Source organism: Streptococcus sp. HPH0090, assembly GCF_000411475.1.
In the GTDB taxonomy this organism is placed as follows: domain Bacteria; phylum Bacillota; class Bacilli; order Lactobacillales; family Streptococcaceae; genus Streptococcus.
Genome location: NZ_KE150465.1, coordinates 141,686 through 199,356, shown reverse-complemented (window position 1 = coordinate 199,356; position 57,671 = coordinate 141,686). Strand labels below are relative to the sequence as shown.

Genomic DNA, 57,671 nt, shown 5'->3' with positions numbered 1-57,671 from the left:
ACAAAAATTATAGGAGTAATGATTTTTAAAGATATTGATATATCAACATTTTTAGAAGAGGTTTTAAAAGCAAACATGTAAAATTTAATATAAATTCCAAATCTGCCCTTATTTTGTAAAAAGTTTGTTTTCGACAAGATTATCTCTGATTTTTGGTATAATAGAGAGTAATTTATTTCTAGTATGAGAAGTTAGAGTGAGAGGTATGTATGTCCCCTTCAATTCAGTTATTAAAAGACCGCTATTTAAAAAATATCAAAGAAAATCCAGATCTCTATATCGGTATTGAGTTGGAGTTTCCTATTGTTCATACGAAAGGCCAACCTACAGATATTGAAGTCAGCAAGGACTTGCTGCGCTTTTTGGTGGATGCTCTCAGTTTGGAAGTTGAAAAGGTAGACCAGGAGGGCAATCCGATTCAACTTGTAGAACCGATGAGTCAAGATCGGATTTTGTTTGAAGTTTCTTATACAACCTTGGAGTTTGCCTTTGGTAGGGCTCAGAATATCCAAGAGGTTGAAGGACGTTTTCAGGCCTATATGAAGGTAATCCAAGAAAAGCTAGGCGAAAAGAATCATGCTATCCAGGGTTGGGGGATTCACCCAAATTGGAATCAAAATGACAACCGACCTGTGGCTTATCCACGCTATCAGATGCTGATGGATTATCTGAGTATGGGGAGTCACCAAGAAAGTGCGCATTTACATGACTTTCCACAATACGGAGCCTTCATCTGCGGGAGTCAAGTCCAGTTGGATGTTTCGACCGATAACTACCTACGTGTCATCAATGCTTTCACACAGATAGAGGCAGCCAAAGCTTACCTGTTTGCCAATTCTGAGTTTTCTGGAGCGGACTGGGACACCCAGATTTCACGAGATATTTTTTGGGAAGACTCTATGCATGGGATTTATCCAGAGAATGTTGGTGTCAATGCAAAACTATTTCAAAATGAGGATGATTTCTTTGATTATTTAGACCATTCTGCGATTTTTACAGCAGAACGAGATGGAGAAACCTATTATTTTTCTCCGATTCAAGCTAGAGATTATCTAGCTACTGATGAGATCCATGCTTATACTCTAAATGGAAAAGAGACTCTGCTTGCCCCTCTAGAAAAGGATTTCCAAACGCACCGTAGCTACCAATTCCAAGATTTAACAACTCGAGGAACGGTCGAATTTCGTAGTGTTTGTACACAGCCGCTAGACCGTACCTTTGCTTCAGCAGCCTTTCATCTTGGTTTGTTGGTAAATCTAGACAAGCTTGAAGCTTACCTAGAAACAGCTCCTTTCTTTGAAAGTTTTGGTCGTGACTACAAGTCTTTGAGAAGACAATTTTCTAAGAAACACCTCACAGATGAAGAAACAGCTGGGATTGTCCAGTTCTCCAAAGACTTGCTGGCTATAGCAGAGCAAGGACTTGAGAGGAGAGGTCAGAGAGAAATGACTTACTTAGAGCCTTTAAAAGAAGAATTGACTCTATAATTTTCTTATAAAGGGAGAATTTTCTGAAAAATCATGTTATAATGGATGAGACTATAGATAAAGGATAGAGATTTATGACATTAGTTTATCAATCAACGCGTGATGCGAACAATACAGTAACAGCCAGCCAAGCGATTTTGCAAGGCTTGGCAACAGATGGAGGCTTGTTTACTCCAGTGAGCTATCCAAAGGTTGATTTGGATTTTGACACATTGAAAGACGCTTCTTACCAAGAAGTAGCTAAGCTTGTCTTGTCAGCTTTTTTGGATGACTTTACAGCAGAAGAGTTGGACTATTGTATCACCAACGCCTATGACAGCAAGTTTGATACACCAGCAATTGCCCCTCTTGTAAAACTTGATGGTCAATACAACTTGGAACTTTTCCACGGTTCAACCATTGCCTTCAAGGATATGGCCTTGTCCATCTTGCCATACTTTATGACAACGGCAGCTAAGAAACACGGTTTGGAAAACAAGATTGTCATCTTGACAGCAACATCTGGAGATACTGGGAAAGCTGCTATGGCAGGATTCGCGGATGTTCCAGGTACTGAAATTATCGTCTTTTATCCAAAAGACGGTGTCAGCAAGGTACAAGAGTTGCAAATGACCACTCAAACGGGCGAAAATACCCATGTTGTCGCTATTGATGGGAACTTTGACGATGCTCAGACAAACGTGAAACATATGTTCAATGATGTGGCTCTTCGTGAGAAATTGGCAGCCAACAAGCTCCAGTTCTCATCAGCTAACTCTATGAATATTGGTCGTTTGGTACCACAGATTGTCTATTATGTTTATGCCTACGCTCAGCTTGTTAAAACTGGCGAAATTAATGCTGGTGACATGGTTAACTTCACCGTACCGACAGGAAACTTCGGCAATATCTTGGCTGCCTTTTACGCTAAACAAATCGGCCTACCGGTCGGCAAGCTAATCTGTGCTTCAAATGACAACAATGTCTTGACAGACTTCTTTAAAACTCGTGTCTATGACAAGAAGCGTGAGTTTAAGGTAACCACTAGTCCATCTATGGATATCTTGGTCTCTTCAAACTTGGAGCGCTTGATTTTCCATCTTTTGGGAAATGATGCAGTTAAGACAACTGAACTTATGGATGCTTTGAATAGCCAAGGTCAGTATGAATTGACAGATTTTGATGCAGAGATTCTTGACCTTTTTGCAGCAGAGTATGCGACGGAAGCGGAAACAGCAGCAGAAATCAAGCGTGTTTATGAGGCAGATGCTTATATTGAGGACCCTCATACAGCAGTTGCTTCGGCCGTATATAAAAAATACCAAGCAGCTACAGGTGATGTGACTAAGACCGTGATTGCTTCAACAGCTAGCCCATATAAATTCCCAGTAGTTGCAGTAGAAGCTGTAACAGGGAAATCAGGTTTAAGCGACTTTGAGGCCTTGGCTCAGTTGCACGAAATTTCAGGAGTGACAGTGCCACCAGCAGTTGATGGCCTCGAAATAGCTCCAGTTCGTCACAAGACAACTGTTGCAGCGGCAGATATGCAGGCAGCAGTAGAATCTTATTTAGGACTTTAAAAGAGAGGAAGTAAACTCGGTTGGGAAACTAACTGAGTTTCTTTTCATCAGGAGGAAGGATTGTTTAAGAAAAATAAGGATATTCTCAACATAGCTTTACCTGCCATGGGTGAAAATTTCTTGCAGATGCTCATGGGGATGGTAGATAGCTACTTGGTAGCTAATCTGGGGTTGATCGCCATTTCGGGTGTGTCTGTAGCTGGAAACATAATCACCATTTATCAGGCTATTTTTATTGCCTTAGGAGCAGCAATTTCTAGTGTGATATCAAAAAGTTTGGGACAGAAAGATCAGTCTAGACTAGCCTACCATGTGACAGAAGCTCTCAAGATAACCTTGCTATTGAGTTTAATTTTAGGTGGCTTGTCCATCTTTGCAGGACGAGAGATGATTGGCCTTTTAGGAACAGAAGCGTCTGTAGCTGAGAGTGGTGGACTTTACCTAGCATTGGTCGGTGGGGCAATCGTCCTCTTGGGCTTGATGACTAGTCTAGGAGCCTTGATTCGCGCTACCCAAAATCCTCGACTTCCGCTTTATGTTAGTTTTTTATCCAATGCTTTAAATATCCTTTTTTCAAGTGTCGCCATTTTTATCCTTGATATGGGGATAGCTGGTGTAGCTTGCGGGACTATTTTGTCTCGTTTGGTCGGGGTTGTAATTTTGTGGTCACAATTAAAACTTCCATATATGAGACCGATGTTTGGGCTGGATAAAGACCTGCTGACCTTGGCTTTACCTGCAGCGGGAGAACGTCTCATGATGAGGGCTGGTGATGTAGTCATAATTGCCTTGGTTGTTTCCTTTGGGACGGAGGCAGTCGCGGGAAATGCTATCGGTGAAGTTTTGACTCAGTTCAACTATATGCCTGCTTTTGGTGTTGCGACAGCAACAGTCATGCAGGTGGCTCGAGCAGTTGGGGAGAATGATTGGGCAAGGGTGGGCAGACTAAGTAAGCAAACTTTTTGGCTGTCTTTCTTTCTTATGTTGCCTTTAACGCTTAGTATCTATGCTCTCGGGACACCACTAAGCTATCTCTACACCAGCGATCCTGCGGCTATTGAGGCCAGTGTTTTAGTGACTCTTTTTTCACTTTTAGGGACTCCTATGACAACGGGGACGGTTATTTATACAGCTGTCTGGCAAGGTTTGGGAAATGCCCGACTTCCCTTTTATGCGACAAGTATTGGAATGTGGTGCATCCGTATTGGAACTGGTTACCTGATGGGAATTGTTCTTGGATGGGGTTTGCCTGGTATCTGGGCAGGAACGCTTTTGGATAATGGTTTCCGTTGGATTTTCCTACGCTATCGTTACAAATCTTATATGACATTGAAAGGATAAGAAATGCAAGAAACGGCTTTTATTTGGGATTTAGACGGGACCTTATTGGACTCCTATGAAGCTATTTTGTCAGGGATTGAGGAAACCTATGCACTGTTTTCCATTCCTTTTGACAAGGAAAAAGTTCGAGCTTTTATCTTGAAATACTCTGTCCAGGATTTACTAGTGCAAGTGGCAGAAGAAAGAGGCTTGGATGTTGATAGGCTCAATCAAGTCCGTGCTCAGAGCTTGGCTGAAAAGAATGCCCAGGTCATCTTGATGCCGGGGGCGCGCGAGGTTTTAGCCTGGGCAAATCAGCAAGGAATTCAGCAATTTGTCTACACCCACAAAGGCGATAATGCCTTGACTATTTTACGAGATTTGGGATTGGATGTTTATTTCACAGAAATTTTGACAAGCCAGAGCGGTTTTGCTCGTAAACCAAGTCCAGAAGCAGCGACCTACCTTATCAGCAAATACCATTTAAAACCAGAGCGCACCTATTATATAGGGGACCGTACTTTGGATATCGAATTTGCTCAGAATAGTAGCATTCAGAGTATCAATTTCCTTGGAACTCCGGTGGATTGCAATCATCAGATTTCTTGTTTAGCGGATATTCCTTCTCTCTCTTTATGAAAGAGAATATGTCAGCTTTGTGACAAAAATCATACAAACTATTTCAATTAATGTAGTTTGTTACAGAGCTTAGACAGTTTTATTAAATAGCCCCCAAAGGGCTTTTTTTCTTTTTTCTTTATGTTATGATAGAAAGGTACTACATTTGAAAAGGAGTTTGAATAGTATGAAGAAACGAATTATTTTAGCATCAACAGTAGCTCTATCACTTGCCCCTACCTTGGCGACTCAAGCAGAAGAAATTGTATGGTCACCACGTTCAGTTGAGCAAATTCAAAACGATGTTGCTAAAAGCGAAAATAAAACAAGTTACACAATTAAGTACGGAGATACCCTAAGCACGATTGCAGAGGCTTTGGGAGTAGATTTAAATGTCCTTGCAAACTTGAACAAAATCACTAATATTGATTTGATTTTCCCAGAAACTGTACTGACTACAACTGTGAACGACAATGAGGAAGTAACAGAGGTTGAGGTTTATACACCTCAAGAAGTTGGTTCTGATGTAGCAAGTGCAACAGCAGATTTAACAACGAATCAAGTAACAGTAGATGAACAAACTGTTCAAGTCGAAGATTTGACACAACCAGTTGAAGAAACAACGACTACTGTTGAGGAGACAACTACAACAGAAGCAACAACTGGAGTTGTAGCAGAAACTACAGTATCGTCAGAAGCAACAACTGAAGCTGCGGCACCTGTCGTTGAAGAAACAACTACGGTCGCTGAACCAACAACTACAGTTGAGGAAACAACTACGGTCGCTGAACCAACAACTACAGTTGAGGAAACAACTACGGCTGCTGAACCAACTACAACAGTTGAGGAAACAACTACGGCCGCTGAAACAACTACAACAGTTGAAGAAACAACGACTACAGAAGCAACAACTGAGGCTGTAACAGAAGCTCAATCGGCTCCAGCAACTTACCAAGCTGAACCAAGTCAAGGTGCATCAGCAACTTATACAGCACCAGCGGCTCCTGATTATGCAACTATTGCAGCAACAAAATCTGAAAATGCAGGTCTTCAACCACAAACAGCTGCATTTAAAGAAGAAGTAGCTAACTTGTTTGGTATCACATCATTTAGTGGTTACCGTCCAGGAGATCCAGGTGACCACGGAAAAGGTCTAGCGATTGACTTCATGGTCCCAGTTAGCTCAGCTCTCGGTGACCAAATTGCAGATTATGCTATCCAAAATATGGCTAGCCGTGGAATCAACTACATCATCTGGAAACAACGTTTCTACGCACCATACGATAGCAAATACGGACCAGCCTACACTTGGAATCCAATGCCAGATCGTGGTAGCGTAACAGAAAACCACTATGACCACGTTCACGTATCAATGAACTAATAATGAATGAGAAGTTGGGAACTGATTCAGTTTCCACTTCTTTTTTATTTTCAAATTCTTAGATAGCGTAAATAAAATCCAGGCATAAATATAGATAAAAAGCCTTATAGAAACATGACGAGGAGACTGTTTTATATTTTTGGAGAGTAGTTCTGGTTAAAATAAAAAAAGCAGCACTTTCTATGAAGGTGCTGGTTTTTAATAACTGATCTTAAACTTTTCTCCGCTTGATTTCAAGTAACCTTTGATAGAAGAAGATTTGGCTACTGTAGATATAAGGGAAGATAGAAATACTTGCAATTCCAAAGCTTATCCAGATAAGGAGATACCATGGAAGTAGCTGTAAATCAAGGACGAAGCGTTGGAACTTATAGCCTTTCATGAGAAAGCGGCTGGTATGTAGCACACGACTTGGTTTAGCAATTCCAATTGCAAGGGTGTCACATAGGAGTAGCTCAACTTGGGAATAAGCATAGTATTGCGGAAGATAGAGAATGGTTCCCAAAATCATTACAAGGACACTACCAAAGAAGTAGAGCGCAAAAGTGAGCAGGAAGTGTTCGATATCTGGATTTGTCACGTCGACAGATGGAAATTCGGGATGAAGTTCCACAAATTTACGAGCCATGGCACTGCTATAAAAGAGCAAGTAAACTCCAAAAAGATTAGGGATGCTCCATAAAAAGAGATAGAAACGCTTGAGCAATAGAGTTAGAAATGTCTGGGTAAAGAAGCGGTTGTCAAGCAAGGACAAGCTATCCTTAAAGGAAAGCTCAATCTCAGAAATTCTGTAGAGATTAATCGTGGTAAAGAGGGCACCAGCTAGGATGATGGAACTTGTAAATCCAACGGCTATCGGAAAGAGAGCAGACTGGATTGTGATCCCTAGAAAACTCAAGAAGGACTGTTCAAGAATGCCTTCATCCAATAGGGATAAAGGTCTTATAAAGCTGGATAGAATCAAGATGATACTTGGTAATAAAAAGACAAGCAGTAGACGAGGATGCTCAGCTTGAAATTGTCTAGCCTGCTGGCGAACTTCTTTTAAATTAATTTTTGGGTACTTCATTCTTTCATTATACCATAGTTCGTGACAGTTCCTGTTTTTTTTGATAGAATCATACAGTATGCCCTCGGGCACAAAGTATGAACTGGGACTGTCTTTCCCAGCTTCGGAGGTAAAAAATGTCAGATTCGCCAATCAAATACCGCTTGATTAAAAAAGAAAAACACACAGGAGCTCGTCTGGGTGAGATTATCACGCCACATGGGACCTTCCCAACCCCTATGTTTATGCCGGTTGGGACTCAAGCAACGGTTAAAACCCAATCGCCAGAAGAGTTGAAAGAGATGGGGTCAGGGATTATCCTCTCTAATACCTATCACTTGTGGCTTCGCCCAGGTGACGAACTCATTGCCCGCGCTGGTGGTCTTCATAAGTTTATGAACTGGGACCAACCAATCTTGACAGATAGCGGTGGTTTTCAAGTGTACTCTCTAGCAGATAGCCGTAATATCACAGAAGAAGGGGTAACCTTCAAGAATCACCTTAATGGTTCTAAGATGTTCCTTTCACCTGAAAAGGCTATCTCTATCCAAAATAATCTAGGTTCAGATATCATGATGTCCTTTGATGAGTGCCCTCAATTTTATCAACCCTATGATTATGTAAAAAAATCAATCGAACGTACCAGCCGTTGGGCTGAACGTGGCTTGAAAGCTCACCGTCGTCCACATGATCAAGGTTTATTTGGGATTGTACAGGGAGCAGGGTTTGAAGACCTTCGCCGTCAGTCAGCTCAAGACCTTGTCAGCATGGACTTCCCAGGCTACTCTATCGGGGGCTTAGCAGTTGGAGAAACTCATGAGGAGATGAACGCTGTTTTGGATTTCACCACTCAGCTCCTTCCTGAGAATAAACCTCGTTACTTGATGGGAGTAGGAGCGCCAGATAGCTTGATTGATGGCGTTATTCGTGGGGTTGATATGTTTGACTGTGTCTTACCGACTCGTATCGCTCGTAACGGGACTTGTATGACCAGTCAAGGTCGTTTGGTTGTGAAGAATGCTCAGTTTGCTGAGGACTTTACACCACTTGATCCTGAGTGTGATTGCTACACTTGTAAGAACTACACCCGTGCCTATCTTCGCCACTTGCTCAAGGCTGATGAAACCTTTGGTATCCGCTTGACAAGTTACCATAATCTCTACTTCTTGCTCAATCTCATGAAGCAGGTTCGTCAGGCGATTATGGATGACAATCTCTTGGAATTCCGTGAGCATTTTGTTGAAAAATATGGCTATAACAAGTCTGGACGTAATTTCTAATTTTTGCTTGATATCAGCTAAAAATCCTAAGTTTTATCTTAGGATTTTTCTGTTTTTTTTGATAAAATAAAGGTACTATGGATTGAAATTAGATGGCTTTTTTTGCTAATCTAATGAATGGAGAATAAACTCGTATGCGTATTAAATGGTTTTCCTTGATTAGGATTACAGGTTTGCTTTTGGTACTCTTGTACCATTTCTTTCAGACGGTTTTCCCAGGAGGTTTCTTCGGGGTTGACGTCTTCTTCACATTTTCAGGTTTTCTAATTACATCTCTCTTATTGGAAGAATTTGGACAAAAAGGTAAAATTGATATCCTAGGATTTTTTAGACGACGCTTCTATCGGATTTTTCCACCGGTTGTTTTGATGGTCCTCATCGTTATGCCCTTCACGTTCTTGGTTCGTCAGGATTATGTGGCAGGAATCGGTGGTCAGATTGCCGGCGTTCTTGGATTTATGACTAACTTCTATGAAATGTTGACAGGAGGTAGTTATGAATCTCAGTTTATCCCTCACCTCTTTGTTCACAACTGGAGCTTAGCTGTTGAAGTTCATTACTATATCTTGTGGGGCATAGCAGTCTGGTTCTTGTCCAAACGAGCAAAAACAAGTGGACAACTACGAGGAATGATTTTCCTACTTTCATCAGCAACCTTTATGATTAGCTTCCTTTCTATGTTTATTGGTAGCTTTATCGTTAGCTCCTACTCAACACTCTACTTCTCAACTTTGACTCATGTATTTCCGTTCTTCTTAGGAAGTGTGCTTGCGACCCTAGTAGGTGTTCGCCATGTAACACCTCTTCTTAAACGCTTGAATAGAAGCTTGGATTTGAGGCAAACCTTGCTAGTCTTCGGGGCTGGTCTAGGAGTCTTGCTCTTATTGACTTTCTTTGTGAAATTCACTTATCTCTTTGCCTATTTACTTGGCTTCTTGTTGGCAAGCTTGGCTGCGCTTCTGATGATTGTTGCAGCGCGCCTTTTGCATGAAAAAACTCCGACAATCGAAGAACCAAAGGTGATTAGCTTTTTAGCGGATACCAGCTATGCCGTCTATCTTTTCCACTGGCCGTTTTACATTATTTTCTCTCAATTGGTGGGAAATGTACCGGCAGTGATTTTAACGACGATTTTCTCGTATCTCTTTGCTACCCTTTCTTTCTATGTGATCGAACCTTTCATTGCAGGGAAGTCCAGCAAACTCTTGCGAATGGCAGAAGAAATTCCGCACATCAAACCAATCTTTGCTGGTAGTGTTGGAGTTCTTAGTTTGATTACCTTGGTTGTGATTCTGATAGCTCCACAAGTAGGTGCCTTTGAAACGGATTTGATGGTTACTGGTCTCAATCAAGCCCAAACTAATATTACTCGAACAAAGACCATGGCAGATCAAGCAGAAGCAAGCCGCTACAATATAGCTGACGGTGTATCTATCATTGGAGATTCTGTAACCTTGCGTGCTTCGGCTGGGCTTAAAGAACTTTTGCCAGATGCTCAAATTGATGGTCAGGTCAGTCGCAATACCAAGCAAGCAAATGCACTGATGTTGAATTATAGCCAGAATAAAGCCTTGCCTAAAATTGTAGTTATCGCGACTGGAGTTAATAATCCTGAGAATTATAAGAATGATTTGGATCTACTAATAACAAATCTTCCGAAGGGACATCAGCTTGTCCTAGTAACTCCATATGAAGGGGATACAACTCAGGAAACGCAACCTTACGTAGAACAATATGCAAGCTATGCGCGTGAATTGGCACAAAAATATCCATATATTGCACTTGCAGATTGGAACCAAGTAGCCAAAGATCATCCAGATATTTGGAAAGGGACAGACCAAGTTCACTTTGGTAGTGATACTACTAAGCAGGATGAAGGTGCTAAACTATATGCAGAAACGATTAACGCAGCTGTTAAATCTCTTGCAGATAAACCTGTCAAATCAAAATAATCAATGAAAAGTAGAGATTCTATCTCTACTTTTTTGCTTTAAACAGGATTGGGAAAAACTTGCCAAATTGTCAGAATTATGAGAAAATAGGAACAGTCAAAAAATGGAGGGAATACAATGAGAGAAGACATCAAGATTAATGACCGTGCTCTAGCATTGGAAGACCAAATCATTGAAGTACTCGAAAAAGTTTATGATACAGATGTAGAGCTAGATGTATACAATCTTGGATTGATTTATGAGATTCATTTAGATGAGGATGGTCTTTGTACAGTTGTCATGACCTTCACTGATACTGCCTGTGATTGTGCAGAAAGTTTGCCGATTGAGATCGTAGCAGGTTTAAAACAAATTGATGGCATTGAAGATGTAAAGGTTGAAGTTACCTGGTCTCCGGCTTGGAAGATCACACGCATTAGTCGTTATGGGCGTATAGCTCTGGGATTGCCTCCACGATAGTTATCTATTTTAAAATTACAAAAAAGCAAGCCATAAGGGCTTGCTTTTGATTTGCTTATTTTTTGCCAGATTGTTCCATATTCCAGAAGTCTGTAACAGCACCACGTGATGCAGAAGATACAGTATGGGCGTACTTACCGAGGACACCACGGCTATAGAGTGGTGGCAAGGTTGTTTCTGCCTTACGTTTTTCAAGTTCTTCATCAGATACAGCCATGGAAATTTCTTTTGTATCTTGGTCAACGGTGACGATATCACCTGTGCGGAGGTAGGCAATTGGTCCACTATCCTGAGCTTCAGGTGCGATATGTCCGACAACCAGTCCATAAGTACCACCAGAGAAGCGTCCGTCTGTCAAGAGGGCCACCTTGTCTCCTTGACCTTTACCAACAATCATAGAAGAAAGGGATAGCATCTCAGGCATACCAGGACCACCCTTAGGTCCAACGAAACGAACAACGACAACGTCGCCATCAACGATTTCATCAGACAAGACAGCTTGGATGGCATCTTCTTCTGAGTCAAAGACCTTAGCTGGTCCAACATGACGACGAACTTTCACACCTGATACCTTGGCAACCGCACCGTCAGGAGCTAGGTTACCGTTAAGGATAATCAAAGGACCGTCCGCACGTTTAGGATTTTCAAGTGGCATAATGACTTTTTGACCTGGTGTCAGGTCTGCAAAATCAGCCAAGTTTTCAGCGACAGTTTTACCAGTACATGTGATACGGTCTCCGTGAAGGAATCCATTTGCCAACAAGTACTTCATAACTGCAGGCACACCACCAACTTCGTAGAGGTCTTGGAAGACATACTGACCAGAAGGTTTCAAGTCAGCCAAGTGAGGTACACGCTCTTGGATGGTATTGAAGTCCTCAAGTGACAAGTCAACATTAGCAGCGTGGGCAATGGCGAGCAAGTGAAGAGTAGCGTTTGTAGAACCACCGAGAGCCATTGTCACAGTGATGGCATCTTCAAAGGCTTCGCGAGTCAAGATATCAGATGGTTTGATCCCAAGTTCAAGCATTTTGACGACAGCGCGTCCAGCAGCTTCGATGTCTTCTTTCTTATCAGCAGATTCTGCTGGGTGAGAAGAAGAGCCTGGCAAACTCATACCCAAAACTTCGATAGCAGTAGCCATGGTGTTGGCAGTATACATACCACCGCAGCCACCAGGGCCAGGGCAGGCGTTACATTCGAGACGTTTGACGTCCTCAGCCGTCATATCGCCGTGGTTCCACTTACCGATTCCTTCAAATACAGAAACCAAGTCGATGTCTTTACCATCTAGTTTTCCAGGGGCGATAGTACCACCGTAGGCGAAAATAGCTGGGATATTCATATTGGCAATGGCAATCATAGAACCAGGCATGTTCTTGTCGCAACCACCGATAGCTACAAAGGCATCCACGTTGTGACCTCCCATAGCAGCTTCGATAGAGTCCGCAATGATATCACGAGATGTCAAAGAGAAACGCATACCAGGCGTTCCCATAGCAATCCCATCAGCTACAGTAATGGTTCCAAATTGAACCGGCCAAGCACCAGCTGATTTGACACCTTCTTTTGCAAGCTTGCCAAAGTCATGCAAGTGAATATTACATGGAGTGTTTTCTGCCCAGGTTGAAATGACCCCTACAATCGGTGTTTCAAAGTCTTTATCAGTCATACCAGTCGCACGCATCATGGCACGGTTTGGTGATTTTACCATGCTGTCATAGATACTGCTACGATGACGTTTATCTAATTCTGTCATTCAAGTCCCTCCCATTTCAGTTTGTTCCATTATAGCACATTTTAAAAGTAATGAACAGAAGAAAATTCTTGAATTTTCAGACAATTCAACAGTGTACGATAAAAAAAATAATCTTTTTTTGTCAAGTAACTTTACTTTACAAAAAAGTTTTGATATACTATTAAAGTTGATGAAAATCAAACCTAACTGAATTATATCTTAAAAGGAGAAAAACAAAATGGCAGTACCTGCACGTCGCACTTCAAAAGCGAAGAAAAACAAACGTCGTACTCACTACAAAGTAACAGCTCCATCTGTAAACTTTGACGAAACTACTGGAGATTACTCACGTTCTCACCGTGTATCACTTAAAGGATACTACAAAGGACGTAAGATCGCTAAAGCTGCATCAGCTGAATAATAGAAGGGAGATACCATGCGCGTAAATATTACACTTGAACACAAAGAATCTGGTGAACGCTTGTACCTTACTTCTAAAAACAAACGTAACACTCCAGACCGTCTTCAATTGAAGAAATACTCACCAAAACTTCGCAAACACGTTGTGTTTACTGAAGTGAAGTAAGCATTCAATACGAATCAATACATAAGAAAAACGCTGATTTTAAGCGTTTTTTCTTTTTTCAATTTCAATACATTTCACTATATTTCAGTCCAAACTCTACCTTTTTTAGATAAATATATCATCTGGATATTGAAGTTAAGCCCTGCTATCATTTCGATGGCAGGGCTTTTTAATGTTTGGTACACTACCTTCTTATCTATATTTTGATGGAGCTGGAGTTGACATCTACAAAGTTTAATGTTAAAATACATTCAAAAATATATTTGAATGAGGTGTTTTATGGTTCAAAATGTTGTTACTTCAATAATCCTGTATTCTGGGACAGCCGTAGACTTACTTATTATCCTAATGTTATTTTTTGCCAAAAGAAAAAGCAGAAAAGACATTATTAACATCTATTTAGGACAATTTCTAGGCTCTGTTAGTCTAATATTGCTAAGTTTACTTTTTGCATTTGTCTTAAATTATATTCCTAGTAAAGAGATTTTAGGTTTGCTCGGTTTGATTCCAATTTTCCTAGGACTCAAAGTTTTGCTTTTAGGAGATTCTGATGGAGAAGCTATTGCAAAAGATGGTTTGCGCAAAGATGATAAAAACCTGATTTTTCTAGTCGCTATGATTACTTTTGCTAGTTGTGGTGCTGACAATATAGGTGTTTTTGTCCCATATTTTATTACCTTAAATTTAGCGAATTTGATAGTGGCTTTACTTACCTTTCTAGTCATGATTTATCTCTTGGTTTTTTCTGCCCAAAAATTGGCACAAGTCCCTTCTGTTGGAGAAACTTTGGAAAAATATAGCAGATGGTTTATTGCCGTTGTTTATTTAGGATTGGGGATATATATCCTGATTGAAAACAACAGCTTTGACATGCTAAGGACTGTGTTCGGCTAGGAGAAAAAATTATGAAAAAAGATAGTGTCTGCCAAGTGAATATTATAAATCAACAAAATGTTACAACCGCAACGAACTACCTTGAAAAGGAAAAAGTCCAAAAATCACTTTGCATTTTATCAAAATTTACCGATAATAAACAGATAAATATCATCTTTTATCTCCTTGCCGTCGAAGAACTCTGTGTCTGCGATATAGCCTGTTTATTAAATCTCAGTATGGCATCTGCCTCCCACCATCTTCGTAAACTAGCCAATCAAAACATCGTGGACACTAGAAGAGAGGGGAAAATTATATATTATTTTATAAAAGATGAGGAAATCAAAGACTTTTTTAATCAACTAGGATAACAACTATTTTTACTACTCTACCATTCACTCTACCTTTTATTATGTAGCATTCTAAAAACATTGATGTACCAACGTTTCTAACAACTAAAATAGAAATTATTTAATCTTTTTATAGAAGTGAAGTAAGCATTCAATACGAATTAATACATAGGAAAAACGCTTATTTTAAGCGTTTTTTCTTTCTCCCGATTTCAATACATGTCACTATATTTCAGTTCAATCTCCCCTTTTTCGCCTCTAACTTGATTGATTTTATCAACTTGTTATTTATTTTATCAATGTACATTTGACGAAAAAAGAACACAGGACGAACTAATTTCTGTATTCCTAAAATAACTTAGAACAGAAATGACAATGCTACAATTAATGCTATTATAGTGCAAATTATTTTTCCGACTTTTGCATGTTGTTTGAACAATTTATCAGAGAAAAGACTCAATACAAGAGCAATCCAAAACACGGTAGTTCTTAAAATAAAAATAGTCATGGCTCGTACTCCCTTCATTATTTTGTAAAGCTAATAATTGATTTGAATAGTGATGATTTAATCTGCAAATATGTCCATTTTTCCTGGTAAAACTTTTGTTCTTTAATCATGAATCGGTATCTCTATCTATCTTTATTATAGTACAAATAACATTATTACACCAATAAATGTGTTTATTTTTTTACTGCTCCTATTTTTGAGAGCGCTTGAAATATGTTATAATAAAACTAGATTAATTTATAGGAGGCAAACCGTGGGAAATTTCATTGAGCTAGTCTTTCATCGTTTCTTTTTGGGGATGATTGCGACGGCTTATTTTTGGTTATTGACACTAGCAGGAGGAGTGATCTTTGGTATAGCTCCCGCTAGTGCAACTCTCATGAGTTTATATGCAGAACACGGTTATTCTTATCGTGCTTATCGTTTCAAGGAAGCCTGGGCTTTATTTAAGAGCAATTTTGTAAAAAGCAATCTCAGTTTCTACACCTTTATAGGGATTGACTTCATCTTGATTTATGGTTTGTATCTGATGATTCAATTGCCAAACCAGACTATTATTCACTTGGCAGCAACCTTTCTAAATATCTTTTTAGTAGTCTTGGTATTTCTAGGCTATGCAGTGTCTTTAAAACTGCAGGTTTACTTTGAATTGTCCTATAAAAACACTCTAAAGCTTGCTTTTATCGGAATATTTATGAGCCTATCAGCCATGGCCAAGGTTCTTCTTGGTAGTGTCTTGTTGATTATTATTGGTTTCTACATGCCAGCCCTCCTTATTTTTGTAGGTATTGGAATGTGGCACTTCTTTATTAGCGATTTGTTGGAGCCTGTTTATGAGAGTATTCATGAAAAATTGGCAACAAGATAATACCAAACAGTTTCGTCTCCACTCACTTCTTAGACTCTATAGCCTAGTCATGATTGCTATTATCACTTGTTTTGCTCTCTTGCTTTCCTATGCTTACTGGGATATGCGTGAAAAGGAAGCAAGTCGAGTTAGTCAACGTGTCTTGGCTCGGACCGTCGACGAGGTTGAATACTATTACCGTGAATCCACTCGCCTGGCTCAAGGTTTGGTAGAAAATCAAGCCCGCATTGAAGGGATTTATAAGTATTTCAGTCTCAGTACACCAGACTATTTCTATTGGCAACTCGAACGAAAGGCCTCTCCTTATATTTCGGTCTCTATTTATGAAAATATTGATGATATCTACGTCCGAAATGATTTTGTGAGCGGTGTTGCGATTGTTCTACAGGATTCAACGGACGTCTTTGTTTCCAAGAGAGATAATCGTAGTGGACAGAAGATTCCAGCTGAAAACTTTAAACCAGATGCCAATAGTTTCGCTGTTCCAGTATCTGATCCAGTATCGGACCAGGCTTTGGGAGTTATCTATATCTCAGTGCCACCAGAGGTTCTCCACAAGGCGATTGATAATACCAGAGGTGTCGTCCCAGTTGCTGTTTCTGTTATTACTCCCTATGAGACGGACATGTTTCATCTGGGAGAAAAAGGGACTAGAGGTTCTTGGATGGTAGGTTCAACAGCGCACGGCTATCAAGTTCAAGTGGCTGTTCCTCAAAATTATGTTTTAAATGGTAGCTTAGCGAGCTCAGCTCTCATCGTTGGTTTGAGTGCTCTTTTTATCATTATCCTATATATCACCTTAAGAAGAACCTTCTCTGATTACCAAAATCAGGTTGTGGATTTGGTGGATTCGATCCAAGCCATTACTAAGGGAGAGCAAACCAAGAGGATCAATACCGACAAAAAGGATCAAGAATTGCTTTTGATTGCTGAAACGACAAACGATATGTTGGACCGGTTGGAAAGTAATATTCATGATATTTATCAACTGGAACTCAATCAGAAAGATGCCAACATGCGTGCGCTACAAGCTCAAATTAATCCGCATTTCATGTATAATACTCTGGAATTTTTGCGGATGTATGCTGTAATGGAGAATCAAAATGAACTAGCAGATATCATCTATGAGTTCAGTAGTCTCCTACGCAATAATATTTCCGACGAGCGAGAAACGACACTCAAACAAGAAGTGGAGTTTTGTCGGAAGTACAGTTATCTCTGTATGGTTCGCTATCCAAAATCCATTGCCTACGGATTTAAGATTGACCCTGAATTGGAAGAAATGCGTATTCCAAAGTTCACCCTCCAACCCTTGGTAGAAAACTATTTTGCTCATGGAGTTGATCACAGAAGAACAGATAATGTAATCAGTATCAAGGCTTTGAAAAAAGATGGCTATGTCGAAATCTTGGTAACAGATAATGGTCGTGGGATGTCTGCTGAAAAACTAGCAGAAATCCAAGCTAAATTAACTCAAAGAACCTTTGAACATACAGCAGATTATAGTGGGAAACGGCAGTCTATTGGGATTGTGAATATCCACGAACGTTTTGTGCTCTACTTTGGAGACCGCTATGATATTAGTGTTGAATCGGCTGAACAGAAAGGCGTTCACTATCGAATCACCATTCAGGACGAAGAGAAAGGATAAACATGTATAAAGTACTATTAGTTGACGACGAGTACATGATTACAGAAGGGCTTAAGCGTTTGATTCCTTTTGAAAGATGGGATATGGAAGTCGTCGCAACGGCTAATCATGCTGATGACGCTCTGGACTATGTTCGTGAGCACCCTGTAGATGTCGTCATTTCTGATGTCAACATGCCTGACAAGACAGGTCTTGAAATGATTGGGGAGATGAAGGAACTATTACCAGATGCTTACTATATCCTTCTTTCAGGCTATCAAGAATTTGACTATGTCAAGAAAGCCATGAACCTCAATGTCGTAGACTATCTTGTCAAACCAGTTGATAAGGTCGAGCTAGAGCACTTACTTGAGAAAATCCTCGGTCAGCTTCGTGAGAAAGTGCATGAACCAGAAATGTTAAGTCAAAAATTAGATGAAGAAGCATTTAAGGCGCATCTCTCTCAAAAAGATAGCTGGTGGATTGGTCTTTCAAAAGAAAAACAAGGGGATTTTGTTATTCCTTACTACGTTTTAGGTCAGGACTGGCAGATTGTTCTTGCAGATCAGAAATTCGACGGTCTACTCGTTCTGCCTTTTGAGGCACCTTATCAGGTCAACTTTGAAAAATGGAAGTTTGATGCTGAAAAAGCTCTTTTCTATGGAACTGTAAATCTAGATCAGTCTGAAAGTCTCTTCTCATATTATGAACCTATCTATCGAGTTATTATCCAGGGAAATCTTCAGCAGATTATCGATGAGTTAAACCTACTTGAGAAGATTGTGCTAGAAAACACACCGAGAGTATCCATCACCAAGCAACTTTTTACTCAGTTTGTTATGGATGTCTTTCATCTCTTCGAGCATCTGAAAGCAGATGATATGACAGATATTGTCAAGAATATTCATGCCATCACAAACTTTGAAGACTTAGTTGCTTATACAAAAGAGACCTTGACTTCCTTCTTTGGTCAATACCGCATGAATGAAAATGTTGTCAGTGTTCTCGAAGTTATTGGTAGAGATTACAAAAAAGAGTTATCTCTCAAGGATATCAGTAAGGACCTCTTTATCAACCCAGTATATTTGGGTCAGTTAATCAAGAAGGAAACCAATTCAACCTTTGCGGAGCTTCTCAATAAGCAACGCATCAAGGCTGCTCAGCAACTCTTGCTATCTACAAACGATAGTATTGAGGATATCTGCTATACAGTTGGATATAGTAATGTAGGGTACTTCTACAAGGTTTTTCGAAAACTATGTGGAAAGTCTCCTAAGGCCTACCGTAAGCAGATTGATGTAACCCTCTAATTTTTGTTATCCCTCTTAAAATATGCTATAATAAATTTAAAAATATGAGGAGGTTGCTTTTATGAAAAAGAAACCAATCTATCTATGGATTTTATTAGTCTTATCAGCGATTAGCTCATTTTTGGCAGTAGTTGGAATTTTCACTCCAGTCCCTAATAAGGAAGCCCTTCGTGCTAGCCAAGAAAATGTTGGGACACTTAGTGCTCAACAAATAGATGATGCTGTTAACTATGCCTACCAAGTATCAGTGTCATCTCACTCTATTGTTAACGTGATACTAATTCTCTTGTCTGCTATCCTAGTTGTAGTAGCCTTTGTTTTCCTAGTTCGTAAGAAATTACAGTTGGCAAACTATACTTATGTTGGATATGTCTTACTATCTATTGTTGGGTTAGTCTATGACAATATGAATATCCAAGATGCCATGCAATTGATTAAAGACGACACCCTTCGTTTAGGAATGGGAGTCATGTCTAAAGTAAGCACTATTATATTTATCGTTATTAATGTTATTTTCTTAGCGATTGTCTTCTATAAAATGTGGCGTCAGCAAAAAGAATTAACAGAATCTCAAGAGGAAGAGCTCGCCTAAGAGTTGACAAAGGATAACTATCAAGATACAATCTTGGTAGTTATTTTTTTGGATTCGAGAAAAAGGGAGGAAAAGATGAAAAAAATTTCCTTGGTCTATATCAGTCTGAGTGGAAATACGGAAAGCTTCGTAACCCGTCTGAAAGCTTATTTGTTGGAGCAGTATGAGAATATTGAAGTAGAAAAGATTCATATTAAAGACTTGGTCAAGGAAGGGGAAGACTTCTTTGAGATGACCAATCCATATGTGGCTTTCCTACCGACTTACCTCGAAGGTGGGAATGGTGTTGACAACGGAGACGTGGAAATTTTGACCACTCCAGTAGGAGACTTCATCGCCTATGGTGACAATGCCAGCAAGTGTTTTGGTGTCGTAGGATCAGGAAATCGAAACTTCAACAACCAATACTGTTTGACCGCCAAGCAATACAGTCAGCGCTTTGGTTTTCCAGTCCTGGCTGACTTTGAAATGCGCGGAATGCTAGGAGATATCAAAAAGGTTGCAGCTATTATTGCAGAACTTTATGAACTTGAATCCTTGTAAGAGGACAGATTTTTTGTCGAAATGAGTAAATTCCTTAGATTTTTCTATCATAAGAAAGGTAAACCAAGCTTTAAAAATATTATGCTATGCAGTGCCTTGTTGCTCTTAGAGATCGCTCTGTTGCAGTTCTCCGAGAAATTTTTTGATGAAAGTTTGTCAACATACGGAACCATGGTATCGTTAGGAATTGTTATCTTGGTGGGAATCTTAGCTGTCAGAAAAAATAAATAAAAAGACTCGAGAAATATTATCTCGAGTCTTTTTATTAGTTGCGGATTTCGTCAACGATTTCTTTTGAAATGGGAATTCCTAAACGGTAACCTTTGTTGATGTAATCAATGACATCATTGATATTTTCTATTGTTTGGATTTTCTCTTTGATAGTTGCACGAAAAGCTTGGTCTTTCAATAGTTGTTCCTGAAGCAGTCTTTGAAGTTTCTCTTTTTCATATTTATTAACGAGAAAGAGAAAAAGAAGACTGATAACAACTAGAATATAAGCATACTGGCTCATAAAAATTCTCCCTAAGTGATAAAGAAGTAGGTGGTAAGATAAAAGAAAAGTTTTTTACTTTTCAAGTGATAATACTGTAAGTGCCTAGGCACTTGTTATTTGTTTAGATGAATTAGTGAAGCGTCTAGCCAAAGTCCTAATAGGATTTAGCGTTAGTTACTTAGATTGCTTTACAATAAAGTGATTAAAAGCCTACGACATGAGCCTGACCAAATCGATATTATTTGGTTAGGTGAATTAGTGAAGCGTTTAGGCAATTCGCCATATAGCGATTGCCGTCAAGAGACTAGGAACTTTAGTTCCAGTCTCTTGTAACGATTTACATCTTCTCTGGTGCCTCTACACCCAACAAACGAAGGGCTTCTTTGAGGACCACTGCAGTTGCGTAGCTAAGGGCTAGGCGGCTGTCACGTTCTGGACTTTCATCCAAAATACGAGTGTGGGCATAGTATTTGTTAAAGGCTTGAGCCAAGCTAATCGCAAATTTAGCGATGATAGACGGCTCATAGTTGTCAGCTGCGCGTTTAATAATACGTGGGAAGTCTTGGATGAGCTTGATGATTTCCCAGCTTTCAGCGTCGTTCAAGCTATAGTTGGCACTTGCTTCAGGTTTGAAATCGGCTTTACGCAAGATGGATTGGATACGAGCATACGCATATTGGACATAAGGACCAGTCTCGCCTTCAAAGGATACCATAGCTTCAAGGTCGAAGTCGTAGCCATTTGTACGGTCAGTTTTAAGGTCATAGAATTTAATGGCCCCAACTCCAACAGCATGAGCGACTTGGTCTTTGTTTTCAAGTTCAGGATTTTTGGCTTCAATCTGCGCTTTAGCACGACTGATGGCTTCTGCAACAGTTGGTTCTAGCAAGATAACATTCCCTTTACGAGTAGAAAGTTTCTTTCCTTCTTTTGTAACCAAGCCAAACGGAACATGGACAATGTCTTGGCTCCAATCATAGCCCATCTCTTGTAGTACTGCCTTGAGTTGTTTAAAGTGAGCAGATTGCTCTTGACCAACGACATAGATCGATTTGGCAAATTGATATTCGTTTTTACGGTAAAGAGCTGCAGCTAGGTCACGTGTGATGTAGAGAGTTGCGCCGTCAGATTTCTTGATAAGAGCTGGGTGTTCAATTCCGTATTTTTCAAGATTCACAACTTGGGCACCTTCTGATTCGACCAAAAGTCCCTTTTCAGCAAGGATATCTACAACTGCATCCATCTTGTCATTGTAGAAGGCTTCGCCATTGTAGCTATCGAATTCAACTTGTAATTCATTGTATAGACGGTTAAATTCTACCAAGCTTTCATCGCGGAACCATTGCCACAGAGCAAGAGCTTCCTCATCGCCGTTTTCAAGTTTGCGGAACCATTCACGTGCTTCTTCATCCAAACTTGGGTCGTTCTCAGCTTCAGCATTGATACGGACGTAGAGCTTGAGAAGTTCATCGATTGGATGAGCCTTAACTGCTTCTTCGTTCCCCCATTTCTTGTAGGCAACAATCAACATCCCAAACTGTTTGCCCCAGTCTCCCAAGTGGTTGACCTTGACAGTTTGATAGCCGATTTTTTGGAAGATATGTGACAAGCTGTCACCGATAACTGTTGAACGAAGGTGACCGATTGAAAATGGTTTAGCAATATTAGGGCTAGACATGTCGATAACGACATTTTCTTGGTTACCAATTGTTTGGTCAGCGTAGTGATTTTTTTCAGTAATGACGTTCTGTAACACTTGACCAGAAATGGCAGCCTTATCAAGGAAGAAGTTGACGTAAGGACCTGTTGCTACAACCTTTTCAAAGGCTTGGTTATCAATCTTTTCAGCAATATCTGCAGCAATCATTTGAGGAGCTTTACGTTCAACTTTTGCCAATGAGAAGGCAGGGAAGGCGACATCTCCCATATCTGAGTTTTTAGGTGTTTCTAGTAAATTTAAAATAGCCTCTTGGTCCAGGCTATCAATGACGCTAGCCAACTCGCTAGCAATCAATTCTTTTGTATTCATTTAGGGCTCCTTTAGGGCTTTTCTACTATTTTAACACAATTTACTACATTTTTTTGGAAAGAAGAGAATTTTTTTGAAATATCCAGTTTTTTTGATATAATGTTCTTACTAAAAAAATGTAAAATGTTATAAATATGCACTCGAGAGGAACATATGAGAAAAAGAGAACGTCATCAGCTTATTAAGCGAATGATTACAGAAGAAAAATTAGGCACTCAAAAAGAAATTCAGGATCGTTTGGAAGCTTGTAATGTCTTTGTGACACAGACAACTTTATCTCGTGATTTGCGAGAAATTGGCTTAACTAAAGTTAAGAAAAACGATGTTGTCTATTATGTATTAGCAAATGAGACAGAGAAGATTGATTTGGTCGAATTTCTGTCACATCACTTAGAAGGTGTTGCAAGAGCTGAATTCACCTTGGTGCTCCATACGAAACTTGGAGAAGCATCTGTCTTAGCCAATGTAGTAGATTCAAATAAAGATGAATGGATTTTAGGAACGGTTGCAGGAGCGAATACCTTGTTGGTCATCTGTAAGGATCAACATGCAGCTAAAGTTATGGAAGAACGCCTACTAGAGCTAATGGAAGATAGATAAGGTCTTGAGAGCTTCTCCCAGGGCTGTTTTTACAAGGAGAGAATAAATGACTACTGAAAAATTATCACCGGGTATGCAACAGTATGTGGATATCAAAAAGCAATATCCAGATGCTTTTTTGCTTTTTCGTATGGGTGATTTTTATGAGTTATTTTATGAGGATGCAGTCAATGCTGCCCAGATACTAGAAATCTCATTGACCAGTCGTAATAAAAATGCTGAAAATCCTATTCCCATGGCTGGTGTTCCTTACCACTCTGCCCAACAATATATCGATGTTCTAGTGGAGCGTGGCTACAAGGTTGCCATCGCTGAACAGATGGAAGATCCCAAACAAGCTGTCGGTGTGGTCAAGCGTGAAGTTGTCCAGGTTATTACACCAGGTACGGTCGTTGATAGTAGCAAGCCGGATAGTCAAAACAACTTTTTGGTAGCTATTGATCGTGATGGGTCTCAATATGGTTTAGCCTACATGGACCTAGTAACAGGTGATTTTTATGTAACGGGGCTATCGGACTTTTCTCTAGTATGTGGTGAAATCCGCAATCTCAAGGCGAGAGAAGTGGTGATTGGTTATGACTTGCCTGAAGTAGAAGACCAGATTCTCAGTCGTCAGATGAATCTAGTGCTTTCCTTCGAACAGGAAGCATATGAAGACCTACATCTATTAGATTCAGGATTGGCTCCTGTTGAGCAAGCAGCTAGCAGTAAACTCCTCCAATATGTTCATCGGACTCAGATGAGAGAGCTGAATCACTTAAAACCTGTTATCCGCTATGAAATCAAAGATTTCTTGCAGATGGATTATGCGACCAAGGCTAGTCTGGATCTGGTTGAAAATGCTCGTTCAGGTAAGAAACAAGGCAGTCTTTTCTGGCTACTAGATGAAACCAAGACTGCCATGGGGATGCGTCTTCTACGTTCTTGGATACAACGCCCTTTGATTGATAAGGACCGTATCTTAGAACGTCAGGAAGTTGTGCAAGTCTTTCTGGACTATTTCTTTGAGCGTAGTGATTTAACGGAAAGCCTCAAGGGAGTCTACGATATCGAGCGTTTGGCTAGTCGTGTTTCTTTTGGGAAAAGCAATCCCAAAGACCTCTTGCAATTAGCGACTACCTTGGGAAGTGTTCCACGAATCCGAGCAATTTTAGAAGGAATGGAGCAACCAGCTCTAGCTTATCTGATTGAACAACTAGATGCTATTCCTGAGTTGGAGAGTCTTATTAGTGCAGCTATTGCTCCTGAGGCTTCTCACGTGATTACCGAAGGTGGTATTATTCGAACGGGCTTTGATGAGACCTTGGATAAATACCGTCGTGTTCTCAGGGAAGGGACCAGCTGGATTGCTGAGATTGAAGCCAAGGAAAGAGAAAACTCTGGCATCAATACTCTCAAGATTGATTACAATAAAAAGGACGGCTACTATTTCCATGTGACCAACTCGCAGCTCAGTAACGTTCCAGCCCACTTTTTCCGTAAGGCCACGCTGAAAAACTCTGAGCGATTTGGGACAGAGGAGTTAGCGCGTATCGAGGGAGAAATGTTAGAGGCGCGTGAGAAATCAGCAAATCTAGAGTACGAAATCTTTATGCGTATCCGTGAGGAAGTTGGCAAGTATATCCAACGCCTGCAAGCCTTGGCCCAAGGAATTGCAACTGTCGATGTCTTGCAAGGTTTGGCAGTAGTTGCAGAAAAGCAACACCTGATTCGACCAGAGTTTGGGGAAGAGTCACGGATTGATATCCAAAATGGTCGTCACGCAGTTGTTGAAAAGGTCATGGGAGCCCAAACCTATATCCCAAACAGCATCCAGATGGATGAAGACACCAGTATCCAACTGATCACAGGACCTAATATGAGCGGGAAGTCAACCTATATGCGCCAGTTGGCGATAACAGCGGTCATGGCACAGATGGGGTCTTATGTCCCGGCAGAAAGTGCCCGCTTGCCAATCTTTGATGCGATTTTTACCCGTATCGGTGCAGCGGATGACTTGGTTTCAGGCCAATCTACCTTTATGGTAGAGATGATGGAAGCCAATAATGCCATTTCTCATGCGACAAAGGATTCCTTGATTCTCTTTGATGAACTAGGCCGTGGAACCGCAACTTATGATGGGATGGCTTTAGCCCAGTCTATTATCGAGTATATCCATGAGCATATTGGTGCCAAGACTCTCTTTGCGACTCACTACCATGAATTAACCAGTCTGGAAGCTAGTTTGAAACATCTGGTAAACGTTCACGTGGCTACGCTTGAGCAGAATGGCCAAGTTACTTTCCTTCATAAGATTGAACCAGGTCCAGCAGACAAATCATACGGTATTCACGTTGCCAAGATTGCAGGTTTGCCAGCAGACTTACTAGCAAGAGCGGATGCGATTTTAACTCAACTAGAAAGCCAAGGTCAGGAAAGTCCAATTCCTACCAAACAAAATACTGTCAATGAGCAGATGTCTCTCTTTGATGAAAAAGAAGAAAATCCTATTCTAGCAGAATTAGCAAATATAGATGTTTATAATATAACGCCTATGCAAGCCATGAATCTCTTGTTAGAGCTGAAGCAAAAATTATAAGTCAAAACCCACTCAGTCCTGTGAGTGGGTTTCTTGTATATTAGTGTTTTTGAGACAATAGTTGATTGATGTGTGCAACCTTTTTGGATTCTCTCTTATAGAGAATAACCCAGATGATGAGGTAGACGATTGCAAACTCTGGGATGAGCTGAAGGATGAAAGTCCAGTGAAGCGGGAACCAACCGGCTAGGATTGCTAGAGGGACAAAGCATAGCAACATAAGGAAGAAGTGAGTGACAGTAGCTCGAAGGAGACTCCAGTCTTGAGCAAAGAGACGACCGCCAAAACTAAAGAGGACTCCAATCGCTGCCCAGATAAGCAGACAGTAAAGCAGGACGAGTGATCCATGCACCTGATGTTGGGTCATGAATTGACCAATCAAAGAGTTGGGGCTGAGAGGTGCGTAGTTATTTGGTGAGTGGATAAACGAAAAGATTATAGATAGGATGAGACCGATGAGGATACCAGTTGTAGCATCGTGAAATACATGTTTTTTCATAGTTCTAATTTCTCCTTAATAGCTTTGAGGTAACGGCGAGATGAGTAAGTAAAACTGTCGTTTTTGAGATAAATTTCAATCAAGCCGTTAGAGGTTAGTTTTAGATGGCTGATAGCGTCAATGTTGACAATTTCCGATTGGGAAATTTGGATAAAGGAAGCAGGTAAGATTTCAACTGCTTGGTAGAGACGAATATCGAGTGCATAGGTTCGATTACCCGTTTCAGCTAGCACTTTACGGTTTTCAATGTAAATCCGTTGAATCTTTTGAATTTCGATAAGAAAAACCTGATCTTGAAATTTTCCTTTAAGAGTTTCTTTTTGATCCAGCGATTGAACAAAGTCTTTAACTTTTTGAACTCTTGGAGACAAGGTTGGTGCCTCTATAATGATTTGTTCTTCGGCGTATTGTTGATCAATGTCAAGTCTGACTTTCATAATTTCTCCTTTATCAAGTTGTAATAGAGATCTCTTACTTACAAATCTATTAAACACCATTTTCTAGACAATTACAAGGCGATTTGACTATATGGTCGGATACAGAGTCTATGTGGTTTGTAATAAAACAAAGATAAAGGAAGTCGAAAAATAAGAAGAAATGTATTGACAAAGATAGAAAAATCGTGGTACAATAATAGACGGTACTTTTTACTTTTGGTCTCTCAAAAGTGTACAGGGACGTGCTGACAAATGTTGCAAAAGTACACACAGATGATAGCTGTCACCAAGTGTATCATCACCAAAAATAAAAAAACACAGGAGAATGTAGATGCCTACAATTAACCAATTGGTTCGCAAACCGCGTAAATCAAAAGTAGAAAAATCTAAATCACCAGCTTTGAACGTTGGTTACAACAGTCATAAAAAAGTTCAAACAAACGTTTCTTCACCACAAAAACGTGGTGTTGCAACTCGTGTTGGAACAATGACACCTAAAAAACCTAACTCTGCCCTTCGTAAATTTGCTCGTGTACGTTTGAGCAACCTTATCGAAGTTACTGCCTACATCCCAGGTATCGGACACAACTTGCAAGAGCACAGCGTGGTGCTTCTTCGCGGTGGACGTGTAAAAGACCTTCCAGGGGTACGTTACCATATCGTCCGTGGTGCACTTGATACTGCAGGTGTTAACGATCGTAAACAAGGCCGTTCTAAATACGGTACTAAACGTCCAAAAGCATAAGGAAAGGGGATAAAGAGAAATGAGTCGTAAAAATAGAGCTCCAAAACGTGACGTATTGCCAGATCCGCTTTACAATTCACAATTAGTTACTCGTCTTATCAACCGCGTTATGCTTGATGGTAAACGTGGTACTGCTGCTTCAATCGTTTACGGTGCTTTTGAGCAAATCAAAGAAGCTACTGGTAACGATGCACTTGAAGTATTTGAAACAGCTATGGAAAACATCATGCCTGTACTTGAAGTACGTGCACGTCGTGTTGGTGGATCAAACTACCAAGTCCCAGTTGAAGTTCGTCCAGAACGTCGTACAACACTTGGACTTCGTTGGTTGGTAACAATCGCTCGCCTTCGTGGTGAACACACAATGCAAGACCGTCTTGCAAAAGAAATCTTGGATGCTGCTAACAACACTGGTGCAGCAGTTAAGAAACGTGAAGACACTCACCGTATGGCTGAAGCTAACCGTGCCTTCGCACACTTCCGTTGGTAAGAATATGATGCTAGGAACGGTAAGGATGCACAGTGAAAATAGGAAACTGACGCAGTATTCGATGAATACAAGGAAGTTTATCTTTTTCACCCAGCATCCCGTTCCAGCTCAAATCAGCTAACTCGAGCTTTTAGCCCGAGTTCAATTATGATACCAAGAGCGGCAAAGGCACAAGGAAAAAATAGGAAACTGATGCAGTGTTCCGTGAACACAAAGCAGTTTATCTTTTTTGCACCGTGCCTCGCTCGGGTTCAAATCAGTTAACTTGAGCTTTTAGCCCAGGTTCGATTGAGCTCGGTCAGCTCTTTAGTTCAACTCAACTTATCTACAAGTTGGAACCAACAAAAAACAAGATAAACACTGAGAACGGGTAGGTCCTGCCTATCCGTTTTTATTAAATCGTGTTATAATATAATAGAAATAAAAAATAATAGGAGAAACAAACCTCATGGCACGCGAATTTTCACTTGAAAAAACTCGTAATATCGGTATCATGGCTCACGTCGATGCTGGTAAAACAACTACAACTGAGCGTATCCTTTACTACACTGGTAAAATCCACAAAATCGGTGAAACTCACGAAGGTGCGTCACAAATGGACTGGATGGAGCAAGAGCAAGAACGTGGTATCACTATCACATCTGCTGCGACAACAGCTCAATGGAACAACCACCGCGTAAACATCATCGACACACCAGGACACGTGGACTTCACAATCGAAGTACAACGTTCTCTTCGTGTATTGGACGGTGCGGTTACAGTTCTTGACTCACAATCAGGTGTTGAGCCTCAAACTGAAACAGTTTGGCGTCAAGCAACTGAGTACGGAGTTCCACGTATCGTATTTGCCAACAAAATGGATAAAATCGGTGCTGACTTCCTTTACTCAGTAAGCACACTTCACGACCGTCTTCAAGCGAACGCACACCCAATTCAATTACCAATCGGTGCTGAAGATGACTTCCGTGGTATCATCGACTTGATCAAGATGAAAGCTGAAATCTATACTAACGACCTTGGTACAGATATCCTTGAAGAAGATATTCCAGCTGAATACCTTGACCAAGCTCAAGAATACCGTGAAAAATTGGTTGAAGCAGTTGCTGAAACTGATGAAGAATTGATGATGAAATACCTTGAAGGTGAAGAAATCACTAACGAAGAATTGAAAGCTGCTATCCGTAAAGCAACTATCAACGTTGAATTCTTCCCGGTATTGTGTGGTTCTGCCTTCAAGAACAAAGGTGTTCAATTGATGCTTGATGCGGTTATCGACTACCTTCCAAGCCCACTTGATATCCCAGCGATCAAAGGTATCAACCCAGATACAGATGAAGAAGAAACTCGTCCAGCATCTGACGAAGAGCCATTTGCAGCTCTTGCCTTCAAGATCATGACTGACCCATTCGTAGGTCGTTTGACATTCTTCCGTGTTTACTCAGGTGTTCTTCAATCAGGTTCTTACGTATTGAACACTTCTAAAGGTAAACGTGAACGTATCGGACGTATCCTTCAAATGCACGCTAACAGCCGTCAAGAAATCGACACTGTTTACTCGGGTGATATCGCTGCTGCCGTTGGTTTGAAAGATACTACAACTGGTGACTCATTGACAGATGAAAAAGCAAAAATCATCCTTGAGTCAATCAACGTTCCAGAACCAGTTATCCAATTGATGGTTGAGCCAAAATCTAAAGCAGACCAAGACAAGATGGGTATCGCCCTTCAAAAATTGGCTGAAGAAGATCCAACATTCCGCGTTGAAACAAACGTTGAAACTGGTGAAACAGTTATCTCTGGTATGGGTGAACTTCACCTTGACGTCCTTGTTGACCGTATGCGTCGTGAATTTAAAGTTGAAGCGAACGTAGGTGCTCCTCAAGTATCTTACCGTGAAACATTCCGCGCTTCTACTCAAGCACGTGGATTCTTCAAACGTCAGTCTGGTGGTAAAGGTCAATTCGGTGATGTATGGATTGAATTTACTCCAAACGAAGAAGGTAAAGGATTCGAATTTGAAAACGCAATCGTCGGTGGTGTGGTTCCTCGTGAATTTATCCCAGCGGTTGAAAAAGGTCTTGTAGAAGCAATGGCTAACGGTGTTCTTGCAGGTTACCCAATTGTTGACGTTAAAGCTAAGCTTTACGATGGTTCATACCACGATGTCGACTCATCTGAAACTGCCTTCAAGATCGCTGCATCTCTTGCACTTAAAGAAGCTGCTAAGACTGCACAACCAGCTATCCTTGAACCAATGATGCTTGTAACAATCACTGTTCCAGAAGAAAACCTTGGTGATGTTATGGGCCACGTAACTGCTCGTCGTGGACGTGTAGATGGTATGGAAGCACACGGTAACAGCCAAATCGTTCGTGCTTACGTTCCACTTGCTGAAATGTTCGGTTATGCAACAGTTCTTCGTTCTGCATCACAAGGACGTGGTACATTCATGATGGTATTCGACCACTACGAAGATGTACCTAAGTCAGTACAAGAAGAAATCATCAAGAAAAATAAAGGTGAAGAATAATTCACCGTCACTTTAAAAGAAGTCACTTTGTGGCTTCTTTTTCTGTTTGGTAGAAATAGCTAAAATGGCTTCAAATATGGTAAAATAGAAGGAGTATATTGTGAGGAAAATGGATGTCAACCACTTTTGAAATTTTAATGAATCAGTTGGGAATCCCCGCTGAGATAAGAAATCATGAAGCCTTCTCCGAGGCAGAAATTGAACAAGTTATTGTACACAAACAAAGTAAAATTTGGGAGTTTCGTTTTATCTTTGAGAATATCCTGCCTTTTGAACTCTTTTTAGAGTTGAAGAAGGGTCTGAAAGAAGAGTTTTCAAAAACAGGAAATCAAGCAACCTTTGAGATAAAAACTCGTCATCGAGATTTTGCAAAAGAGCTTCTACAAGCCTACTATCAAGAGGCTTTTTCAGATGGACCTTGTGCTAGTCAGGGATTTCGTTCCATGTATCAAAACTGTCAGGTTCGAGTTAAAAATGTTCAGTTGATTATTGAAGCTTCTGAAGCAGCAGATACAGAACATTTTAGAAAAAACCACCTACCAAATCTCAGTAAACAGCTGGAACTTTTTGGCTTTCCTAAATTCACTTGTGTTTTAGAGAAAAATGAAGATTTGACCAAGGAAGAGCAAGAAGCTTTCCATTCGGAAAATCAAATGATTGTTCAGGCTGCCAATGAAGAAACTCTTCGGGCCATGGAACAGTTGGAACAGATGGCGCCACCACCTCCAGTAGAGGACAAGCCTGTCTTTGATTTTCAAGCCAAGAAGGCAGCTGCCAAGCCAAAACTAGACAAGGCAGAAATTACTCCAATGATTGAGGTCAATACTGAGGAGAACCGTCTGGTCTTTGAAGGAGTTGTTTTTGATGTTGAGCAGAAGGTGACTAGAACAGGTCGTGTTTTGATTAACTTCAAGATGACCGACTATACTTCTAGTTTCTCTATGCAAAAATGGGTCAAAAATGAAGAAGAAGCTCAGAAGTTTGACATGATCAAGAAAAACTCTTGGCTTCGTGTTCGTGGGAATGTTGAAATGAATAATTTCACGCGAGACTTGACCATGAACGTGCAAGATGTGCAGGAAGTTGTCCACTATGAGCGTAAAGACTTGATGCCAGAGGGAGAACGTCGGGTTGAGTTCCATGCACATACCAATATGTCGACCATGGATGCTCTTCCTGAAGTCGAAGAACTCGTTGCGAAAGCAGCCAAATGGGGACACAAGGCAGTAGCAATCACAGACCACGGCAATGTTCAGTCTTTCCCTCATGGATATAAGGCAGCCAAGAAAGCTGGTATTCAGCTCATTTATGGAATGGAAGCAAATATCGTTGAGGATCGTGTTCCTATCGTCTATAACGAAGTGGAGATGAATTTGTCTGAAGCTACCTATGTAGTCTTTGACGTGGAAACGACAGGCCTATCAGCTATCTATAATGACTTGATTCAGGTGGCCGCTTCCAAGATGTATAAGGGTAATATCATCGCTGAGTTTGACGAATTTATCAATCCAGGGCATCCCTTATCAGCCTTTACAACCGAGTTGACTGGGATTACTGATGACCATGTAAAAAATGCTAAACCCTTGGTTCAAGTTCTGAAAGAATTCCAAGAATTCTGTAAAGATACAGTTCTTGTAGCCCATAATGCAAGCTTTGACGTTGGTTTTATGAATGCCAACTATGAGCGTCACGGTCTTCCAAAAATTACTCAACCTGTCATCGATACGCTAGAGTTCGCTAGAAATCTCTATCCTGAGTACAAACGCCATGGTTTGGGACCATTGACTAAACGTTTTGGTGTAGCTCTAGAACACCACCACATGGCCAACTACGATGCGGAAGCAACTGGCCGTCTGCTCTTTATCTTTATCAAGGAAGTGGCAGAAAAACACGGTGTGACAGATTTGGCACGATTAAACCTTGATTTAATCAGTCCAGATTCCTATAAAAAAGCTCGAGTCAAGCATGCGACCATCTATGTGAAAAATCAGGTGGGCTTGAAAAATATCTTTAAGCTGGTTTCTCTCTCAAATACCCAGTATTTTGAAGGAGTTCCACGGATTCCACGTACGGTGCTAGATGCCCATCGAGAAGGTTTGATCTTAGGTTCAGCCTGTACGGAAGGGGAAGTCTTTGATGCAGTCGTATCACAAGGTGTAGATGCGGCAGTCGAAGTAGCTAAATACTATGATTTTATCGAGGTCATGCCTCCGGCTATCTATGCTCCTCTGATTGCCAAAGAGCAGGTCAAGGACATGGAAGAACTCCACACCATTATCAAGAGTTTGATAGAGGTTGGAGATCGTCTCGGCAAGCCCGTTCTTGCGACAGGAAATGTCCACTATCTCGAACCCGAGGATGAAATTTATCGTGAAATCATCGTCCGCAGTCTAGGTCAGGGAGCTATGATTAACCGAACGATCGGCCATGGAGAAGCTGCCCAGCCTGCTCCGCTACCAAAGGCACACTTTAGAACAACCAATGAAATGTTGGATGAATTTGCCTTTCTAGGGGAAGACTTGGCTCGTAAGATTGTTGTTGAAAATACCAATGCCTTGGCAGAAATCTTTGAGCCTGTCGAGGTCGTTAAAGGCGACTTGTACACACCTTTCATTGACAAAGCCGAAGAAACAGTTGCTGAATTAACCTATAAAAAAGCCTTCGAAATCTATGGAAATCCACTCCCAGATATCGTTGATTTGCGGATTGAAAAGGAATTGACCTCTATCTTGGGGAATGGATTCGCCGTGATTTATCTGGCTTCACAGATGCTAGTGCACCGTTCCAACGAACGGGGTTACTTGGTTGGTTCTCGTGGGTCTGTTGGATCCAGTTTTGTTGCGACCATGATTGGGATCACTGAGGTTAATCCTCTCTCTCCTCATTATGTCTGTGGTCAGTGTCAGTACAGTGAGTTTATCACAGATGGTTCCTACGGTTCAGGATTTGATATGCCAAATAAAGACTGTCCAAACTGTGGTCACAAACTCAGCAAGAATGGACAGGATATTCCTTTCGAGACCTTCCTTGGTTTTGATGGAGACAAGGTACCCGATATCGATTTGAACTTCTCAGGTGAAGACCAACCGAGCGCCCACTTGGATGTGCGTGATATCTTTGGGGAAGAGTATGCCTTCCGTGCAGGAACGGTTGGTACGGTGGCTGCTAAAACAGCCTATGGATTTGTCAAGGGTTACGAGCGTGATTATGGCAAATTCTACCGAGAAGCCGAAGTTGAGCGCCTAGCCCAAGGAGCTGCTGGTGTTAAACGGACGACCGGTCAGCACCCCGGGGGAATCGTTGTTATCCCTAATTATATGGATGTCTATGACTTTACTCCTGTGCAGTATCCTGCAGATGATGTCACTGCTGAATGGCAAACCACTCACTTTAACTTCCACGATATCGATGAGAACGTCCTCAAGCTCGATGTCCTTGGTCATGATGATCCGACCATGATTCGGAAACTGCAGGACTTGTCAGGCATTGATCCAAATGATATTCCGATGGATGATTCTGGTGTCATGGATCTTTTCTCAGGTACAGATATCCTAGGAGTGACGCCTGAGCAAATCGGTACCTCGACTGGTATGCTTGGTATTCCAGAGTTTGGAACTAACTTTGTTCGCGGCATGGTGGATGAAACCCATCCGACGACTTTTGCGGAGTTGCTTCAGCTGTCTGGTCTGTCCCATGGTACCGATGTGTGGTTGGGAAATGCCCAGGATTTGATTAAGACTGGAATTGCGGACCTATCAACCGTTATCGGATGTCGGGATGACATCATGGTTTACCTCATGCATGCAGGTTTAGAACCTAAGATGGCCTTTACCATCATGGAGCGAGTGCGTAAGGGATTGTGGCTTAAAATCTCAGAAGAAGAGCGCAATGGTTATATCGAAGCCATGAAGGCTAACAATGTACCTGAGTGGTATATCGAATCTTGTGGAAAAATCAAGTACATGTTCCCTAAAGCCCATGCGGCAGCCTACGTTATGATGGCCTTGCGTGTAGCCTACTTCAAGGTTCACCATCCGATTTATTATTACTGTGCTTACTTCTCAATCCGTGCTAAGGCCTTTGATATCAAGACCATGGGGGCAGGCTTGGATGCTATTAAACGCAAGATGCAAGAAATTGCTGAAAAGCGTAAGAACAATGAAGCTTCCAACGTAGAAGTTGATCTCTACACAACACTTGAAATCGTCAACGAGATGTGGGAACGTGGCTTCAAATTTGGGAAATTGGACCTCTATCGCAGTGATGCAACTGAATTCATCATCGATGGAGACACCCTCATCCCGCCGTTTGTTGCTATGGATGGACTGGGAGAGAACGTTGCCAAGCAACTGGTTCGTGCCCGTCAAGAGGGAGAATTCCTCTCTAAAACAGAACTCCGCAAGCGTGGAGGACTCTCCTCAACCTTGGTTGAAAAGATGGATGAAATGGGAATTCTCGGCAATATGCCAGAGGATAACCAATTGAGTTTGTTTGATGATTTGTTTTAAGAGGTAGAACGGAGGACATTTGATGAAACTAAGAATTTTTGCGGAAGACAAGCCGGCTGAGAAGGTGTTTGAGTATCAATTGGAGATTGCTGATCAGACAATCCTTCTATCGACAGCACTCTTGTCAGGTGCTATTGCTTTAGCAGGATTATTTTCTGCTTTGAAAGAAAAATAAACAAATAGAAAAGAGAAAACAGAATGGTTTTACCAAATTTTAAAGAAAATCTAGAAAAATACGCTAAGCTTTTGGTGGCAAATGGAGTGAACGTGCAACCTGGTCATACCTTGGCTCTCTCTATCGATGTGGAGCAACGTGAGTTGGCTCACTTAATCGTCAAAGAAGCCTATGCACTTGGAGCGCACGAAGTTATCGTTCAATGGGCAGATGACTTTGTAAACCGTGAAAAATTCCTTCACGCGCCGATGGAGCGTCTGGACAATGTGCCAGAATACAAGATTGCTGAGATGAACTACCTTCTTGAAAACAAAGCAAGTCGTCTCGGTGTTCGTTCTTCTGACCCAGGTGCCTTGAATGGAGTGGATGCGGAAAAACTTTCAGCTTCTGCCAAAGCTATGGGAATTGCCATGAAGCCAATGCGTATCGCAACTCAATCTAACAAGGTTAGCTGGACTGTAGCAGCTGCTGCTGGACTAGAGTGGGCTAAGAAGGTCTTTCCAAATGCTGCAAGCGACGAAGAAGCGGTGGACCTCCTTTGGGACCAAATCTTCAAGACTTGCCGTGTCTACGAAGAAGATCCAGTTAAGGCTTGGGAAGAACATGCAGCAATCCTCAAGAGCAAGGCAGAGATGCTTAACAAGGAGCAATTCTCAGCTCTTCACTACACTGCTCCTGGAACAGATTTGACACTTGGATTGCCGAAGAACCACGTTTGGGAATCTGCCGGAGCGATCAACGCTCAAGGTGAAGGATTCTTGCCAAATATGCCAACAGAAGAAGTCTTTACAGCTCCTGACTTTCGTCGTGCAGATGGTTATGTAACTTCTACAAAACCTCTTAGCTACAATGGAAATATTATCGAAGGTATCAAAGTGACCTTTGAAAATGGTCAAATCGTTGATATCACAGCTGAAAAGGGTGATCAAGTAATGAAGGACCTCGTCTTTAAGAATGCTGGTGCGCGTGCCTTGGGTGAATGTGCCTTGGTACCAGATCCAAGTCCAATTTCTCAGTCAGGGATTACCTTCTTTAACACCCTTTTTGACGAAAATGCTTCAAATCACTTGGCTATCGGGGCAGCTTACGCAACGAGCGTTGTTGGTGGAGCTGAGATGAGCGAAGAAGAGCTGGAAGCTGCAGGTCTTAATCGTTCAGATGTTCACGTTGACTTTATGATTGGTTCTAACCAAATGGATATTGATGGTATCCGTGAGGATGGAACACGCGTACCACTCTTCCGCAATGGAGATTGGGCAATTTAAGGAGAAAGTATGATTGGAAGTATGTTTGTCGGTCTTTTGATCGGACTATTAGCAGGAGCTATCACCAATCGTGGAGAACGGATGGGATGCTTCGGGAAAATGTTCCTGGGTTGGATTGGTGCTTTCCTGGGTCAAATGCTTTTTGGAACTTGGGGCCCTATCTTAGCTGATACGGCTATTATCCCATCAGTTTTAGGAGCCATGATTTTATTAGCCATCTTTTGGAGAAAAGACAGCTAGGTTTAACTTGCTAGAACAGATAAAGAGGTTGGAAATCATCCAACCTCTTTTTTATGAGCTACAAAAAAAGACTGATATGCGACTAGCTTGGCTTTCAGTGACTGTTCCTTTTTATATTGCCTCAAGTATGGTACAATAAAAACATGAGAATTCAACAATTACACTATATTATCAAAATCGTAGAGACTGGTTCCATGAATGAGGCTGCCAAGCAACTTTTCATTACACAACCGAGTCTATCAAATGCCGTTCGTGACCTAGAAAATGAGATGGGAATTGAGATTTTTATCCGCAATCCTAAGGGAATCACCCTCACACGTGATGGGATGGAGTTTTTATCCTATGCTCGTCAGGTTGTCGAGCAAACTCAACTTCTAGAAGAACGCTATAAGAACCCAATCGCTCATCGCGAGCTTTTTAGTGTGTCTTCGCAGCACTATGCCTTTGTGGTCAATGCTTTTGTTTCCTTGCTTAAGAAAAGCGATATGGAAAAGTACGAGCTTTTTTTGCGTGAGACGAGAACTTGGGAGATTATCGATGATGTCAAGAACTTCCGAAGTGAAGTGGGAGTTCTCTTTTTAAATAGCTATAACCGGGACGTTCTTTCAAAGATGTTAGATGACAACCATCTAGTTGCCCACCATCTCTTTACAGCCCAACCCCATATCTTTGTCAGCAAGTCCAACCCTCTTGCTAAAAGAGATAAGGTGCAGTTATCCGACCTGGAAGACTTCCCATACTTGAGCTATGACCAAGGTACCCATAATTCTTTCTATTTCTCAGAGGAGATTTTGTCACAAGAACACCATAAGAAATCCATCGTTGTTAGTGACCGTGCGACCTTGTTCAATCTCTTGATTGGTTTGGATGGCTATACCATCGCGACTGGTATCCTTAATAGTAACCTCAATGGAGACAATATTGTCTCGATTCCACTTGATATTGATGATCCGATTGAGCTGGTTTATATCCAGCATGAAAAGACAAGTTTGTCCAAGATGGGTGAACGCTTCATCGAGTACCTACTTGAAGAAGTTCGCTTTGACAACTAATGCAACTCTATTAGAAAAGAAAAGGAAAAATGACACCAATGAATACCAATGATTTTGATTTTCACTTACCAGAGGAATTGATTGCTCAGACTCCTTTGGAAAAGCGCGATGCCTCTAAACTCTTGATGGTCAATCGCAAAACAGGTGAATTTCAAGACCGCCACTTTCACTCCATTATCGAAATGTTAGAGCCAGGTGATGCCCTGGTTATGAATGATACCCGTGTATTGCCAGCTCGACTTCATGGTCAAAAAGAAGAAACAGGGGGCCATGTTGAACTCTTGCTTTTGAAAAATACAGCTGGAGATGAGTGGGAAGTCTTGGCTAAACCAGCTAAACGTCTCAAGGTCGGCACCCGTGTTATCTTTGGTGATGGTCGACTTAGCGCAGTCGTGACTGAGGAATTAACCCATGGCGGTCGTATTGTCCGTTTTGAGTATGAAGGAATTTTCTTAGAAGTACTTGAAAGTCTTGGAGAAATGCCTTTACCTCCTTATATTCACGAAAAATTGGATGACCGTGAACGTTACCAGACAGTCTATGCCAAGGAGAGTGGATCAGCCGCTGCCCCAACTGCAGGTTTGCATTTTACCAAAGAATTACTAGAAGAAATCCAGCAAAAAGGCGTTCATCTAGTCTACCTGACCTTGCACGTTGGACTTGGGACCTTTAGACCTGTTTCAGTAGATAATTTGGATGAGCATGAGATGCACTCAGAGTTTTATCAATTGTCTGAGGAAGCAGCAGCGACCTTGCGTCGGGTCAAAGAAAATGGTGGCCGTGTCATTGCTGTGGGGACTACCTCTATCCGTACGCTAGAGACTATCGGAAGCAAGTTTGATGGGCAAATCCAAGCAGACTCTGGCTGGACCAATATCTTTATCAAACCAGGCTATGACTGGAAGGTTGTGGATGCTTTTTCTACTAATTTCCATTTGCCGAAGTCTACCTTGGTCATGCTTGTCTCAGCTTTTGCAGGCCGTGAATTGGTCCTCAAAGCCTACCAGCATGCTATCGATGAAAAATACCGTTTCTTTAGTTTTGGCGATGCCATGTTTATCTACTAAAAAGCGAGCAAATCAAAACTAGAAATAAAAGGGCTAATTCCTACTTGGATTAGCCTTTTTTCGATATATGATAGCTGTTGAATTAAAAGCAAATAAATGATACACTGAAGACTACGATACAGCCGTCAAATATATGCAAAATCTGACGAGCTACTTTTATCTGAGTCTATTTCAAAGGAGATTTTTATGAAAAACAAAACATTGCGCTATACGAGCCTATCAGTCCTGACCTTGTTGGCTGCCTTGACCTTGGTTGCCTGTGGTGGAAAGACTGACAAGAATACGTCATCTTCAAACCAAAAGGTGACAACAAGCAAGGTAACTACAGAGTCCGCAAGTAAAACTGAAGCAGGCCAAAAAGAGGAGCAGAAGTCAGAAACAAATAGTGCGACAGAAGCTACAACCACTCAAGCAGAACAAAAGGAAGATAAGCAAAAATCACAAGAGGCTTACGCTAAATTTGTAGGGACTTGGGAAAACTACGCGGGAACAACTGCAACAGTCACAGCAGATGGAATTGTAACGATCCAAAGTTCAAATGGAACCTTTAAATACGAGATGGGTCAAGTAGAGGAAAAAGACGGCTACTACTCAACAGGTATTCATCTTGTCGGTGGTGGACAAGGGGCACGACTGATCTTTACCCCAGCTGGTGTCCAAAACGAAGTGACAGGTACAGATGGCAGTCAAGATGTCTTGTCTATCGGTCAATCTGTAAGCGACAAAGATAACCAGTTTTACCGTAACTAAGAACATCAATCAGAAGTAAGGGTGGAGAAATGTCCTTGCTTTTCTATGTTCTCAAAGCATAAATTTTTTATCATTCAACTATACACGACGTTTAAGTTGGACGATAAACCTGCCCACTTTGAAGCGCAAGTACTAAATCGCTAACAACACAAAAGCCCTGATGTAGGGCTTTTTTTACTTGCTAGTATAAGAAATCAATGCCGTAGTTTTCTTTTAGATAGGTTGCCAACTCGGCTTTTTCTTCCTCTCTAAATCGACAGAGGCTAAGAGCGAGTCGCAATATCAGGGCACTTGTATTGATGATAACATTTGACTTAGAAATATCTTCTAGCTGGGTGACCTCTCTCAGATCAAAATCTAAATAGTAAGCTTTGCTGTTGGTATGGTCAGGGTCACTGACATCCACTTCAACATAAGATGCTCGCAACAATTCTTCTTTTGGGATGAAAATTTCCTTGGAAAAGAAGAGCCCAGGATAGACATAAATACCTTCAAAGGTGAATTCAAAGGAGAGTCTGCGACTAGAAAGTCTTTTGATGCCTGCAATCGTTGCATAGATAGCAGTGAAAAAGAGGATGGTTGGTACCACAGTGAGAAGACTGAGCTGAGAAAAGTCGATCAATCCATGCGCGAGAAAAAAGAAAAATTGAAAGAATATACCTACCGCAAAAACTAGATAGCCGACACCGACAAATTTTGAATAATAGATTTTCATAGAAACCTCCAGATATAGAATTGAACTCTCCAACGCTTTTTCAGTAGAAGTCGTAAAGATCATGCAGAGTTAAAATTTTAGGTATTCCCATCATATCCTATGGAGCGAAGTTCTGTCAACCTTTTAGCAAGATGTGGCTCTTAGCTATCTTATGACCTAGCAAGTTGGTTTATGGTATACTAGGATAATAAAATTCCAAAATTTGAAGACTTGTTTTCATAAATAGAAAGAGGTCAATATGTTTTTTCTCGGACGCCGTCGTGTCTTTATCGGCGAATGCAATGGTCAGGCTGTTTATTATGACCAAAAGACAGGAGAGGCTTTAGCTGCTCCAAAGAGTAAGTTGCTCAATACTGAAAAAGCTGGTGAAACGAATTCTTTTATTCCTGAATTGGTAATTCTCTTACTAGTAGGTGGACCTGCAATTTCGGGCTTCTTTTCCCTCAAGTTTATTGGTGTCTATAACTGGTTCAGTCTAGCCTGTATTCTTCTATTTTGGTTGATGCAGTTTTCCTTGTTGGTTGCTATACTTGAACGAGCACTTTATAAAAATGTTCGAAAGGCCCAGCCAACGACAGAGAAAGTCTTTTTCTTTGCAGCATCTCATAATTTGTTTGTAAAAAACCAGTTTGATCCTAGACAACTGTCTGCTTTACCTTATCGATTTGCCCGCTTTGTAGTAAATATAGTGTCTATCTATTACTTTTTGTATTTCTTGATTCTTCCTCTAAAATTTGGCCAACCGATTGGTGATGAAGGCTATGGTTTGTGGTTTGCTGGCTTGTTATTCTTTTCAGTATTTCTTTTGTATAACCAAAACAATCCAGTTCGCTTTGTGAAGATTATGAGATTATACAGCCAAGGAAAAGTACGATTTAAGGAAGAAGTGGAACATTGAGAAACTATCTTGGGATTCTGCTAAATATCTAGAGAAAATCTTTTAGAAAAACAAAAAAGCCTTGTAAATCAAGGCTTTTTCCTGTTGTTTAGATGCCCCCTGCAGGCTCTTTGAAAGAAACTTAGAAAAATCTAAAATGAAATTATTTCAAAATGGGGTAAAAGCAAAATTTCCCTCCCTACTTTCTCAATTATTCCTAATTTTAGTTCCAAAAAGCTTCAATTCATAATCTAATTATAATATGGGTAATGGGTACTATCTTATTACATTCAGATTTTTGTTCTCTTCAAAGAGTTATGTAGGCTTTATGGTTTTAAATAGGTAAAAAGTTGAATTATAGTGAGTATTGTGTCACAATAGGTAATATATAAATAATTAATGGAATGGATATAATTCTTTCCTACCTTTACAAGAAGGATTGGTTGCACCTTTTTTATCTAGCAATTATGGTTAGCTTTCAAGTTTAGCTAGTTTTTAAAAGCTCTGATTTCGACTCAATAAAACAAATTTCAGAAGTGCAAAAGACAAGATGGTGACATTGCTACAGTCAGTCGCCATGTCTTGCTGGCACAGGCTGTTTGTGCCGTCAGCTATTTACCAGTCAATTTGATCAAAGGGCTTAATTATTATTTTTGAAAGGTCTTTTATGGAAAAAATTCTTTCTTTAGGTCTGACAGGTAAGAAATTACTTGTTCAGGGTTTCTTGTTTGTTCTGCTAGGTCTTATCTTGATGGTCACGGGAACTTGGTTGCCAGTGACGGTTATTCGACTGGTTCTGTTTTTAGCTTGGATAGCAACGGTCTTAGATTTAGTATTACGTATTTTCAAAAAAAGTCAGTCAACGGACACCTTGGGAGTTGCACTGGTTAAATTGTTAGTGATGGGATATTTGCTAGGCTCGAATCTTGCGACTGATATACCGATTTATGTTCTGGCTCTTGTGATTGGAGTTTATCAGATTTTTAGGGCCACGATTAATCTTGTCACCTATGTTCTCTACCGTAAAAATAATATTCGACCTCGTTTTCGTCTCTTACTAGATGGTCTCGTACTAGTTTTTCTTGGTGGGACTAGTCTTTTGTCCTCTACGGGAAATTCTGTCTTTCAACTCTTTGTTTTAGGGGCTTATTTTTTCCTTTATGGTCTGTCCAATATCCGTGACGGTTTCTTATTTGAAGGGGAAATTGGGAAAAACCATCTCAAACGTCGCATTAGAATTAGCTTACCTATTGTCCTAGCCGCTCTCATCCCTGCAAGAACTTTAGCAAAAATTAACAAATTTATGCTGGAAAATGCTGATGAGGAAGAAGATATCCATCTTGGAATAGTGAAGTCTGGTAAGACAGCAGAGCTAGAAATTTTTGTTCATACAGCTGAGACCTCCCTGTTTTCAGCTATTGGTCATGTGGATATCTGCTATCAGGGCCGTGTTATTTCTTATGGCAACTATGATCCGTCATCTGAGACCTTATTTGGTATGGTAGGAGATGGTGTCTTATATTTCTGTGACCGTGATAAGTACATTGACTTATGTAAACGGGAGAGTCAAAAAACGCTATTTGGTTACGGAATAGATTTGACACCGGAAATGGAAGAAGCGGTTCAGGAAAAATTAGCTGAATTAAAACAACTAACGATTCCTTGGGAGCCAAGCGCAGATAAAATTAAAACGGAAGATGGTAAGGAAGACTACACCTACGCTTATAAAATCAGACATGAGACGGATGGGGAACTTTATAAATTTATCAAATCTAAGTTTAAATCCTACTTTGTCTTGTCCACAAACTGTGTGCTCTTGGCTGATACCATAGTCGGTCAAGCTGGAACAGATATCCTCTCACCAAAAGGATTTATCGCACCAGGAACTTACCAAGCCTACCTTGATCGAGAGTTTGAAAAACCAAATAGTATAGTCGTATCTAAACATGTTTATTAAGGAGAATTTATGAACTTAGTTAAAAAATATACCCCGTTAATCCTTTTTATAGGGCTGGTTGCTCTTGTAATTCTGAATGCATCGAGCTTTATATCAGGAGCAATCTCTCTCTTTGATGTAACATCAACCTTGATTTATGGTGCTGTTATTGCTTTTGTGCTTAATGTTCCTATGAAAAAAATTGAACAGTACTTAGTTAAATTGAAGGTAAAGGCAGAGTTGCGTCGTCCGATTGCCATGGTACTTGTTTTCCTAGCTCTTATCTTAATCGTGATTGCTCTTTTGGTTTTGGTGCTGCCAACCCTAGCTCAGACTATTAGTCAGCTGGGAACAGTCCTTTCAACAGTCCTTACTCAACTTGGGAAATTGCTAGGCAGCTCGGAATTTGTAACCAAAGACATGTTGTCAACTATCGTATCAGGCATACAGGGACAATCTAGTTCTATTAGCCAAGCTTTGATAGGTTTTTTATCAGGTCTGACTAGTAATATCGGCAATATTTTTTCAAGTTTGATGAATGCCTTTTTGATTATAGTCTTCACCTTTTTATTTTTATCCAGTAAGGAACATTTGGCAGCGATGACGAGTCGACTTCTAAAAGTTTTTCTTCCAGAGAAGGTGGTGATAAAGTTGACTTACATTGGACAAGTAGCACTAGAGACTTATGACCAATTTTTGATGAGTCAGCTGATTGAAGCAGTTATCATAGGAGTTATGATAGCGGTTGGTTACAGCGTGTTTGGGATACCCTATGGAGTAATGACAGGTATCTTTGCAGGAGTGCTATCGTTCATTCCTTATGTAGGGCCTATGATTGCTTGTGTTGTGGGAGCGATTTTTATCTTCACAGTGAGTCCTACTCAAGCCTTACTTTCTCTTCTTCTATATCAAGTTATACAGCTGATTGAAGGAAACCTTATTTATCCTAGAGTTGTAGGTCAGTCTATTGGTTTGCCAGCCCTTTTCACGCTTGCGGCTGCTAGTATTGGAGGCAATCTCTTTGGCTTACTTGGGATGATATTCTTTACACCCATATTTGCTGTTATCTATCGATTGGTTAAAGAATTTGTCGTTGCAAAGGAAAATCAGGTAGATTGAGAAAGACTGAATTTAATAAGATATACTAAGAAGAGAGTGAAAGATTCTCTTCTCTTTTATTTCTAAATGACTTGCTCTTGTTCTGTTGCGAAAATTTATGAATTCATAATAGCCCATTTTAATCTCTATGCGGATTGGCCATGTAATATGGGCACAAATTAGTATAGTTTAGTTAATTATAGACTAGCTCTGTACTGTAAAAAACAGTTGGTCTTATCAAATATTGCTAGCAATTGATTGAGAATAAATGATAAGTTTGATAAGGTTGGAAAACCTTTATAATGATTTGCTACAAAAAGTTATTTGACATCAAAAAAGCCTTGAAATCAAGGCTTTTTCCTGTTGTTTAGATGCCCCCTACATGAATTTGTAAGAACTTTTCATATTGAAAATAAACAAAAGTGTTGAAATATAGCTGATTTTAGGGAAATACTTTTAGGTGTTTTCAATGTCAGGCTTTAAAAACGTGGCAAAAGTGGGGCAAAAACGAATGACTCACATTTGGTTTGAAAATCTATAATACCTAATGATTATGCCATACTAGATATATAGTGTTGTTATAAATAAATGTCAGTGCGAGTTCAAATCGGAGGATAAAATGGAAAAACAAATTAATGAAAAAAAGCCTTGGTTCCCAAAGCTTTTTTATGTTATAAACTCATTAAAAGAACACCCAGTTAGATTTGGAATATTTTTTATTCTGTGTCATATAAAAATAAATAAAATGAGTGGCTATAGCTAGAGCTAAAATGGTTGTTATACTCACTACTATTATAGGATTAGAAGCAAAGATTAAAGAGAGAATCAAGGCAGCCAGATAGAGTGTCGCTTGGACACAGTAGTAACTTTTCGAATAGCGAAGATAGTGTTTGTTATGGGGCCCATTTACTAGGACAGCAGCTTGAAAGAGGCCAAATCCGATATAAGAGAAGCTGGTTGCAAAGAGACGATTAGCTTCAGGATTCAGAAGAAAACTCATCGATACAGTCATCATCATAAGCCCAATGAAAATAGGATAGTGACTGTAAATTAGAAATAGTCCCTTTTGATTAGATTTTTGATCAATAGCATGGTCGAATTGACCAAAATAAAACAAGAACAGAGAAATCATAATTATGAAATAAAGAACCGAATAAATCGAGAAATTCTCGATTGTAAAGAAGTTAGCTAGCCCCATAATCATCTCTCCAAACGTAATAATGACAAGAAGGGAGATGCGCTCGATTAAATGGGGGAGATTTACCTGGTAATGCTTATCTTTACTAAGCAAGATAATTGGCATAATAAATGTTAGCAGAATACTAGCAAATAAGATAGAGACCCCAACGTAAATAGGAAGAAGAGCTGCTAGATAGACTCCTAAACTTCCTAGACCTGTTATCCATAGAAAACCTTTGATACTTTCCCGATTAGCATTATCGGTTGATTTTCTAAAAAATTCAACCAAATATTGTAAAAATAAGGTAAAGGTTAATGTACCAATAGCCCAACAGAGATAATGAAAATATTGTTGCCAATCAGGTCCCATCATATTGGCTATAAAGAGTAAAATTCCCATTTTGATAAACATGATTACCATGTTAAATAAAGAGTTCTTTCCATAGCGATTGGTATAAAGGGTTTGAATCATCCAGGAATCGGTGAGAACCAAGACAGCTATGAAAAAATCAAGGAAAGAATTCCAAGTCAAAATACCGTTATGAAGATGCTCAATTAAAGTAGTTACTTTTGAAATTGCAAAAACAAAAACTAGGTCATAAAAAAGTTCTGAAAATTCTACACGTTTATGTTTAATAAGAGTTGTCATATTAATACCTTTCTATTTTAGAAATACAATTCATTATAACAGAAAATGGTAATGAGAGAAAAGGATATGCTTAAATAATTTCATGTGGCGCGAATTGTCAAAATCTTGGAGCACATTTACCTCATGTACCAGATTACAGGCGGAGTGTTTGATGATTGATAATGAAGTACGTGTATTCTGAGGCAAAAGATTTCGAGACTCCATTACGTAACTCCCATCTATAAATAAAAAATGATAGTTTCATCATAGCAAATCTAAAGAAACACGCTAAAAAGCAACCCTGACGAGTTGCTTAAAATCCTATTAAAAATTAACTGTGTCAGGATCATTCTGAGTTTTGGTGCCTTGAATCTTATCCAAGACTGCCATATCTTCCTCTGATAAGTCGAAGTCGAAGATATCCAAGTTACCTTTTATATTTTTAGGTGTCACAGACTTAGGTAGTGGCAAGAAACCTTTTTGGAGGCTCCAACGCAGAGCAATTTGTGCCACAGATTTACCGTTACGTTCAGCCACTGCTTCAACATCTTCATTTCCAAAAATGCTACCTGTACCTAGTGGACTATAGGCTTCAAGAAGGATATCGCGCTCTTGGCAATAGTCAACTAAGTCTTCTTGGTCACAACCTGGAGCCAAGAGGATTTGATTGACATGTGGAACAATTTTAGCTGTTTCAAAAAGAGCTTCTAGGTGATGTTGCATAAAGTTTGACACACCGATAGCACGCACCTTACCTTCTTTGTAGGCTTCTTCCATAGCCTTCCATGCACCCGCATTGCCAGCCTTCCAAGCATCATTCTCACGAAGCGCCTTTGGATTAGGCCAATGGATAAGCAAAAGATCCAAATAATCCACACCAAGTCTTTCGAGAGACTCATCGATAGAAGTCTTAGCCAACTCGTAATCGTGCTTATCATTCCAAAGTTTGGTGGTTAGGAAAATATCCTCACGTGCCAAATCACTATCAGCAATCGCCTTACCTACGGAAACCTCGTTACCGTAAATTTGTGCGGTATCAATATGTGTGTAACCCGCCTTAAGTGCGAAGCTAACGCTGTTATAGGCTTCTTCGCCTTCAGCAATTTGCCAAGTTCCAAAACCAATTTTAGGAATAGCAACCCCATTTGCAAGTGTATATGTTTCCATGATTTTCACCTTTTCTTTTTTTAATAGTACTATCTTAAAAAAGATAAGACAAAAATGCAAAGATTTGCTACGGCTATTATTATGAATAGTTCCTTACTTCTTTTTCCGATGTTCGTAACAGCCTTTGGAGATATTATTACTTGGGAAGAGAATGAATTTGTTGGTATTGTAAAATAAAATCTTCAAGACTGCGACATTATTATCAAGAGCCTGAAATATTTTCTTCAGTATTTAGATAACTCATATGTGACTGATAACTTTGAACTGGATTTATATAGACAGGCTGTGTTAAAACATGGTCCCTTGTCTTATAACCAATGTTTCGGTTTTGTTCCTTTACTAGCCTTGGGAGGCGTAAAAGATGTGGATCATATGGATAAGGTAAAAACCTTGGAACACATTTACCTCATGTACCAACTCACAGGCGGAGTAATGGACGATTGATAATAAGTAATCACCGTGAGGTGTTTTTTTCTATTAAATCGAGGTGTTAGATAAATAGCGAGTCTTTGATGAGAGTCGCTTATTTTGTGAATATAAACTTTTTGGTACAAAAAACAAAATGACAAGCAAAAAAGCCTTATAAATCAAGGCTTTTTCCTGTTGTTTAGATGCCCCCTACATGGATTTGTAAGAACTTTTCATATTGAAAATAAACAAAAATGTTGAAATATAGCTGATTTTAGGGAAATACTTTTAGGTATTTTCAATGTCAGGATTTAAAAATGGGGCAAAAGTGGGGCAAAAACGAATGACTCGTATTTTGTTTGAAAACCTATAATACCTAATGATTATGCTATTCTAGATATATAGTTTTGTTATAAATAAATGTCAGTGCGAGATCAAATTGGAGAATAAAATGGAAAAACAAATTTCTACGCAGAATGGAATGCGAAAAAGTGATAATTAAAGAGACAAAAAAGCTGAGAATATGATTTCCCAGCTTTTTTGAATGCGATAGAAATAGCAACTAGACTATTTACGAAAGGCCTCAATAATGTAGGTGAAGCCAGTAACTAAAACTGAAAAGGCAATGACATAAACGACAAAGACACCTGTAGCCACTGGATTGAACAGAATCACTAGACCTAGTAAAAATTCAAGCAAGGCTACCCACGTGATATTGCTACCAATAATAGGGAAAATCAATCTTAGACGATTGCCTTTAAAGAAAGCAATAATGGCTTCTACAATTAACCAAATTCCTACAATGGTCGGAATGACGACCGGCAGGGTCACAAAGCCATAAGCAACGAGGTAAAGAGCTAAGAGAAGACTAACAAATCCTTGGAAAAGATAAACAGGTGAGCGAAGCTCTTTTGGTGCAGAGAAATAGCCTAAAATAGCTGCTATAGAAGAAACCAGTAAACCAAATGAAATCCACCAGCTGTAAGCAACAAGATTAGCTACTGGGTTTGTAAATAGGAAAAGTCCTAAAAGGACAAAAACAACTCCTGCAAGGAATAGCAGTAAACGATTAGAAAATTTCATTTCAATACCCCCTATATAGTATAGTTTTCTAATAAAACTATTGTACTTATTTTTATAGAAAATGTCAATAAAATAAATAAACAATTTGGAAGTTTCAGTCTGACTTACAAAAAGAAAAGGAGTTTTCACTCCTTTTCACAGATTGAAGACAAAGTCCTTATAAAAGTGTCTTCTAAAGATTTTAACTTCAATCTGAAGCGAGGTTATCCTCGCTTTTTCTATTTATCAAACAATTCCTTATTTTCAATTAAGAGTTCTAGTGGAGATTTATCCCTTGCTTCAATAAAACCAGGTTCATATTGGTTATGAAGTGTTCTTTTCTGAGAAGTTGGATCAATATACAACTCTTCTCCATCTTCTGTGTATAGTTGGTTGCCTCTTGTTAAGTAAAGTAAATCCTCTAAGTACTGTCCATCAGTTTCTAGAAAATCTTCGATGTATTTGACAGCTTTTAAAATCTCACTTACTTTATCAGAGTATTCATTAGATTCAAGAACACTCTTTTCTAACTCAATCTCTTTACTAGTTCCAAATAGTTGGGTTGGAGTTGCATTAAAATATTCTGCTATCTTATCCAAATTTGCAAAGGTAGGATAGCTTTTTTGTTTTTCGTAATCAGAGATGTTTGGAAAGATTGCTCATAAAAAAATGTGGGGCAAATGATGGGGCAAATCAGTTATAGACAAGCAAAAAAGCCTTATAAATCAAGGCTTTTTCCTGTTGATTTAGATGCCCCCTACAGGGCTCGAACCTGTGACCCATAGATTAAGAGTCTACTGCTCTACCAACTGAGCTAAGGAGGCAAATAAAAAGCTGTATTGGTGCCGAAACTTCACGGTTTGTATTGAACCCGCGCAATTAAGCAGGTGGGCAACTCGCTCTAACTGAAGCTGTTTCCGTGTGAGACGGCCTACATGCTGTTAGAAGACTTTTGTTTCCCTAATAATACAAAAAATAGTCGGTCAACACTTAAATGTGAAGTCGTACACCACAGCGTTTCTATGATTATATGATACCACTTTTTCAAAAAAAATCAAGGGAAAATTAAAATTTTTGAAAAGGATTTCACAAGTTTCGTAATTTATCAATGGTTTCCTTGCGTTGAGCCAGGGCGCGTTCGTATTTTCCACTATCTTCTGGAGAAAAGTAGTGATGGTCACGAATTTTTTCTGGTAGGTATTCTTGCTTGACCCAGTGACCAGGATAATTATGTGGATAGAGATAATTTTGGGCGTTACCTAGTTCCTTGCTGCCGCTATAATGTCCATCTCGCAAGTGACGTGGAATTGGCAGATGACCCGATGTTTTAAGGTCAGATAAGGCCTTATCTATAGCCACGTAGGCTGAGTTAGACTTAGGTGAAAGTGCCAGATCAATGACGACATTGGCAATGAGGATGCGGGCTTCGGGGAATCCGATCCTTTGCGCAGCATCCAAAGCAGTTACGGTATGAATCTGAGCTTCGGGATTGGCTAAGCCAATATCTTCATAAGCAATCACAGTCAAACGACGAGCTAGGCTAGGAAGATCACCAGCTTCGATCAAGCGAGCAGCATAGTGGAGACTAGCATCGACATCGGATCCACGGATGGATTTTTGCAGGGCAGATAGAACATCATAGTGTCCGTCTCCATCCTTGTCCATAGTGATGTAGCTTCTCTGAAGACTATTTTCCATGATGTCGAGCGTGATGTGACGGACACCGTCATCATTTTCTGGGGTGGAGAGAACTGCCAAATCAAGCGAATTGAAGGCAGAACGGAGATCTCCATTGGTAGATGTTGCGATAAAATCAAGGGCATCATCATCTAACTCAACTGGGAAATCAAAACCTCTTTCAGGGTCAATCAGGGCTATTTGAACGGCCTCTTTAACATCTTGGTTAGACAGGGGTTCCAACTCAAAAATCTGAACACGACTGCGGATGGCTGGAGTGACAGAAAAGAAAGGATTTTCAGTTGTCGCACCAATCATGATGACTAGACCACTTTCTAAGAGAGGAAGGAGGAAGTCTTGCTTGGTCTTGTCAAGACGATGAATCTCGTCTAGTAGCAGTACAAGGCCACCTGAGAATTTAGCTTCTTCAGCAATTTCTTGGAGACGTTTTTTACTATCAACAGTTGCATTGAAGGTTCGAAAGGCATATTTGGTCGTTCCAGCGATGGCCGAAGCGATACTGGTTTTTCCGATACCCGGAGGCCCATAGAGAATCATGGAAGACAGGCGGTTAGCCTCTACCATGCGGCGGATGATTTTTCCTGGGCCTACCAGATGCTCTTGACCGATGACCTGGTCGATGGTTTTGGGGCGCATACGAAGCGCGAGATTGTCTGGCATAGCAGTCCTTTCTAACATGGATTTTCTGATACGAATGTGGTAATATGGTAGTATCTATTTTAGCATATTTCCGAGTATTCGGGGCGATTAAAGAGTCGTATAGAAAGAGGACAAAATGGCAACATACGGATTTTTAGATGTTTTACAAGAAGAGTTGGACAAGAACTTTCCTTTTGACTATGAGATTAGCTGGGACAAACGCAATCATGCGGTTGAAGTGAGTTTTTTGCTAGAGGCACAAAATGCTGCAGGGGTGGAGATGTTAGATGAAGACGGAGAGGTTTCGTCAGATGATATCCTTTTTGAAGAAGCGGTACTTTTTTACAACCCTGCCAAGTCAACAGTTAATGCAGAAGACTATCTCACAGTCATCCCTTACCTGCCGAAGAAAGGTTTTTCTCGTGAATTTTTAGCTTATTTTGCGCTATTCCTTAAAGATACTGCAGAGGTTGGACTAGATGCCCTCATGGACTTTTTGGAAGACCCAGAAGCAGAAGAATTCGTCATGGAATGGAACCAAGAAGTCTTTGAAGAAGGGAAAGTCGGTTTGGAAGAAGGAGAATTTTACCCTTATCCGAGATATTAGGAGTCCAGCATGGAAATAGAAGTTACTGATTTCCAAGGTTGTAAGATTGCCTTGATTTGTGGGGATAAAATCCTGACTATCTTACGTGATGACAAGGACGATATCCCTTGTCCCAACATGTGGGAGTTGCCAGGTGGTGGTCGTGAAGGAAACGAAAGTCCTTTCGAGTGCGCAGCGCGTGAAGTTTATGAGGAACTGGGAATTCATTTAGATGAAGACTGTCTGCTTTGGAGCAAGATTTATCCTAGCGTAATCTTTAAAGACAAGCAATCGGTCTTTATGGTTGGTCAGCTAAGACAAGAACAATTTGACAATATCACCTTTGGAGATGAAGGGCAGGCCTATAAACTGATGAATATTGAGGAATTTTTGAAGTCTAGACAGGCAGTACCTCAGCTACAGGGGAGATTGAGGGATTATTTGGAGGAAGAAAGGTAGATGCCAAATCTTAGTAAGAATATCAATATGTTTCTCATGAATGGAGAAGTTACTGGGATAATTAAATGTACCTTGTCGAATTGGACAGGGGTGATTTATAAAATTCCTCGAATTCAATTGGCAGATTTAAAATCACGTGATGAAATGAAGCAAAGCGGCATTTATTTTCTATTTGGTCGTAATGAGGATAAGCAAAAGGATGTTACCTACATCGGTCAGGCGACGAATCGCAAAAATGGTGAAGGTGTCCTTTTACGTGTTCAGGAACATACTCGTGACAACCATGCAGATTATTTTAATGATGTCATTATTTTGACGACGCAGAATAACTCCTTTGGACCCACGGAAATTAGTTACTTGGAAAATAAATTTACACAACTAGCAAAGGACGCGGGGCGCTTCATTGTAAAAAATGGGAATGAGCCCAATTCTGGGAATGTAACAGAAGAAAAGCAATCCGAGTTGGATGAGGTTGTAGAAAATACTTTGATGATTGTAGGAACCTTAGGGTACCGAGTGTTTGTTCCTATGACCAAGAAAACAGGTCAGAATGTTTCTGATGAAAATTCAACTTATCTCTATTTGAAGCGAAAAACAAAGAAATCAAATCGAATGATTGAAGCTATCTGTGAACATACTTCAGAAGGGTTTGTTGTTTTAGAAGGAAGTCAAGTTGATGAAGTTGATTCACCCGCAATACCAGCAAGTCTAAAAGAATTGCGTGAGGAATTAATCAAATCAAATGTGATTAAAGATGGTGTTTTACAAGAAAAACAACTGTTCTCCAGTCCATCTTATGCAGCTGCTTTTGTGCTAGGAATGACTACGAATGGACGAACGGATTGGAAAAATAAGGACGGCAAGACTTTAAAAGAATTAGAAGAAACAATGGATTGTTAAGGAGAATCAGATGGAAACATGGCAAGAGTTAAAAGTTACAGTCAAGCGTGAGGGGGAGGAATTAGTTTCCAATCTCTTGATTGAGTTAGGTGCCCAAGGGGTAGCAATTGAAGATAGCATGGACTATGTGGGAAATGTGGACCGATTCGGTGAGATTTTCCCAGAAGTTGAGCAACAGGAAGATATCGTGGTGACGGCCTACTACCCGGACACGGTTGATGTAGCCGTTGTTGAAGCGGATTTGCAGGCGCGTCTAGCAGAATTGACGGACTTTATGGATTTGGGTGAAGTCAAGATTGGCACCACTGCCTTAGCTGAGGAAGATTGGGCAGATAATTGGAAGAAATACTATGAACCAGCTCGTATCACCCATGACTTGACCATCGTACCGTCATGGACAGACTATGAGGCGACTGCTGGCGAGAAGATTATCAAGCTAGATCCAGGTATGGCATTTGGGACAGGAACTCACCCGACGACCAAGATGAGTCTCTTTGCCTTGGAGCAGGTTCTTCGCGGTGGCGAAACGGTGCTAGATGTGGGGACAGGTTCCGGTGTCCTTTCTATTGCTAGCTCACTTCTGGGTGCCAAGGAAATCTTTGCCTATGATCTGGATGATGTAGCGGTTCGAGTCGCTCAGGAAAATATTGAGCTCAATCCTGGCATGGAAAATATCCATGTGGCGCCAGGTGATTTGCTCAAGGGCGTGGAGATTGAGGCAGATGTCATCGTGGCTAATATCTTGGCGGATATCCTCATTCATCTGACGGATGATGCTTATCGCTTGGTCAAGGATGAAGGCTATCTCATCATGAGTGGCATTATCAAGGACAAGTGGGAGATGGTGCGTGAGTCAGCAGAAACGGCTGGATTTTTCCTTGAAACCCACATGAACCAAGGGGAGTGGAATGCCTGTGTCTTCAAAAAAACTAAGGATATCTCTGGTGTGATTGGAGGCTAGCATGCAACAGTATTTTGTAAAAGGTTTGGCTAGCTCACCTGTCACCATCGAGGACAAGGAAACCAGCAAGCACATGTTTCAGGTTATGCGCTTAAAAGAAGAGGATGAGGTGACTTTAGTTTTTGATGATGGGATCAAGCGATTGGCGCGCGTGGTTAATGTAGAGGCGCGTCAATTGGAGCTGGTTGAGGAATTAGCTGACAATGTAGAACTGCCAGTCCAAGTGACCATCGCATCAGGCTTTCCCAAGGGAGATAAGCTAGAGTTCATCACTCAAAAGGTGACAGAACTGGGTGCTAGTCAAATCTGGGCCTTTCCCGCAGACTGGTCTGTCGCAAAATGGGATGGCAAGAAATTGGGCAAAAAGGTTGAGAAGTTAGAAAAAATAGCCCTTGGAGCAGCCGAGCAAAGCAAGCGGAATTTGGTACCGAGCATTACCCTTTTTGAAAAAAAGGCAGACATTCTAGCTCAGCTCGACCAGTTTGACCGCATCGTGGTGGCCTATGAAGAGTCAGCTAAAGAAGGAGAATCAGCTGCCCTCATCCAAGCTGTCGCTGGACTAGAAAAAGAAGCTAAACTGCTCTTTATCTTTGGTCCAGAAGGTGGTTTATCCCCTGCAGAAATTGAAAGTTTTGAAACCAAAGGAGCAGTCCTAGCAGGACTTGGCCCTCGCATCCTACGAGCAGAAACAGCGCCACTTTACGCCTTATCTGCCATAAGTGTTTTGCTTGAATTGGAAAAATAAGAGACTATGAAAAAATCACCTAGAAAAGGTGATTTTTTGTTATGATAAAGCTTACTCAAATTTTCCTTTATTGGCTTCATTTGAAGCCTTCATGTTAATTTGTAAAAGGTTGGCGAGATTTTCATTATCAAGGCTAGCATCTCCGTTGCTATCAACTTTTATCGCTAGATAATGTGGATTTCGATCAAGATAGTCCATTCCTTCTAAATCTACGTAATTGTCTGCATTAAAATCAAGAGCGGCCAATTGATATACAAAACGAATATTCATGGCTTTAGCATAGTCTGTTTCAAGAACCTTTTGTTGTTCTTCCACCAGTCCTTGAAAGAATTCGAGACTGGCTGTGTGATAAGAGGCTTTCACTTCGTATTGGTAGGTGTCTACAGCTGGGGACATAAATTTCAAATAAACCATGTCACCTTCTACTTTATAATCTTCAAGAGTATAGGCTCCGGCTTTTCCTAGAGCATTGGTGTTGACCTTGAAAAACATTGGTGCATAAATTTTAAGAGGATATTTTTCTCCCTTATACTCAAAGACCGTATCATTTGAAAAATTCGGACGGATTTTAGTTAACTCAGGGACTAAATATTCGTTCCAAATCTTATCAAATAACTCTTCTTGATTGCTAGCACCCGCTGCTTTCACAACTAGGTCAAGATTTTCTTGATTGACAAAGACGGCATCCACTAATTTGAGGGCTGTTTGAACCTTAGGATCCGAAATTTCCTTTTTCTTTTTTTCAAGATTCTCAGCTGCTTCTTTAGTACGGTCTAAAGTTTTATTAAATTGACTGCCACTGTTGGTTTCAACAAAGGTTCTCTCATAGTTCGTAGGTTCAACTTTGGCATTCCAATCAAATGAAGCAGCAGGACCAGTTACATCTTTCTTATGGTATGTGGAAGCCTGATTGTTTGAATTATTTGTAGAACTAGTAGATGGCTTTGATGAGCAAGCGCCAAGGGCCAAAGCTAGTGTTGTCACACAAGCTAGGCAACAAAGTCTAAACGATTTTTTCATACATTTCTCCTTTAAGTAATGCTTGTTATTCACTGCCTATTATATCATGACTTTTAGGATTACAGTGCTTTAAAATGAATTAGACAGGGATTCTACGTGAGCGAGGGAACAGTCATATCAGTCTTTTATGATATACTATATGGGAACTACGGTTAGCTGTTTTATTGAATATCATAAATAAGGAGAAGGTTATGAAAAAACGCATATTTCTCACAATGGTACTTTTAGGAGGATTGATCATGATAGGATTGGCAGGGTGCGGAGAAAATAAGAACAGCCGAGAATGGATTGAGAATAAAGTCTCTGAGGTCAGTCGTGTTTATCCAACTGAAAATCTCTTTGATTTGTTTAAGCAATTTCCAGAAGGGTTCAACATTACTCAAACATTCTATAAGGATTCGCTCAGAACAGTAGTTTCTTTAGATGGAGATGCAGAAAATCAAACCATAAAAGGAAAGATAGAGACTATACAAATCTCTACTAATCCATATAAAGAAGAAGTGAAAGAGCATGTTGATGTAGAATATAAAGATGGTGAATTTATATTTTCTAACAATGAGGTAGCGGAAAAAATTTGGGATTATAAAGGTTTTCTATTCCAAAAATTAAGTTTGAATAGAGATGTTTTATCTCAAATGAAGCTTGAAAAGTTTCATTATTTTTCAAATCGCAATGTGTTTGAAATCTATTATTTTAGTGATGACTCTACGATAAATAATTTCCTTAATTCAAAAGGAGAACACATCTTATCAATAAGTGGAGCGGAATCTTATAATAATACAAAAGGTTATCGATTGAATGTTAATATTGCTTTTAAGGATAACCCAAATGATGGAATGAGTGAGATAGTTTCAAGTTGGATAGATGATAGAAATAGTGTTTATAATTAATTTGCTAACTTTTAAAACATCCTGATTGACCTGATTATAAATAAGGAGCATGCGAAAGAATGAGAGAAAAAGAATCGGTTAACAGTGGAATTCCAACCTTAGATGTGTCTAATCTGACTTACGAATTTGAATAAGATGCAAGGGGAAATTGCTTTTATGGTATATTATAAGGGAACTACGGTTAACTGTTTTATTGAATATCAAAAATAAGGAGAGGGTTATGAAAAAACGCATATTTCTCACAATGGTACTTTTAGGAGGATTGATCACGATAGGATTAACAGGATGCGGAGAAAATAAGAACAGCCGAGAATGGATTGAGAATAAAGTCTCTGAGATCAGTCGTGTCTATCCAACCGAGAATCTATTTGACTTGTTTAAGCAATTTCCGGAAGGGTTTGAGATTAGAAGTATTGATACTTACGATGAGACGAAGGACTATTCTCGTTATCAGAAGATTGAACTCGTAGGAAATGCAGAAACAAAAGAAATAACTGGCAATTTTAAAAGAATTGAAGCTCGAGGTAATCCTTATGAAGAAAAAGTGCTTTTAGAAAGCCGTATTGTGTACACTGAAAAAGGATTAGAATTTTTGAATCTAGAAGTTTCTAAAGATGATTTGTTTTATGATGGTTTTTTATTTCAAAAGTTAGAACTAAATAAAACAGCTCTATCTCGATTTGAGCTCAAAAAAACGTACTATAATTGGGAGACTGGTGATGCTTCTATTACTTATAAAAATGTAAATAGTAAAATTATTCAGGACTACTTCCATATACAATCAAGCGAGTCGTTAGATCTTTTTATTAGTGCAGATCGCTCTGCAACTATTGGCTATGAATACGGTTATCCTGTGGTTTTTGACGGAGAAAATATATCTCATTCAGAACTTATAACAGGAAAAAGTAAAAATATGGAGTAGATAGATGCCAAATAGTAATGTTCCACCTCTGGATGCGTCGAATCTTTGAGTAAGATATAAGGAAATGTTGCTTTTATGGTATATTATAAGGGAACTATGATTAGCTATTTTGTTGAATATGATAAATAAGGAGAAGGTTATGAAAAAACGCATATTTCTCACAATGGTACTTTTAGGAGGATTGATCATGATGGGATTAACAGGATGCGGAGAAAATA

The 57,671-nt window shown here is 40.1% G+C and carries 53 protein-coding genes, 1 tRNA gene and 1 pseudogene; 40 read left to right on the top strand and 15 right to left on the bottom strand.

Going from position 1 to position 57,671, the window contains the following annotated elements; all coding sequences use genetic code 11:
* Positions 1-209: 209 nt before the first annotated feature.
* From HMPREF1481_RS08680 to HMPREF1481_RS08660, 5 genes are all read left to right on the top strand, one after another.
* Positions 210-1,487, top strand: a complete 1,278-nt coding sequence (locus HMPREF1481_RS08680; protein ID WP_016466292.1) for a hypothetical protein — start codon at positions 210-212, stop codon at positions 1,485-1,487.
* 74 nt (positions 1,488-1,561) lie between these two features.
* Positions 1,562-3,046: a threonine synthase gene (thrC, locus tag HMPREF1481_RS08675; protein WP_016466291.1), complete on the top strand. Its 1,485-nt coding sequence runs from the start codon at positions 1,562-1,564 to the stop codon at positions 3,044-3,046.
* Between the two features lie 60 nt (positions 3,047-3,106).
* On the top strand, positions 3,107-4,387 hold the full coding sequence (locus HMPREF1481_RS08670; protein WP_016466290.1) for an MATE family efflux transporter: 1,281 nt from the start codon (positions 3,107-3,109) through the stop codon (positions 4,385-4,387).
* A gap of 3 nt (positions 4,388-4,390) precedes the next feature.
* Complete coding sequence (locus tag HMPREF1481_RS08665; RefSeq protein WP_016466289.1) at positions 4,391-5,005, top strand: HAD family hydrolase; 615 nt, start codon at positions 4,391-4,393, stop codon at positions 5,003-5,005.
* Positions 5,006-5,171: 166 nt separating this feature from the next.
* The gene (locus HMPREF1481_RS08660) at positions 5,172-6,365 is read left to right on the top strand and encodes a LysM peptidoglycan-binding domain-containing protein (protein ID WP_016466288.1); all 1,194 of its coding nucleotides are present in this window, start codon (positions 5,172-5,174) and stop codon (positions 6,363-6,365) included.
* Positions 6,366-6,576: 211 nt separating this feature from the next.
* Here HMPREF1481_RS08660 and HMPREF1481_RS08655 read toward each other — a convergent pair whose 3' ends face one another.
* Complete coding sequence (locus tag HMPREF1481_RS08655) at positions 6,577-7,434, bottom strand: DUF975 family protein (RefSeq protein ID WP_016466287.1); 858 nt, start codon at positions 7,432-7,434, stop codon at positions 6,577-6,579.
* A 116-nt stretch (positions 7,435-7,550) separates the two neighbouring features.
* On the opposite strand from HMPREF1481_RS08655, the gene tgt reads away from it, so the two are divergent.
* The 3 genes from tgt (at position 7,551) to HMPREF1481_RS08640 (ending at position 11,104) form a co-directional block, all read left to right on the top strand.
* On the top strand, positions 7,551-8,693 hold the full coding sequence (tgt, locus tag HMPREF1481_RS08650; RefSeq protein ID WP_016466286.1) for a tRNA guanosine(34) transglycosylase Tgt: 1,143 nt from the start codon (positions 7,551-7,553) through the stop codon (positions 8,691-8,693).
* A gap of 134 nt (positions 8,694-8,827) precedes the next feature.
* Entirely contained in the window at positions 8,828-10,645 is a 1,818-nt protein-coding gene (locus HMPREF1481_RS08645) for an acyltransferase family protein (protein WP_016466285.1), read from the top strand.
* Positions 10,646-10,762: 117 nt separating this feature from the next.
* The gene (locus HMPREF1481_RS08640; RefSeq protein WP_016466284.1) at positions 10,763-11,104 is read left to right on the top strand and encodes a metal-sulfur cluster assembly factor; all 342 of its coding nucleotides are present in this window, start codon (positions 10,763-10,765) and stop codon (positions 11,102-11,104) included.
* A 55-nt stretch (positions 11,105-11,159) separates the two neighbouring features.
* Here the strand turns inward: HMPREF1481_RS08640 and ilvD are convergent, their stop codons facing one another.
* Positions 11,160-12,863, bottom strand: a complete 1,704-nt coding sequence (ilvD, locus tag HMPREF1481_RS08635; RefSeq protein WP_016466283.1) for a dihydroxy-acid dehydratase — start codon at positions 12,861-12,863, stop codon at positions 11,160-11,162.
* 217 nt (positions 12,864-13,080) lie between these two features.
* On the opposite strand from ilvD, the gene rpmF reads away from it, so the two are divergent.
* Together rpmF and rpmG are read left to right on the top strand one after the other, a co-directional pair.
* Entirely contained in the window at positions 13,081-13,263 is a 183-nt protein-coding gene (gene rpmF, locus HMPREF1481_RS08630; protein WP_000290417.1) for a 50S ribosomal protein L32, read from the top strand.
* Between the two features lie 15 nt (positions 13,264-13,278).
* Positions 13,279-13,428 carry a 50S ribosomal protein L33 gene (gene rpmG / locus HMPREF1481_RS08625; RefSeq protein WP_001265622.1) on the top strand — a complete coding sequence of 50 codons (150 nt, stop codon included), beginning with the start codon at positions 13,279-13,281 and terminating at the stop codon, positions 13,426-13,428.
* Positions 13,429-13,505: 77 nt separating this feature from the next.
* On the opposite strand, the gene HMPREF1481_RS10925 is transcribed toward rpmG, so the two are convergent.
* Positions 13,506-13,679, bottom strand: a complete 174-nt coding sequence (locus HMPREF1481_RS10925) for a FanG protein (protein WP_083936654.1) — start codon at positions 13,677-13,679, stop codon at positions 13,506-13,508.
* 28 nt (positions 13,680-13,707) lie between these two features.
* On the opposite strand from HMPREF1481_RS10925, the gene HMPREF1481_RS08620 reads away from it, so the two are divergent.
* The 7 genes from HMPREF1481_RS08620 to nrdI all read left to right on the top strand — a co-directional run bounded on the left by HMPREF1481_RS08620 (position 13,708) and on the right by nrdI (position 20,102).
* Entirely contained in the window at positions 13,708-14,322 is a 615-nt protein-coding gene (locus HMPREF1481_RS08620) for a CadD family cadmium resistance transporter (RefSeq protein WP_016466282.1), read from the top strand.
* 11 nt (positions 14,323-14,333) lie between these two features.
* Positions 14,334-14,672, top strand: a complete 339-nt coding sequence (cadX, locus tag HMPREF1481_RS08615; RefSeq protein ID WP_016466281.1) for a Cd(II)/Zn(II)-sensing metalloregulatory transcriptional regulator CadX — start codon at positions 14,334-14,336, stop codon at positions 14,670-14,672.
* 740 nt (positions 14,673-15,412) lie between these two features.
* Positions 15,413-16,027: a YesL family protein gene (locus HMPREF1481_RS08610; RefSeq protein ID WP_016466280.1), complete on the top strand. Its 615-nt coding sequence runs from the start codon at positions 15,413-15,415 to the stop codon at positions 16,025-16,027.
* Positions 16,005-17,678: a sensor histidine kinase gene (locus tag HMPREF1481_RS08605; RefSeq protein ID WP_033587511.1), complete on the top strand. Its 1,674-nt coding sequence runs from the start codon at positions 16,005-16,007 to the stop codon at positions 17,676-17,678. Before HMPREF1481_RS08610 ends, HMPREF1481_RS08605 begins: the two co-directional genes overlap by 23 nt.
* A 2-nt stretch (positions 17,679-17,680) precedes the next feature.
* The gene (locus HMPREF1481_RS08600) at positions 17,681-18,967 is read left to right on the top strand and encodes a response regulator transcription factor (protein ID WP_016466278.1); all 1,287 of its coding nucleotides are present in this window, start codon (positions 17,681-17,683) and stop codon (positions 18,965-18,967) included.
* A 61-nt stretch (positions 18,968-19,028) separates the two neighbouring features.
* Positions 19,029-19,559, top strand: a complete 531-nt coding sequence (locus HMPREF1481_RS08595; protein ID WP_016466277.1) for an ABC transporter permease — start codon at positions 19,029-19,031, stop codon at positions 19,557-19,559.
* 75 nt (positions 19,560-19,634) lie between these two features.
* Positions 19,635-20,102: a class Ib ribonucleoside-diphosphate reductase assembly flavoprotein NrdI gene (gene nrdI / locus HMPREF1481_RS08590; RefSeq protein WP_016466276.1), complete on the top strand. Its 468-nt coding sequence runs from the start codon at positions 19,635-19,637 to the stop codon at positions 20,100-20,102.
* 265 nt (positions 20,103-20,367) lie between these two features.
* Here nrdI and HMPREF1481_RS08585 read toward each other — a convergent pair whose 3' ends face one another.
* Both HMPREF1481_RS08585 and argS read right to left on the bottom strand, forming a co-directional pair.
* On the bottom strand, positions 20,368-20,616 hold the full coding sequence (locus tag HMPREF1481_RS08585) for a hypothetical protein (protein WP_016466275.1): 249 nt from the start codon (positions 20,614-20,616) through the stop codon (positions 20,368-20,370).
* Positions 20,617-20,935: 319 nt separating this feature from the next.
* Complete coding sequence (argS, locus tag HMPREF1481_RS08580) at positions 20,936-22,627, bottom strand: arginine--tRNA ligase (RefSeq protein WP_016466274.1); 1,692 nt, start codon at positions 22,625-22,627, stop codon at positions 20,936-20,938.
* Positions 22,628-22,780: 153 nt separating this feature from the next.
* Here argS and argR point away from each other — a divergent pair, with 153 nt between their 5' ends.
* Both argR and mutS read left to right on the top strand, forming a co-directional pair.
* Positions 22,781-23,227: an arginine repressor gene (gene argR, locus HMPREF1481_RS08575; protein ID WP_016466273.1), complete on the top strand. Its 447-nt coding sequence runs from the start codon at positions 22,781-22,783 to the stop codon at positions 23,225-23,227.
* A 46-nt stretch (positions 23,228-23,273) separates the two neighbouring features.
* Positions 23,274-25,805, top strand: a complete 2,532-nt coding sequence (gene mutS / locus HMPREF1481_RS08570; protein ID WP_016466272.1) for a DNA mismatch repair protein MutS — start codon at positions 23,274-23,276, stop codon at positions 25,803-25,805.
* A gap of 40 nt (positions 25,806-25,845) precedes the next feature.
* Here the strand turns inward: mutS and HMPREF1481_RS08565 are convergent, their stop codons facing one another.
* A complete protein-coding gene (locus HMPREF1481_RS08565) occupies positions 25,846-26,304 on the bottom strand; it encodes a DUF3021 domain-containing protein (RefSeq protein WP_016466271.1) in 459 nt (152 codons plus the stop codon).
* The gene (locus HMPREF1481_RS08560; RefSeq protein ID WP_016466270.1) at positions 26,301-26,741 is read right to left on the bottom strand and encodes a LytTR family DNA-binding domain-containing protein; all 441 of its coding nucleotides are present in this window, start codon (positions 26,739-26,741) and stop codon (positions 26,301-26,303) included. The genes HMPREF1481_RS08565 and HMPREF1481_RS08560 overlap by 4 nt, the downstream gene beginning before the upstream one ends.
* Positions 26,742-27,072: 331 nt before the next feature.
* On the opposite strand from HMPREF1481_RS08560, the gene rpsL reads away from it, so the two are divergent.
* From rpsL to HMPREF1481_RS08510, 10 genes are all read left to right on the top strand, one after another.
* A complete protein-coding gene (rpsL, locus tag HMPREF1481_RS08555) occupies positions 27,073-27,486 on the top strand; it encodes a 30S ribosomal protein S12 (RefSeq protein ID WP_001142332.1) in 414 nt (137 codons plus the stop codon).
* A 19-nt stretch (positions 27,487-27,505) separates the two neighbouring features.
* The gene (gene rpsG, locus HMPREF1481_RS08550) at positions 27,506-27,976 is read left to right on the top strand and encodes a 30S ribosomal protein S7 (protein WP_000087873.1); all 471 of its coding nucleotides are present in this window, start codon (positions 27,506-27,508) and stop codon (positions 27,974-27,976) included.
* A gap of 448 nt (positions 27,977-28,424) precedes the next feature.
* On the top strand, positions 28,425-30,506 hold the full coding sequence (gene fusA, locus HMPREF1481_RS08545; RefSeq protein ID WP_016466269.1) for an elongation factor G: 2,082 nt from the start codon (positions 28,425-28,427) through the stop codon (positions 30,504-30,506).
* Between the two features lie 113 nt (positions 30,507-30,619).
* Positions 30,620-35,014, top strand: coding sequence for a PolC-type DNA polymerase III (locus tag HMPREF1481_RS08540; protein WP_016466268.1), 4,395 nt, complete (start codon positions 30,620-30,622; stop codon positions 35,012-35,014).
* 22 nt (positions 35,015-35,036) lie between these two features.
* A complete protein-coding gene (locus tag HMPREF1481_RS10730) occupies positions 35,037-35,189 on the top strand; it encodes a hypothetical protein (RefSeq protein WP_016466267.1) in 153 nt (50 codons plus the stop codon).
* A gap of 23 nt (positions 35,190-35,212) precedes the next feature.
* A complete protein-coding gene (locus HMPREF1481_RS08530) occupies positions 35,213-36,454 on the top strand; it encodes an aminopeptidase (RefSeq protein WP_016466266.1) in 1,242 nt (413 codons plus the stop codon).
* 9 nt (positions 36,455-36,463) lie between these two features.
* The gene (locus HMPREF1481_RS08525; protein ID WP_006149365.1) at positions 36,464-36,694 is read left to right on the top strand and encodes a GlsB/YeaQ/YmgE family stress response membrane protein; all 231 of its coding nucleotides are present in this window, start codon (positions 36,464-36,466) and stop codon (positions 36,692-36,694) included.
* A gap of 143 nt (positions 36,695-36,837) precedes the next feature.
* The gene (locus HMPREF1481_RS08520; protein ID WP_016466265.1) at positions 36,838-37,746 is read left to right on the top strand and encodes a LysR family transcriptional regulator; all 909 of its coding nucleotides are present in this window, start codon (positions 36,838-36,840) and stop codon (positions 37,744-37,746) included.
* A 38-nt stretch (positions 37,747-37,784) separates the two neighbouring features.
* Positions 37,785-38,813 carry a tRNA preQ1(34) S-adenosylmethionine ribosyltransferase-isomerase QueA gene (gene queA / locus HMPREF1481_RS08515; protein WP_016466264.1) on the top strand — a complete coding sequence of 343 codons (1,029 nt, stop codon included), beginning with the start codon at positions 37,785-37,787 and terminating at the stop codon, positions 38,811-38,813.
* A gap of 186 nt (positions 38,814-38,999) precedes the next feature.
* On the top strand, positions 39,000-39,563 hold the full coding sequence (locus HMPREF1481_RS08510) for a hypothetical protein (RefSeq protein ID WP_016466263.1): 564 nt from the start codon (positions 39,000-39,002) through the stop codon (positions 39,561-39,563).
* A gap of 181 nt (positions 39,564-39,744) precedes the next feature.
* On the opposite strand, the gene HMPREF1481_RS08505 is transcribed toward HMPREF1481_RS08510, so the two are convergent.
* Positions 39,745-40,278, bottom strand: coding sequence for a hypothetical protein (locus tag HMPREF1481_RS08505; protein WP_004250745.1), 534 nt, complete (start codon positions 40,276-40,278; stop codon positions 39,745-39,747).
* Positions 40,279-40,516: 238 nt separating this feature from the next.
* Here HMPREF1481_RS08505 and HMPREF1481_RS08500 point away from each other — a divergent pair, with 238 nt between their 5' ends.
* The 3 genes from HMPREF1481_RS08500 (at position 40,517) to HMPREF1481_RS08490 (ending at position 44,210) form a co-directional block, all read left to right on the top strand.
* Positions 40,517-41,176 carry a hypothetical protein gene (locus HMPREF1481_RS08500; protein ID WP_004250746.1) on the top strand — a complete coding sequence of 220 codons (660 nt, stop codon included), beginning with the start codon at positions 40,517-40,519 and terminating at the stop codon, positions 41,174-41,176.
* Positions 41,177-41,822: 646 nt separating this feature from the next.
* Complete coding sequence (locus HMPREF1481_RS08495) at positions 41,823-43,112, top strand: hypothetical protein (RefSeq protein WP_016466262.1); 1,290 nt, start codon at positions 41,823-41,825, stop codon at positions 43,110-43,112.
* Between the two features lie 9 nt (positions 43,113-43,121).
* On the top strand, positions 43,122-44,210 hold the full coding sequence (locus HMPREF1481_RS08490) for an AI-2E family transporter (RefSeq protein WP_016466261.1): 1,089 nt from the start codon (positions 43,122-43,124) through the stop codon (positions 44,208-44,210).
* A gap of 661 nt (positions 44,211-44,871) precedes the next feature.
* Here HMPREF1481_RS08490 and HMPREF1481_RS08485 read toward each other — a convergent pair.
* Both HMPREF1481_RS08485 and HMPREF1481_RS08480 read right to left on the bottom strand, forming a co-directional pair.
* Positions 44,872-46,017 (bottom strand): low temperature requirement protein A, encoded by a 1,146-nt coding sequence (locus tag HMPREF1481_RS08485; RefSeq protein ID WP_016466260.1) that lies wholly within the window; start codon positions 46,015-46,017, stop codon positions 44,872-44,874.
* A gap of 303 nt (positions 46,018-46,320) precedes the next feature.
* Positions 46,321-47,163, bottom strand: a complete 843-nt coding sequence (locus HMPREF1481_RS08480) for an aldo/keto reductase (protein ID WP_016466258.1) — start codon at positions 47,161-47,163, stop codon at positions 46,321-46,323.
* 102 nt (positions 47,164-47,265) lie between these two features.
* Between HMPREF1481_RS08480 and HMPREF1481_RS10550 the strand changes: the two are divergent.
* Positions 47,266-47,607: pseudogene (locus HMPREF1481_RS10550) on the top strand (T6SS immunity protein Tdi1 domain-containing protein); the annotation flags it as partial.
* Positions 47,608-48,138: 531 nt separating this feature from the next.
* Here the strand turns inward: HMPREF1481_RS10550 and HMPREF1481_RS08470 are convergent.
* The 4 genes from HMPREF1481_RS08470 to HMPREF1481_RS08455 all read right to left on the bottom strand — a co-directional run bounded on the left by HMPREF1481_RS08470 (position 48,139) and on the right by HMPREF1481_RS08455 (position 50,991).
* A complete protein-coding gene (locus HMPREF1481_RS08470; protein WP_006150850.1) occupies positions 48,139-48,654 on the bottom strand; it encodes an HdeD family acid-resistance protein in 516 nt (171 codons plus the stop codon).
* A 218-nt stretch (positions 48,655-48,872) separates the two neighbouring features.
* Entirely contained in the window at positions 48,873-49,289 is a 417-nt protein-coding gene (locus HMPREF1481_RS08465; RefSeq protein WP_232193762.1) for a helix-turn-helix domain-containing protein, read from the bottom strand.
* A gap of 95 nt (positions 49,290-49,384) precedes the next feature.
* A tRNA-Lys gene (locus HMPREF1481_RS08460) sits at positions 49,385-49,457 on the bottom strand.
* Positions 49,458-49,719: 262 nt separating this feature from the next.
* A complete protein-coding gene (locus HMPREF1481_RS08455) occupies positions 49,720-50,991 on the bottom strand; it encodes a replication-associated recombination protein A (RefSeq protein ID WP_016466256.1) in 1,272 nt (423 codons plus the stop codon).
* 115 nt (positions 50,992-51,106) lie between these two features.
* On the opposite strand from HMPREF1481_RS08455, the gene HMPREF1481_RS08450 reads away from it, so the two are divergent.
* Genes HMPREF1481_RS08450 through HMPREF1481_RS08430 form a run of 5 tightly spaced genes read left to right on the top strand, consistent with a single transcriptional unit; the run spans position 51,107 to position 54,621 of the window.
* Complete coding sequence (locus HMPREF1481_RS08450) at positions 51,107-51,577, top strand: DUF3013 family protein (protein ID WP_016466255.1); 471 nt, start codon at positions 51,107-51,109, stop codon at positions 51,575-51,577.
* A 9-nt stretch (positions 51,578-51,586) separates the two neighbouring features.
* Entirely contained in the window at positions 51,587-52,015 is a 429-nt protein-coding gene (locus HMPREF1481_RS08445; protein ID WP_016466254.1) for an NUDIX hydrolase, read from the top strand.
* Positions 52,016-52,915 carry a GIY-YIG nuclease family protein gene (locus tag HMPREF1481_RS08440; RefSeq protein ID WP_016466253.1) on the top strand — a complete coding sequence of 300 codons (900 nt, stop codon included), beginning with the start codon at positions 52,016-52,018 and terminating at the stop codon, positions 52,913-52,915. It abuts the gene before it with no gap.
* 10 nt (positions 52,916-52,925) lie between these two features.
* Positions 52,926-53,876, top strand: coding sequence for a 50S ribosomal protein L11 methyltransferase (gene prmA / locus HMPREF1481_RS08435; RefSeq protein ID WP_016466252.1), 951 nt, complete (start codon positions 52,926-52,928; stop codon positions 53,874-53,876).
* A gap of 1 nt (position 53,877) precedes the next feature.
* Positions 53,878-54,621, top strand: a complete 744-nt coding sequence (locus tag HMPREF1481_RS08430; protein ID WP_016466251.1) for a 16S rRNA (uracil(1498)-N(3))-methyltransferase — start codon at positions 53,878-53,880, stop codon at positions 54,619-54,621.
* 51 nt (positions 54,622-54,672) lie between these two features.
* Here HMPREF1481_RS08430 and HMPREF1481_RS08425 read toward each other — a convergent pair whose 3' ends face one another.
* Positions 54,673-55,641 (bottom strand): hypothetical protein, encoded by a 969-nt coding sequence (locus HMPREF1481_RS08425; protein ID WP_016466250.1) that lies wholly within the window; start codon positions 55,639-55,641, stop codon positions 54,673-54,675.
* A gap of 191 nt (positions 55,642-55,832) precedes the next feature.
* Here HMPREF1481_RS08425 and HMPREF1481_RS08420 point away from each other — a divergent pair, with 191 nt between their 5' ends.
* Together HMPREF1481_RS08420 and HMPREF1481_RS08415 are read left to right on the top strand one after the other, a co-directional pair.
* The gene (locus HMPREF1481_RS08420; protein ID WP_016466249.1) at positions 55,833-56,531 is read left to right on the top strand and encodes a hypothetical protein; all 699 of its coding nucleotides are present in this window, start codon (positions 55,833-55,835) and stop codon (positions 56,529-56,531) included.
* Between the two features lie 220 nt (positions 56,532-56,751).
* A complete protein-coding gene (locus tag HMPREF1481_RS08415; RefSeq protein ID WP_016466248.1) occupies positions 56,752-57,453 on the top strand; it encodes a hypothetical protein in 702 nt (233 codons plus the stop codon).
* The last annotated feature ends 218 nt before the right edge of the window (positions 57,454-57,671 follow it).

Excerpts from the sequence above, each read along its gene's own strand:
- HMPREF1481_RS08680 (WP_016466292.1), top strand. The coding sequence starts at position 210 with ATGTCCCCTTCAATTCAGTTATTAAAAGACCGCTATTTAAAAAATATC.
- thrC (WP_016466291.1), top strand. The coding sequence starts at position 1,562 with ATGACATTAGTTTATCAATCAACGCGTGATGCGAACAATACAGTAACA.
- HMPREF1481_RS08665 (WP_016466289.1), top strand. The coding sequence starts at position 4,391 with ATGCAAGAAACGGCTTTTATTTGGGATTTAGACGGGACCTTATTGGAC.
- HMPREF1481_RS08660 (WP_016466288.1), top strand. The coding sequence starts at position 5,172 with ATGAAGAAACGAATTATTTTAGCATCAACAGTAGCTCTATCACTTGCC.
- HMPREF1481_RS08655 (WP_016466287.1), bottom strand. The coding sequence starts at position 7,434 with ATGAAGTACCCAAAAATTAATTTAAAAGAAGTTCGCCAGCAGGCTAGA.
- tgt (WP_016466286.1), top strand. The coding sequence starts at position 7,551 with ATGTCAGATTCGCCAATCAAATACCGCTTGATTAAAAAAGAAAAACAC.
- HMPREF1481_RS08645 (WP_016466285.1), top strand. The coding sequence starts at position 8,828 with ATGCGTATTAAATGGTTTTCCTTGATTAGGATTACAGGTTTGCTTTTG.
- HMPREF1481_RS08640 (WP_016466284.1), top strand. The coding sequence starts at position 10,763 with ATGAGAGAAGACATCAAGATTAATGACCGTGCTCTAGCATTGGAAGAC.
- ilvD (WP_016466283.1), bottom strand. The coding sequence starts at position 12,863 with ATGACAGAATTAGATAAACGTCATCGTAGCAGTATCTATGACAGCATG.
- rpmF (WP_000290417.1), top strand. The coding sequence starts at position 13,081 with ATGGCAGTACCTGCACGTCGCACTTCAAAAGCGAAGAAAAACAAACGT.
- rpmG (WP_001265622.1), top strand. The coding sequence starts at position 13,279 with ATGCGCGTAAATATTACACTTGAACACAAAGAATCTGGTGAACGCTTG.
- HMPREF1481_RS10925 (WP_083936654.1), bottom strand. The coding sequence starts at position 13,679 with ATGTATTTTAACATTAAACTTTGTAGATGTCAACTCCAGCTCCATCAA.
- HMPREF1481_RS08620 (WP_016466282.1), top strand. The coding sequence starts at position 13,708 with ATGGTTCAAAATGTTGTTACTTCAATAATCCTGTATTCTGGGACAGCC.
- cadX (WP_016466281.1), top strand. The coding sequence starts at position 14,334 with ATGAAAAAAGATAGTGTCTGCCAAGTGAATATTATAAATCAACAAAAT.
- HMPREF1481_RS08605 (WP_033587511.1), top strand. The coding sequence starts at position 16,005 with ATGAAAAATTGGCAACAAGATAATACCAAACAGTTTCGTCTCCACTCA.
- HMPREF1481_RS08600 (WP_016466278.1), top strand. The coding sequence starts at position 17,681 with ATGTATAAAGTACTATTAGTTGACGACGAGTACATGATTACAGAAGGG.
- HMPREF1481_RS08595 (WP_016466277.1), top strand. The coding sequence starts at position 19,029 with ATGAAAAAGAAACCAATCTATCTATGGATTTTATTAGTCTTATCAGCG.
- nrdI (WP_016466276.1), top strand. The coding sequence starts at position 19,635 with ATGAAAAAAATTTCCTTGGTCTATATCAGTCTGAGTGGAAATACGGAA.
- HMPREF1481_RS08585 (WP_016466275.1), bottom strand. The coding sequence starts at position 20,616 with ATGAGCCAGTATGCTTATATTCTAGTTGTTATCAGTCTTCTTTTTCTC.
- argS (WP_016466274.1), bottom strand. The coding sequence starts at position 22,627 with ATGAATACAAAAGAATTGATTGCTAGCGAGTTGGCTAGCGTCATTGAT.
- argR (WP_016466273.1), top strand. The coding sequence starts at position 22,781 with ATGAGAAAAAGAGAACGTCATCAGCTTATTAAGCGAATGATTACAGAA.
- mutS (WP_016466272.1), top strand. The coding sequence starts at position 23,274 with ATGACTACTGAAAAATTATCACCGGGTATGCAACAGTATGTGGATATC.
- HMPREF1481_RS08565 (WP_016466271.1), bottom strand. The coding sequence starts at position 26,304 with ATGAAAAAACATGTATTTCACGATGCTACAACTGGTATCCTCATCGGT.
- HMPREF1481_RS08560 (WP_016466270.1), bottom strand. The coding sequence starts at position 26,741 with ATGAAAGTCAGACTTGACATTGATCAACAATACGCCGAAGAACAAATC.
- rpsL (WP_001142332.1), top strand. The coding sequence starts at position 27,073 with ATGCCTACAATTAACCAATTGGTTCGCAAACCGCGTAAATCAAAAGTA.
- rpsG (WP_000087873.1), top strand. The coding sequence starts at position 27,506 with ATGAGTCGTAAAAATAGAGCTCCAAAACGTGACGTATTGCCAGATCCG.
- fusA (WP_016466269.1), top strand. The coding sequence starts at position 28,425 with ATGGCACGCGAATTTTCACTTGAAAAAACTCGTAATATCGGTATCATG.
- HMPREF1481_RS08540 (WP_016466268.1), top strand. The coding sequence starts at position 30,620 with ATGTCAACCACTTTTGAAATTTTAATGAATCAGTTGGGAATCCCCGCT.
- HMPREF1481_RS10730 (WP_016466267.1), top strand. The coding sequence starts at position 35,037 with ATGAAACTAAGAATTTTTGCGGAAGACAAGCCGGCTGAGAAGGTGTTT.
- HMPREF1481_RS08530 (WP_016466266.1), top strand. The coding sequence starts at position 35,213 with ATGGTTTTACCAAATTTTAAAGAAAATCTAGAAAAATACGCTAAGCTT.
- HMPREF1481_RS08525 (WP_006149365.1), top strand. The coding sequence starts at position 36,464 with ATGATTGGAAGTATGTTTGTCGGTCTTTTGATCGGACTATTAGCAGGA.
- HMPREF1481_RS08520 (WP_016466265.1), top strand. The coding sequence starts at position 36,838 with ATGAGAATTCAACAATTACACTATATTATCAAAATCGTAGAGACTGGT.
- queA (WP_016466264.1), top strand. The coding sequence starts at position 37,785 with ATGAATACCAATGATTTTGATTTTCACTTACCAGAGGAATTGATTGCT.
- HMPREF1481_RS08510 (WP_016466263.1), top strand. The coding sequence starts at position 39,000 with ATGAAAAACAAAACATTGCGCTATACGAGCCTATCAGTCCTGACCTTG.
- HMPREF1481_RS08505 (WP_004250745.1), bottom strand. The coding sequence starts at position 40,278 with ATGAAAATCTATTATTCAAAATTTGTCGGTGTCGGCTATCTAGTTTTT.
- HMPREF1481_RS08500 (WP_004250746.1), top strand. The coding sequence starts at position 40,517 with ATGTTTTTTCTCGGACGCCGTCGTGTCTTTATCGGCGAATGCAATGGT.
- HMPREF1481_RS08495 (WP_016466262.1), top strand. The coding sequence starts at position 41,823 with ATGGAAAAAATTCTTTCTTTAGGTCTGACAGGTAAGAAATTACTTGTT.
- HMPREF1481_RS08490 (WP_016466261.1), top strand. The coding sequence starts at position 43,122 with ATGAACTTAGTTAAAAAATATACCCCGTTAATCCTTTTTATAGGGCTG.
- HMPREF1481_RS08485 (WP_016466260.1), bottom strand. The coding sequence starts at position 46,017 with ATGACAACTCTTATTAAACATAAACGTGTAGAATTTTCAGAACTTTTT.
- HMPREF1481_RS08480 (WP_016466258.1), bottom strand. The coding sequence starts at position 47,163 with ATGGAAACATATACACTTGCAAATGGGGTTGCTATTCCTAAAATTGGT.
- HMPREF1481_RS08470 (WP_006150850.1), bottom strand. The coding sequence starts at position 48,654 with ATGAAATTTTCTAATCGTTTACTGCTATTCCTTGCAGGAGTTGTTTTT.
- HMPREF1481_RS08455 (WP_016466256.1), bottom strand. The coding sequence starts at position 50,991 with ATGCCAGACAATCTCGCGCTTCGTATGCGCCCCAAAACCATCGACCAG.
- HMPREF1481_RS08450 (WP_016466255.1), top strand. The coding sequence starts at position 51,107 with ATGGCAACATACGGATTTTTAGATGTTTTACAAGAAGAGTTGGACAAG.
- HMPREF1481_RS08445 (WP_016466254.1), top strand. The coding sequence starts at position 51,587 with ATGGAAATAGAAGTTACTGATTTCCAAGGTTGTAAGATTGCCTTGATT.
- HMPREF1481_RS08440 (WP_016466253.1), top strand. The coding sequence starts at position 52,016 with ATGCCAAATCTTAGTAAGAATATCAATATGTTTCTCATGAATGGAGAA.
- prmA (WP_016466252.1), top strand. The coding sequence starts at position 52,926 with ATGGAAACATGGCAAGAGTTAAAAGTTACAGTCAAGCGTGAGGGGGAG.
- HMPREF1481_RS08430 (WP_016466251.1), top strand. The coding sequence starts at position 53,878 with ATGCAACAGTATTTTGTAAAAGGTTTGGCTAGCTCACCTGTCACCATC.
- HMPREF1481_RS08425 (WP_016466250.1), bottom strand. The coding sequence starts at position 55,641 with ATGAAAAAATCGTTTAGACTTTGTTGCCTAGCTTGTGTGACAACACTA.
- HMPREF1481_RS08420 (WP_016466249.1), top strand. The coding sequence starts at position 55,833 with ATGAAAAAACGCATATTTCTCACAATGGTACTTTTAGGAGGATTGATC.
- HMPREF1481_RS08415 (WP_016466248.1), top strand. The coding sequence starts at position 56,752 with ATGAAAAAACGCATATTTCTCACAATGGTACTTTTAGGAGGATTGATC.